A 57,671-nucleotide genomic window follows, 5' to 3' on the forward strand; every position below is an offset into this window, starting at 1 on the left:
TGCGCAAGATCATCAAGACCCGAGGTCACTTCCCAACCGACGATGCGGCGACAAAACTGATCTGGCTTGGGCTGCGCAACATCACAGCAAACTGGGGCTCAGCGGCCCATGACTGGAAAAGTGCGATGAATCAATTCGCGATTCTGTACGGAGATCGATTTATCAGGCCTGCCTGGTAAAAGAATGGCCTGCCTAACGGCAGGCCGTTACCGGCCTGCACACAAAATATCTGACAGTCCCCACGTAAGCCTTTTTCACGAAGACTGCATGCATCGCAATCCCCACACCCGCTTCCCTTCACGCCGTTGTAGCAGGACAGAGTGCTCTCGCGAATCAGGTCGAGTTGTTCGTAATGATCAGCTAACGCCCAGGTTTCAGCCTTGGTTAGCCACATGAGTGGGGTTTCAATACGTAATTTGTAGTCCATTCCCAATTCGACAGAGGTGTTCAGGGACTGAACAAAGTCATGCCGACAATCCGGGTATCCCGAGAAGTCTGTTTCACACACACCCGTAATGACAGCTTCAGCGTGCACCTGATAGGCATAAATAGAAGCCAACGTTAAAAACAGAATATTCCGGCCAGGCACAAAGGTGTTCGGCACTCTGCAATCGACACTGCTCGCACTGGGAACCGGGATGTTGTCGCGTGTCAGGCTGCTGACTGCCAGCTCATTGAGCACAGACACGTTCAACACTTTATGAGCCGTCACGCCAAGTTGCTTTGCAAGCTGCTGCGCCACTTCAATTTCGGCGCGATGGCGTTGGCCATAATCAAACGTGATGCAGTGGACTTCGTCGTATTTCGGTAACGCATGGATCAGGCAGGTCGTTGAGTCTTGCCCGCCACTGAAAACGATAACGGCCTTTCTTGTCATGGTTCGTTCTTCCTTGGGATGCCCTGACGGGTGTCGGGGGAGCATTGACCCTACCGGGAAGCTCGAACGCTGACTGTGGGACGTTTCTGAATTTTTGTACTCCGGCGTCCGGTTGTGTCATTTCTTTGCGGTGAAATTGAAAAGATCGCAGCCTTCGGCAACTCCTACACCAATCTCTGTAGGCGCTGCCGAAGGCTGCGATCTTTTGACTTGAATTACGACCAGCGCTTGAAAATCAGCGACGTATTGACCCCACCAAACGCAAAGTTGTTGTTCATCACAAACTGATTGCTCATCTGCCGAAACTCGCCACGCAAGTAGTCGAGTTTGCCGCAGTGCGGGTCGACGTTGTCGAGGTTGAAGGTGTGGGCGTACAGGTCGCGGTTCATCATTTCGATGCTGAACCACGACTCCAGTGCACCGCAGGCACCGAGGGTGTGGCCGAGGAAGCTCTTTTGCGAGCTGATCGGCATGTGTTCGCCAAAGAGGCTGCTGGTGGCCAGGGTTTCGGCGATGTCGCCCTGTTCGGTGGCGGTGCCGTGGCCGTTGACGTAGCCGATGTCTGAAGGCACAAGCCCGGCATCTTCCAGGGCCAGTTCCATGGCCCGGCGCATGGTGATTTGTTCAGGGCGGGTGGTGTGCTGGCCGTCGGCGTTGCTGCCGAAGCCGACGATCTCGGCGTGGATGTGGGCACCGCGCGCCAGGGCGTGCTCCAGTTCTTCGAGCACCAGCATGCCGCCACCTTCACCAATCACCAGGCCATCACGTTCGCTGTCGTAAGGGCGTGGGCTGCGTTGCGGGGTGTCGTTTTTCAGGCTGGTGGCGTAGAGCGCGTCGAAGACCATGGCTTCGGTCGGGCACAGTTCTTCGGCACCGCCGGCGAGCATCAGCGGCAGGCGCCCGAATTTGATCGCTTCGTAGGCATAGCCGATGCCCTGGCTGCCGCTGGTGCAGGCGCTGGACGTGGGGATCAGCCGACCGGTGAGGCCGAAGAAGATGCTGATATTGGCCGCCGTGGTGTGCGGCATCATCCGCACGTAGGAATTGGCGTTCAGGCCTTCGGCCACCGAGTTGAGCAGCATGTTGCCGAAGGCCTTGATCTCGTCCGTGCTGCCAGTGGAGGAGCCGCAGGCGACGCCCATGCGCCCGTCCTTGATCGATTCGTCGCCCAACAAACCGGCGTCGGCCAATGCCAGTTCCGATGCGCCGACGGCCAGCCGTGATACCCGGCCCATGCTGCGCAGCTGTTTGCGGGTCCAGTGGCTTGGCACCGTGAAGTCATCGATCGGGCCGGCCAGGCGTGTGTTGAGTTCGGTGAAGCGGTCCCACTCGTGCATCCGGCGGATGCCGCTGCGGTTGGCCGCGAAGTTGCCGACGATGGTCGCCCAGTCGCTGCCCAGTGAGGTGATACCGGCCATGCCGGTGACGACGACGCGCTTCATCAGCACAGGCCTCCGTTGACGGCCAGAACTTGCCGGGTGATGTACGAGGCTTCCGCCGACATCAGGAAATTCACCGCGCCGGCCACTTCTTCAGGGGTGCCCATGCGCTGTGCGGGGATCATTTTCATCAGTTCTTCCACCGGCACGTTTTCGTCGAGCATGGCTGTGTCGATCAGGCCGGGGGCGACACAGTTAACGGTGATTTTGCGCTTGCCCAACTCAATCGCCAATGCCTTCGCTGCACCGATCAACCCGGCCTTGGAGGCGCTGTAGTTGACCTGGCCACGGTTGCCGATCAGCCCGGACACCGAGGTGATGCAGACGATCCGCCCCGGTGCGCGGCGGCGAATCATCGGCATCATCACCGGGTGCAGCACGTTGTAGAAACCGTCGAGATTGGTGCGCATCACCACATCCCAATCATCCTCGCTCAGCGCCGGAAAAGCACCGTCGCGGGTCAGGCCGGCATTGAGCACCACGCCGTAATAGGCGCCGTGGGCTTCCACGTCCGCTTCAAGGATGGCTTTGCAGCTGGCGCGGTCGGACACGTCGAATTGCAGGATGCGCACCTGGCGCCCCACGGCTTCGATTTCGGCCTGGACGGCTTGCGCATCGGCCACGCCGCTACGGCAATGCAGCACGATGTCATGCCCGGCCTGGGCCAGGCGCAAGGCGATGGCGCGGCCGATACCACGGCTGGAACCGGTGACCAGTACGGATTCAGTCATCACTGGATTCCTGGGATTCATGAAGATATTGAGCCGCGTGGGGCGGGCGATACACGTTCAGACGAGCTGTCACGTGAATGCCCGTGCCGTTGATATGGCATTCGAACACGCCCATGCCGTTTTCGTCTTCCAGGGAGCGGATGCCATGGATGGTCAGCTCGGTGCCCGCCGGGAAATTTTCGACGTTGCTCTCGAATTTGCGGCTGCCGAGCAAGAACCCCATTTCCACGTCATCACCGCGCTGGCGCGCATGGCAACCGGCGAACGCAGCGACGCTCTGGGCCATCAGTTCAATGCCGACCCATGCCGGCATGCTGCCGTCGGGGCGACTGAACAGGCCGTTGGGTCTGACGGTAAGACGGGTGTGAATCTGCTCTTCATCGAACGCCAGGATCTGCTCGATGAGGATCATGTCGCCGCCGTGGGGCAGCAGTTCGGCGAGCGGCCAGTCAATCATGGGGCGTCTCCGATAATCAGGCTGACGTTGTTGCCCCCGAAAGCGAAGGAATTGCTCATCAGGTAGCGCGGAGCAATGGACGCCAGGCGAGCGGCCGGGGTCACCCAATTCAGCGCGGGTAACTGGGGATCCGGCTGACCGTCCCAGAGATGGGGCGGCAGAACGTGATCGACATTGACCGGGCTCAGGCTCAACCAGCAGAACGCGGCTTCCAGCGCACCGGCGGCGCCGAGGGTGTGGCCAGTCATGGGTTTGGTGGAAGAACAAGGCACGCCTTCGGGGAACAGCGTCGCGACCGCCTGGCTTTCCATGGCGTCGTTGTGCTGGGTGGCCGTGCCGTGAAGGTTGAGGTAGTTGATCTGCTGCGGCTTCAGGTGCGCACGGCTCAAGGCTTTGTTCATCGCCTGCAAGGCGCCACGGCCCGTGGGTTCGGGGGCGGAAATGTGGTGTGCATCGGAGCTGGCGCCGCTGCCAAGCAAGGCAATTGATGGTGCATCGCCAGCCTGTCGGCTCATCACAAACAGCGCCGCTGCTTCGCCGATGTTGATGCCGTTGCGGTTCACCGAGAACGGATTGCAGCGTTGCCCCGAGACCGCCTCCAGTGCCGAAAAACCATTGAGCGTCAGCTCGCACAGGGTATCGACGCCTCCGCACAGCACCGCATCGCACACGCCGAGGTCCAGCAGGCGCTGGGCGCTCATCAACGCACGGGCGCTGGAGGTGCACGCTGTGGAAATGACATAGGCAGGACCGCTCAGTTGCAGCCAGTCGGCGAGAAAATTCGCCGGGGCCGCGAGTTCCTGCTGCTGATAGTCATACTCAGCCGGGAACTGTTTTTCGTGGATGTAATGGGTCAGGCCCTGGCTGGCCTCGTGGATGCCCGAGGTGCTGGTGCCCAGCACCACACCGACGCGGTGGTGGCCGTAGGTCTGAATTGCACTGTCGATGTCCGGGCGGATTTGCAGCGCGGCTTCCAGCAGCAACTGATTGTTGCGGCTGCGATGCAGCGACATGTCGTCTGGAATTGGCACCAATTCGCCTCGGACCGCACCGACCGGCAATGACCGCTCGCGTACCCATCCAGCCTCATCGACCATGCCGGAGCAGTCGCCGGCAAACAGGTTTTGTGCGACTTCCTGTTTGTTGCGGCCCAAGGCGCAGACCACCCCGAGGGCATTGAGGTAGGTGGTCATGGCGCGTCACCGCTCAGTGGAGTGACTTGGTAGGTCGGACCTTTCGGTAGCTGCAATTGAAAATTCTGCGGTTGTGCGTAGCGGATGTCCCAGCGCTCGGGCAAGGACCGTTGTGTGCCGTGCTGCCAGGCGCCAGGATAATTGGCGGCCAGTTCATCGTTCGGCGTCAGTGCAAACAGCAACGCTGCGAACAGCTCCCGGGCTTCCGGATTGGGTGGCAAAAACCCGTCGGATTCCCAGTGTTTATCGATCAGTTTCTGGCGGGCCTGAGGAATGCCCAACAGGTCCATCATCGACCAGCGAATGCCTTGGTCTTCACGCTGGATCACCAATACCCAATCCTGGCGCTGGTCAGCCTGCAAGCGCTGGATATGCAGTTGCATGGGCAGCGCAAGGTTCGGGTTTTGCTCGGGCAGCGGCGCACGGCTGGCGCAGGCGCTCAGCAACAGGGTCGTCGCGACCAGCAGCCATCGCAGACAGCCCGTCATCCCCGTGGGAGCGAGCTTGTTCGCGAGGGTGGTGAGGCATTCAATATTAATCTTAGCTGACCCACCGCAGTCGCTCGGAAAGCTCATGTCTCCTCTCTTGCACAGAGCGCCGAAATAACCTTCAAGCGGCGCTTGGCTTCGCTGACGAACGGATTGCGTTCGTCCCAGGCATACCCGGCGAGAATGGAGCAGATCATCCGGCGGATTTCCGCTGAGCCGCCCTCATGGTAGATGACGTCCTGGAAGGTCCCGGCGTACCAGCCTTCGACGTAGCAGCGGAACGTGTCGACGCCGCGCTTGAGCGGATCGGCGAACTCGGTCTGCCAGTCAACGCTTTCGCCTTGCAGCTGACGGTGCAGCACTGCGGCGGCCATGCTGGCCGAACGCATGGCGATGGTGACACCCGAGGAGAAGACCGGGTCAAGGAACTCCGCCGCGTTACCCAGCAGCGCGAAACCCGGGCCATGTAAGCTTTTGACGTTGGCCGAGTAGCCGCCAATGGTTCGGGCTTCGGTGTCCCACACGGCGTTGTTCAACACGCCGGCCAGGCTTGGCGTCTCGGCAATGAAACCGCGCAGGCAGTCGTCGAGGTTGTCGGTGCGACCTTCGAAATGTTCCTCGGCGGCGACCACGCCAATCGAGCAGCGCCCGTTGCTGAACGGAATGGTCCAGAACCACACATCGCGTTTTGTCGGGTGGGTGGTGATGAGAATCTTGGTGCGGTCGAAGTCCGGGCTGTCGATGCAGTCTTCGACGTGGGTGAACACGGCCTGGCGCACCGGGAAGTTCGAGGGTGCCTCAAGCTCGAGCAAACGCGGCAGGACGCGCCCGTAGCCGCTGGCGTCGAGCATGAACTCGGCTTCGATGGTGTATTCGCTGCCGTCTTCGCGGCGTACGCCAAGTTGCGGCTTGGCGCCCTTGATGTCGACGCTGACGATGGCCTCGCCGTAACGAATTTCCACGCCTTGCAGCGCGGCCTGATCGGCCAGCAACTTGTCGAAATCCGCACGCTGAACCTGGAACGTCGTTGGTTTGCCCTGGGTGAAGGTGTCGCTGAAATCGAAGGCGCTGTAGCGCTCGCCCCAGGCGAACGCAGCACCGGTTTTCACCTGGAAACCGGCGGCGTTGACGGCGTCGAGCATGCCCGCTTCTTCGACGAAGTCCAGGCAGTGGGCCAACAGGCTCTCGCCGATGGAAAAGCGCGGAAAATGCTGGCGCTCAATCACCAGTACATCGTGACCTTTGCGCTTGAGCAGTGCGGCGGCGATGGCGCCGGAAGGGCCGGCACCGATCACTACGACCTGGCGGCGTTGCATTTCAACGGTTGGCATTTGGGCTCCTTGCCGGCGCGGCGGCTTTCAACGGGATTCGGTGCATGCCGGTCAGGGCCGGCAGCAATGTAGCGATCAAGCCCATCAACATCAGCGCGAAGTACAGCGGCGGGCTGATGAGTTGTTGTTGGAGCAGCAGGTTGAGGAAGACAATTTCGCTCAAGCCGCGAATGTTCAGCAATACGCTTTCCCGCCAGCGGCTGGCACCACTGAACGAGGCGCCGGCCCAACCGAGGCCGAGCCAGTTGCCCAGCAGTTTGCTGGTGATCGGCAGCAGCAGCAATGCCATCAGTTGAATCCAGCCAAGGCTGTCCAGGGCGCTGTGCACGTTGATCTGCACGATGCCGAACGTGAGGATCAGCGGAATGGCGAAGTACGTCTGCAAACGGCTCATCCACAGCAGTGGAATCGGCAGGATTAGAGGCGCCTTCAGTGCGGCCATGATCAGCACATAACCGATGCCGAAAATCAGCGCATTGAGCTTGAAGTGCTCGGCCACCATCAGCAGCGCAAAAAAGCATCCGCTGTACAGCCACGCCTGACGCAAGCCCAGCAGGCGCAGCAGCACCGGCAGGCAAGCGCCGGCCAGGGGCAGCAACAAACTGCTCAGCTGCAGGCTGCCCTGGGCGATGCCGAACACGGTCCAGCAGGCGAGGTCGATGAGGATCGCGGTTTGCACCAACCGTCGGGTCGCGGCGGGCGGGTAGTCGATGTGTTGCAGGTACAGATACAACACCGGGATGGCGGTAATGGCGAACAACAATCCGATCGCCAATGAACTGATCCAGGGTTGTGGTGGCAGTAGCCAGATCGCCGTGACCAGGCCGCAGGCAAATGGAATGCAGAAGCTCGGCAAGGCGATTTTCAGGCTCTGGCGGTCCAGTTGCAGGTCGATCACATCGCTGAGGATGTAACCCAGCAACAGGGCGAAGCTCAGGCTGTAGAGGTTTTTCAACCAGTCCGGCGACACCAGTGCCGCACCGCTCAGTTGCCATTGCGGTTCGATCCAGAAGTACATCAACAGCGGCAGGCCAAGGGTCGCCAACAGCAACTGGCTGACAATCGGAATCAGGCCGAAATGACGCCCGACGCGAGTCGCCACGGCGAACAACGCCAGGGCCATCGCCCAGAACAGAATCACCATCACGCTGCCGTCTCCACGACGGACGCGGCATGCAACTGGCGACCGGCCCAAGGGGCGAGCAGGAAACTGAAGACCAGACCCAGGCTCACCGACAGCCCGAAATTGCTCACCGCCGGGGTGCTCGACACCGCCAGCAAACCGAACGACAGCCAGGTGGTGACCGCCGCCAACAAGGTCCCCAACAGGCTCACGGCAGCGCCACCGACCTGTTCGCGCATGAGGATGGCGTAGTCGACGCTGATCGCCGTCACCAGCAGCAGACCGAACAGGCTGAACAGGGTCAGCGGTTGCCCCAGCCAACCGAGGCTGGCGAGGCTGCACAACGCTGCCAGCAGAGGCAGGGAGACGATGCGTAATGCACCGCCGAAACCGAACGGCAGGATCAGCACCAGCACGATCAACACGCAGGAGGCGAGCTTCAGTTCGGCGGCGCTGATCTGGGTGGCGGCGAAGACGCTGTTCAACTCGCCCAGTCGATCCACGAGCACCACGCCCGGTAGATCCTCAGCCTGGACTTTCAGCAAGGTCGGGTTGCTCACGCCTTGCAGGCTGACGATGGCTGCGACGCCGTCATCCGTCGGCCCCAGCCACAGGGTGCGATAAGGCTCGGCCAATGGGCCGGTGAGTGCTGTGTCGATGTCTTCGGCGGGCAGCGATTGCAACGTAGCCAATTCGGCCTGAAGTGCCTCGACCGGCACACCGACATCGATCAACGGCTGCCAGAACTGCGGCAGTTTGTTCAGTGCATCGCGCACTTGCTGCTGTTCGTTCGGCGGGCTGACCAGTTGGTTGAGCGACAGATAACCCTGAAGTTTGTCCAGACCGGTCAATTGATCCAGGCGTTCGCTCAGGGCGCTTGAGCGTTCGAGCAGTTGCTGCTGATTGGCGGCGCGTACCAGGAAGAACTGACTGGTGGGTTGAAAACCGGTTATTTGCGCGATGGTCCGCGCTTCGTCAGTCAATGATTGCGGTGCGCTGATCCATTGGCGGATGTCGTTCCTGCTGTCGAGTTGCAGCACTCCGCCTACGCAGAAGGCGATCAGCAGCGCCAGCAACACCGGCGTCTTGAGGTGCTTGAGCAGCGCTTCACGGCAGCTCAACAGATACTCACAAATGCGTAATGGCCAATCGGCCGGGCGCAGTTCTACACCTTTGAGCAGCGCGGGCAGCAGGCATACCGCGGACAAATAGGCGCCGAGCAGGCCGGCAGCGGAGAACACGGCAATCTGGGTCAATGCCGGGAACGGCGTCCAGGCCAGGGCCAGGTAGCCGATGGCGCTGGTGATCAGGCTCAGGGTCAGCCCGGGCAACGTCAGGCGCAGCGCCGGCCAGCTGTGCCAGGGTTTCAGGCTCCAGCTCTTGGACAGGTAATGCAGCGGGTAATCGACGGCGACGCCGATCAGGCTTGAGCCCAATACCAGCGTCATCACGTGCATGTGGCCGAACAGCGCCACGCAGGCCACCGCACCGAAAAGCATGCCCACCAGCACCGGAATAAACGCCAGCAAGACGCGCCAACGACGGAAAGCCAACAGCAGTAACAGCAGGATCCCGACGGTGGCACCGCCGCCGACCCAGGTCATCTCCCGCGAAGCCTGTCGCTGGCCGCTGGCCGCGTACAGCAGACCGCTGGCGGCCAACAGTTGCACGTCGGCCTGGGCGGCCTCTTCGCGACTGTGCTGCAGCAGGTCAGCCACTTGCAGCGGCAGGTTCATGTCGAAGGCGTTGCCAGCGGTGCGCGCTCGCAGCAGCACCCAGCTTTTACCGTCGGCATCAGCTATCAAGGCGCCGCTGCCGATGTCCAGTTGCACCGAACCGCGTTGCGGCTGGCTGTTCTGGATGCGCCCGGTCAGGCCCAGCCAGTCATCCTGGCTGGACACCAAGGTGAAACCGGTGAAGGGGTCGAAAAGCGCTTGCACCCGTTGCTGGATAAAAACGTCAGGGTGTTCGACCAGTTGCTGACGATCTTCGGTCGAGAGCATCGCCAATCGACCTTGCAGCAGTTGCGTGCGCAGTGCCGGGAGGTCGGCTTGCAGGTTCCACTGGACCTTTTCGAACAAGCCGCTGGCTTGCCACTGATCGCCCAGCTTCTGCGCCATGCTGATGGCTTGTTCACGATTCTTGTGGCCGACCAGCACCAGCATCTCGCGGTTCAACGGCGCTTGCATGCGTTGTTCGGCGCGCTGTTCCAGCGCATCCGGTGCCGTACCGGGCACCAGTTCCATCAGGTTGGCCGACAGCGGCGCACCGTCACGCCATTGCCAACCGGCGAGCGCCAGCACGGCCAGCAGCAGGAGAAGAAACAGCCACGGCAGTCTGCGTTCACTCGGCAAAGTCATGTTGCTCCGCGTCGCTCAACGGTTGGGCGCTGGTGCTGTCCTGCATGCGCAACAAGGTGCTGTCGCCCTGGGTTTCCAGCAGTTCGATGCTGTGCACCAGATCACTGCCCGTGATGTTGATCTGATTGAACACCTGCTTGAGCAGCATCGAGCGCGGTACCAGTGTCAGTTGCCAGTTCTGTGCGTCGCCACTCAAGGACAACTCGAAATCCCGTTGCAGTCCTGTGCTGTCGCCTTGCAACACGGCGAGGAACAAACGGTTCTGCTCGGCACCGGCGCTCTTGCCCGGCAGCATCTGCCAACCATGGACATCACGCCGGGCAATGCCTTGGGCGGTGATGCGGTAATCCTGTTGCAGCGGCGTTTTCAGCAGCCACAACAAACCGTGGTTTTTCGCCAGGACGAAGGTGCCCTTGCTGGTCAGCGGTTGGGGCAGGGCACGCAGGTGCTTTTCCTGAATGAAGCTGCCGTGGATGACATCGGGCTTGGCCAGTTGATCGCTCAGCTGCTGCAGGTCGAATGCGTGGGCCAGTCCGGGTATGCCCAACAATACGCAGAACACTGCAGGAGCGAGCTTGCTCGCGAAAGACCTGAGAGCGCCGCGCAGTGTCAGGTGCCCTGCGTCATCGTTGACGTCCATCGCGAGCAAGCTTGCTCCTACAAGGGAACGGGGAGGGCTGAAAATCATCGCAGAGCTCTCTCTACGGCTTCGACAAACACCTTTGGCGAGGCCAGTTGCATCTCGCGGCTGGCGATCTCGACGGCGACCTGCACCGAGACAGCGCGGGTCAGGCGTTCGCCGGTGACCAGATCCGTGATCAGGTAATTGATCTTCAAACGGTTCTCCCACTCCACGAGGCTGGCGCGCACATTCAGCTTCTGGCCGAACACGGCGCCGCGCACGTAGCGCAATTGCAGGTCGATCACCGGCCAAGCGAAGCCCGAGTCGTTCATCACCGTGTAGTTATGACCGATCCTGTCCAGCAGCGCGCAACGGGCGACTTCCAGATATTTCACATAATGGCCGTGCCAGACCACATGCATGCTGTCGACGTCGAAAAACGGCACGAGGATTTCCGTGTCGGTGTGAAGCACTCCCTTGCTACGCATGCAGCCTCCAGTGTTGTTCGGCGATGCGTTGCAGGCACAGGCGCAATTCGCCTTCCAGCGCACGGTCTTCGATGACCGGTGGGAAATCGTCGGCCAATGCTTCGTGCATGGCGGCGAGGGCGGGTGGCAACGGTCGAGCGTCTTCGGCCTGACCGCGCAGCCAGACACCCTGATTGGCCGCCAGTAATGTTGCCGCGGCGACCTGTTCGGTCAGCTCCAGCACGCGGATGGCATCGCGGGCGGCGATGGTGCCCATGCTCACCTTGTCCTGGTTGTGGCACTCGGTGGAACGCGAGAAAACGCTAGCGGGCATGGTGTTCTTCAAGGCTTCGGCGGTCCAGGCGCTGGTGCCGATCTGTACCGCTTTGAAACCATGGTTGAGCATTGCCCGCTCGGCGCTGGCGCCGGACAGGTTGCTCGGCAAACCGTGGTTGTAGCGCTCGTCCACCAGCAGCGCCAGTTGTCGATCCAGCAGGTCGGCGACGTTGGCCACGAGGTTTTTCAGGCTGTCCATGGCGAACGCGATGTGCCCGCCGTAGAAGTGCCCGCCGTGCAAGACACGCTCGGCTTCGGCATCGATGATCGGGTTGTCGTTGGCACTGTTGAGTTCAATCTCAATGAACGAACGCAGCCAGTTCAGGCTGTCGGCCAACACGCCGAGCACATGCGGTGCGCAACGCAGGGAGTAACGGTCTTGCAGGCGATGCAGCGGCGCGGTCGGTGCGTCGATCGCCAGATCCTTGCGCAGCCACGCGGCGACTTGCATCTGCCCCGGGTGCGGTTTGGCGGCGAACAGGCGCTCGTCGAAGTGCTCGGGATTGCCTTGCAGGGCGACCACGTTCAGCGCCGTGATACGCGTGGCCAGTTGCAGCAGGTAATCGGCGCGGGCATAGGCCAGGCAGGCGAGGCCGGTCATCACGGCGGTGCCGTTCATCAATGCCAGCGCTTCTTTCGGGCGCAGCACCAGCGGTTGCCAGCCGAGTTCGCGGTGCACATCGGCGGCTTGCCGGCGCTCGCCACGGAACATCACTTCGCGTTCGCCGGACAAGGTCGCGGCGACGTACGACAACGGCGTCAGATCGCCGCTGGCGCCCACCGAGCCTTCTTCCGGGATCAGCGGCAGAATGTCGTGTTCAAGGAACGCTTGCAGGCGTTCCAGCAGTTCCACACGCACCCCGGACACGCCGTGGCACAGCGACTGCAAACGCGCCGCCAGCACGGCGCGGGTGGCCTGGGCGTCGAGCAACTTGCCCAGTCCGCAGCCGTGGAAGGTGTACAGATGACGTGGCAGTGCCTCGACGTGATGCAGCGGCACCGCAACCACGCAAGAATCGCCGTAGCCGGTGGTCACGCCGTAGATCACGCCTTCCTTGTCCAACAGGGAATCGAGGAATCGCGCACCCTTGGCAATGCGTTCGCGGTAGGCGGGATCGCGCTGCAACTGTGTCGGCACCTTGCGGTTGGCCAGGGCCAACACATCTTCGATGCGCAAAGGGCGTTCGCCGAAGGTTACCGGCTCAAGCGTTGGCGTCGTCATCGGTCTTCCAGAAAGGGTAAAAGTTGAACCATTGTCGGGGGGCTTCGAGGCAATAGTGACTCAGTCGTTCGGCATAGCGCGAAGCCCACTGATGAATGACCTGCTCGCGATCGCTGCGTTTCCAGATGATCGCCTCGGCGAACGGCTCAATCGTCAGGCGATAGCCGCCGTCGGGCTTCTTCAGGCACATCAACAGATTGACCGGACATTTCAATAAACCGGCCAACAGCCACGGGCCTTGGGGGAATTTTGCCGGGTGGCCGAGGAAGTCCACGGTCACGCTGCGCCCGCCATGCAGCGGTACGCGGTCGCCGGCAATCGCCAGCCATTCGCCGCGCTCCAGGCGTTCGTGCAGTTGCAGCATGATGACCGGGTTCAGTTCGCTGACCTGAATCAGGCGCAAATGGGTCGCCCCGGCTTCGCCCAGCAAACGGTTGAACTGCTCGGCGTGCTTGGTGTGCACCAGCACGTTCATCGTGACCCTTTCGCCGATTTCCGCCAGCGCCCGGCAGACTTCCAGATTGCCCAGGTGCGCGCCCACCAGCATCTGCCCGCGTGTGCCGCGCAACTGATTGCGCAGCAGCGCCGGGTCGATGATTTCGATCTGCTCGATGCTCAGCTTGCCGTTCCACACGTCGAGTTTGTCGAGCATGGAATCGGCGAAGGCCATGAACTGGCTAAATACGCGCCAATGGCTAGGCCGCAATTCTCTGCGACCGCTCCAGTCGGCGAGCCGTTGCTGGTATTGCCAGGCACTGTGGCGGGCGCTGCGGCCGAACAGGAAAAAGTACAAGACGATACCGTACAGCAGCGGGCTCAACAGTCGGCGACCGAGAACCCTGGCGGCAAACGCGGTGAGCTTCATCAGCCAGAAACTGCCGCGCTCTTCGCGGTCGGCCCAATGCTGATTGTCTGGCGTCATGGTCGCCACCGCCGCCAGAGGATCACTGGCGAGCGCAACAACATGCCGAAGAACAGCCGGGTGTGCATGCTCGTGATCAGCACGTTGTCGTGGAACATGCGGAAGTGCGAAACACCGTCCAGCGGGTAGTGAACTTTGGTTTTCAGCCACTGCATCGGCTGATTGCGCCAGGCCAGGCGCACCAGAATGTCCGAATCGAAATCCATGCGCTTGCCGATCTTCGCCGAGTCGATCAGCTTCAGAGCCGGCGGCAGCGGGTAAACCCGAAAGCCGCACATGGAGTCGCGGATCTGCAGCGACAGGGTGTTGATCCAGACCATGACGTGGGTCAGGTAGCGGGCGTACAACCGGCCTTTGGGCACGCTGTCATCGTATTGCGGGTAGCCGCAGATGACCGCTTGCGGATGGGCGCGTGACAGTTCGATAAACCGTCGCACGTCTTGCAGGTCGTGCTGGCCATCGGCGTCCACTTGCAGGGCATGGCTGAAACCCAGGCGCGAGGCTTCACGCAGACCGGTCATCACCGCGGCGCCCTTGCCCTGATTGGTGGCCAGGCGGATCAGGTACACCATCTCGCGCCGGGCCAATCGATCGAGCACCCGGGCACAGGCCGGGCTGCTGGCATCGTCCACCAGAATGCAGGGCAGGTTGCAGGCGATCAGTGCATCGACCACGGTGGTGATGGCGGTTTCGTGGTTGTAGACCGGGATGACGGCGCAGGGGCTATGCATGGACCGAAACCTCTACAACACTTTTGTGGCGAGGGAGCTTGCTCCCGTTCGAGTGCGAAGCACTCGCCATGACGCCGGTGCGAGATGGTTTTGGGTCTGCTTCGCAGCCCAGCGGGAGCAAGCTCCCTCGCCACAGGTTATGCATTCAAAGCCTCCAGCAAGATCCGCCCGCTGGAGCAGGTTGCGGTCTCGTTGCGATAGGCGAAATACAATTTGCCCCGGGTCGGGTCGTAACGCAGGTGCAGCTGGATTTCATCGCCGGGACGTACCAGTTGCTGAAACTTCAGCACTTCCATGCCGGCGAATTTTTCCGGCAGGTTCATCAATTGCTGGCCCAGGTTCAACGCCCACTCCACCTGCACCACACCGGGCAGAACCGGCGCGGTGGGGAAGTGACCGCTGAAGTAGGCCAGGTCCGGTGGCACGGCCAGTTGCAGGCTCCACTCGCCATCGGTTTCGGTTTGCGCCAGCACTTGCGGAGCCTTGGGCCGTGGTGCCAGCAGCAAGGCGTCGACGTCGGCCTGAGGCAGTTTGCCTTGGGCGTTCAGCGGCAGTTGCCGCAGCAAGCGCCAACGCCGTGGCAAGGCGAGCGCCTCACAATGCAGGCTCAGGTGCTGGCGCAATTGTTCGGTGAGGGTGCGTCGGCCCTGATTGCGCAGGGCATGCAGGCCCGTTTCAGTCAGCACCAGCAAGGCACCCAGCGAGGCACGTTTTTCCTGGACCACGCCAAGGCGCGCTTCGGCGACCCAGGCATGAGTCATGAGTGCCTGTTCCAGCATTGGCAGCGAGATACGTTTTTCTTCCAGTTTGACGATCCGGTCCAGTCTTCCGAGCAATTCGAACCGGCCATCCGCGGCGACTCTCGCGGAGTCGGCGGTGTGTTCGACATGGCCATGTGGCAAGTACGGCGAGGCAATCAGCAGCGCGCCGTCGCTGTCCTGGCTCAACACAACGTCGGTGAAGGGCCGCCAGAGCTCCGAGGCTTGGCGCCAGGCGATACCGCCGGTTTCCGAGCTGCCGAAGATTTCCGTCGGCCATTGTCCCAGGCGTTCGTGCAGGCTCTGTGCGGCCTCGGCCGGCAAGGCGCCGCCGGAAGAAAACACCCGACGCACCGCGCTCAGGGCCGGCCAGTCGAGGTTGTCGCCCATGCGTTTGAGCAGCGCCGGGCTGGCGACCCAGGCAAAGGCTGGGTGTTCTCGGCTGGCACGCTGTAAATCTTCCGGAAAGGCCAGTTGCCGACGCACGAACGGGCGCCCGGCACACAGCGGCCACAGCACCCGAAACAGCAGGCCGTAGATGTGCTGAGTGGCAACGCTGCCGATGATGCACGCCGGCCCCAGGTCCGTTCCCCACAACTGTTCCAGGGCATCGACTTCATTGGCCAGTTGGCGCAGGTTCTTTTCGATGCGCTTGGGCTCGCCACTGGAACCGGAGGTGCACAGGTTGAGCCGACAGTGATCGAGATCCAATGCGGCGCCTTCCAATGGCGGATGGCGATACTCGCTCAGGTGCGCATCGCCGGTTTGATCGGTCAGCCACAGGTCGACGTCATTCGACCAGCGTTGGCGGGTCTGCGGTTGCAGGTCGGCAGGCAGCAACACGCTGACCCCGGCGCGCCAGGCGCCGAGCAACGCAACCGCCAGATCGGCGGCATCCTCAAGGTGCACGGCCATCTGCCGCACGCCTTGGGCTTGCAGGCCGCCGGCCAGGCGCAACGCCCGGTCGCACAGTTGGGCATGATCCAGTGCCGGACCGGCCGTTACGGCACGCTCCGGTTGCGCCTTGAGCAACAGGTGCTCAAGTTTTATCCAATTCATGGGTGGCCTCGTACCCGTTTGCGTATCAGCCATTCAATGGCAAACATCAGGCCTATCAATCCGTAGGAAATCAGACCGGTGTACAACATCCACCAGCTCAGCGGTGCCCACAGTGTCAGGGCGGCGGCGCACAAACCGTTGCAGAGAAAAAACACACTCCAGGCGATGGTCACCTGGCGGGTATAACGAATGGCCTTGGCCGGTAACTGCGGTTCACGCAGACGGGCCAGGCGTTCCACCATCGGCGGGCCGAATTTAAGGCTCAGGCCGAACAGCCCCAGCATGAATCCGCTGATCAGCACCGGATACCAACGCAGCAACTCCGGGCTGTCGAACAGCGCCAGCAACAGACAGAACACGATGGCCACCGCGGCCATCCACAGGCTGTCGGGGCGTCGCCGTCCGGTCAGCGCGCGCGCCAGCCACAGGCTGCCCAGCAGCAGCGCGAACTGCCACGGCGCGAAGTGCTCCATGCCGAAATACACCGCAAAGGGGTACAGCAGGCCTGCCAGCAGCAGGCCCAGGCCGATCAGTCGGCTCATGCGGCCGGTTGAACCAGACGGTAGACCGCCTCGACCACGTCGCTGACGGTACGCACCGATTTGAACTCTTCGGCGGCGATTTTCTTGCCGGTCTGGCGTTTGATGTGATCGATCAGGTCGACCGCGTCAATGCTGTCGATTTCCAGATCCTGATACAGGTTGGATTCGAGACTTACGCGCTCGGGGTCCAGTTCGAACAGCTCGACCAAGGCATCGCGCAAGGTGTTGAAAATGTCTTCACGAGTTTGCATGGTCCGGTCTCAAGCTGCCTGTTTTGCGGTGACGAACGCCGCAAGGCTCGCCACGTTGCTGAAGTGATTACGCGTGTCCTTGGCGTCTGCATCGATTTTGATGCCGTATTTTTTCTGGATGGCCAGGCCGAGTTCCAGGGCGTCTACCGAGTCCAGGCCCAGGCCTTCGCCGAACAGCGTTTGCTCATCGCCGATGTCGTCGGCACTGATGTCTTCGAGACCCAGGGCGTCGATGATCAGGTCTTTTATTTCCAGCACCAGGTTCTTAGTGTGCAGATTGCTCATCTTCGGCGAGCTCCTTGATAAAGTAAGAATGTAGATGATCGTTGAGCTTGCGCGAGGCCTGAGGCGCTGGCCCCTGCACGGCGAAGGCCTGTGGATCTATATCGGCCCCGACACGGAAACTGAAGTGCACGCGCCGCTTGGGTATGCGGTACCAGGGTTCGGCCTTGGTCAAAGTCGTCGGGCTGACCTTGATCACCACGGGGGTGAGGATTTTCGCACCGCGCAGGGCAATTGCCGCACCCCCCCGATGAAAGGCGGGGGTCTGTCCAGGTTGCGTCCGGGTACCTTCGGGGAAAATGATCAGGGTCTGGCCGTTTTTCAGCGCATCGGCAGCGGTATCGAGCATGTCCATACTGCCATCATTGCTGATGTAATCGGTGCGGCGCAGCGGGCCACGCGTGAAGGGGTTCTCCCACAGGCTTTGCTTGACCACGCAGTTGGAGTGCCCCACCAGCCCGATCAGGAACACCACGTCGATCAGCGACGGGTGATTGGCAATGATCATCTGGCCCGGGCGCCCGAGTTTTTCCGCACCCTTGATATCGTAGGTCAGTACGCCGGAACGGGCCATGAACTGCACGAAAAGCCAGAAGCAACGGCTGACGGTTTGCCGTGCACGCAACCGGTGGGTCTGGGCGTCGCCCGGCAGGCAGCTCAACAGCGGGAAAACCAACACGCGCAGGCACATCGCGCCCAACCCGAACAGGGTAAAGCTCGCAGCGGTCGCCAGCAGGCGCCAGTAATAGGCGTCGCGGTTCTTTTCGGTCACGGGTTGCGTTGCCAGGTCCATACACGATTTTTCCAGGCATGTTGGCAGGTGGTTTGCTGGTCGAGTAGCGCACGCAACAGATTCAGTGCGTGGGGCCAGCGGGATTTTGACAACGCATCCGAAGGGCTGTTCAGGGTCAACTGCCAGTCAGGGCCGGGTGTGATCAACAGGCCGACGGCATACGGGAACGGCACATCATCGATCCAGGCCGAATAGGCCGCGGGTGGTTGCTCCTCGGTCACCACCAGCAAGACTGCCGGAGCGCCTTCGGCCAGGAGCGCCGCTGCTTCCAGCATGCCGTGTTCAAGGCCGTCGCCAGCGGCAGCGAGGGCGGTCATCTCGCTGGTTTCACCGCGCATGATCGACCACAGACCGATGATTGCATTATGCACCGAGAGGCTGAACTGGGTTGGCGACAGCGGTTGTTCGGTGGCCAGGTCGCTCAGAATATCGAAGGTGCGCGGGGTTTCTCCGTGACGGGAAACAAAGACCAGCGGCAGATCCTGGTGACCGTCAGCCAATGGCCAGCCAACGCTGAACGCCATCCGCGCCAATCGACTGAGGCGTCGGCGCTGCATGGCCGGCAGGAACGAGACGTCCGGTGCCACATCGCTCAATGGCAGTACGACCGGTTGGCGACTCCATGCCTGCCAATCATTCACGCTTTCGAGCCCTGGAGCCCACGCGCGCCATTGGGCGATGTTGAAGTTGATCACAGACATACAATCCCGCCCTTGATGGGCTTCCTGACGTGTGAGGGGTCGAAAACCGCGACTCGCCTTACGTGGCGCCGGACGCCGACTGGTGCGCATTATCCCGGTGCCGGGAACGTGTAGCAAATGCTGGATACGTTTTGCTCAAACAGATGTACCGTTTAGTGAGCAAAAACTGAATAGTTGCCAATTATTCGCATTTTTACTGACCCGTCTGTCGGCGCTCGTCGCTTTTTCAGCAAGAGATGGCCGTTGACTGTGTAGTCCCGATGCCAGCGAGGTAGCGAAGCCATGCCGTCGCCCACTACACTCGGTCATTCTTTGATACACGGAGGTTTTGACATGCGGCGTGTGGTGTTCAATCAGAAAGGTGGTGTGGGCAAGTCCAGCATTGCCTGCAATCTGGCAGCGGTCAGTGCCAGCGAGGGCTTTCGCACCCTGTTGGTGGATCTCGATGCCCAGGCGAACTCCACCCAGTACCTGACGGGGCTTACCGGTAACGATATTCCGATGGGCATTGCCGATTTTTTCAAGCAGACCCTGTCGTCCGGGCCTTTCTCCAAGAAAAATCAGGTTGACATCTACGAAACCCCGTTCAACAACCTCCACGTCATTACAGCGACCGCTGAATTGGCGGATCTACAGCCAAAGCTTGAAGCCAAGCACAAGATCAACAAGCTGCGTAAGTTGCTCGAAGAGCTAAGTGAAGATTACGACCGGATTTACCTGGATACCCCGCCAGCGCTGAACTTCTATGCAGTTTCGGCACTGATCGCCGCCGATCGTGTGTTGATTCCATTCGACTGCGACAGTTTCTCCCGACAGGCGTTGTACGGCCTGATGGCGGAAATCGAAGAATTGAAGGAAGACCACAATGAGGGCCTGGAAGTCGAAGGCATCGTCGTCAATCAGTTCCAGGCCCGCGCCAGCCTGCCCCAGCAGATCCTCGACGAACTGATCGCCGAAGGCCTGCCAGTGTTGCCCGTTTACCTGGGCAGCTCGGTTCGCATGCGTGAATCGCACCAGGCGAACACACCGCTGATCCATCTTGATCCGCGGCACAAGTTGACCCAGCAATTTGTGGAGCTGCATAACCTGCTGGAAAACGCCTGAGGCACAAAAGATCGGTGTCAAACCCCTTGGCTACGCAACCAGCTCATCAACTGCGGTAACGGGAAGGCCCCGCTCTGGCGTGCGACTTCCCGGCCGTTCTTGAACAGGATCAGGCTCGGAATCGAGCGAATCCCCAGCTGCGCCGACAACTGCTGGTTCGCTTCGCTGTCCAGCTTGGCCAGCCGGCACTTGCCCGCCAGTTGCCCCGCCGCCTGTTCGAACACCGGCGCAAACGACTTGCATGGCCCGCACCAGTCCGCCCAAACATCCACCAGCAGCGGCAGATCGCCCTTGATCTGGCTGGCGTAGTCGCCCTGTTTCAACTCAAACGGCGTGTTCAGCAAGACTTCGGCTTTGCAGCGCCCGCATTTCGGGTGGTCGTTGAGGCGCTCGGCCGGGATGCGGTTGAGGCCGTTGCAGTGGGGGCAGGGAATCAGAAGTGGATTAGACATGTAGGTGGTCCTGTTAAAAATCCGATTACTCACTATTTGGAGACGTCTGCTCACATTTTCAATCGAGCGGGGAGCGGCGATAAAACTAGGCTGAGTCGTACTCAGTCAGGCCACTGGTCTTGTAGTGGGTATCGCATCTTGCGATATTTTTGATCTGTGATTAACTCCCCATAGCAGAATGCGATAAGGATGTTGCATGCATGTCATCACCGAAAAACGAATACGTGAAGCCGCAACAAAATGGCCAAGAGCAGCTACTGCACTGGATCATTGGTATCAACTGGTCAAAGGAAGTAAACCCTCGGATTTTGCGGCGATGAGGGCCTTATGGATCACCGCGAATATGACCGCGGAAAATGGAAGGAGGGAAGAGCATGAGTGTCCTGATCAAAAGAGCTGCGGAGCATTGGGAGTTCGTCTCGCCGTTGCTTCGAAAACCGAAAAACGAAGACGACTATGACTTGCTGGCGCAGGCGCTGGACGAGTTGCTCGAGATGACCGGCGATGATGAGTCCCATCCGCTTATGAGCCTGGTAGATATCATCGGTGACTGGATTGAGGAATGGGATCACAAGCATCACCCTATGCCGAAGCCTGGTGGGGTCGATATTCTTGGCTACTTGATGCGCGAACATGGCCTGACCCAGAGCGACCTTCCCGGTGTTGGTACCCAATCGGTTGTTTCGGAAATTCTGAGTGGCAAGCGTCAGCTCAACCTGCGGCAAATCCGCTGGTTGGCCGAACGATTTGGTGTGTCGGTTGAAACCTTCATCTGACCAGATTCAGGAAGAACAACTGATCTCCAGATGCTTGCCCCACTCTGGCGGCCGCTCGGCATAACTTTCCATCCCCGGTTGCTCCTCGAACGGTTTGCTCAGCACCGCGTGCAGACGGCGGACCTCTGAGTAGTCGCCGCGCTCTGCTGCATCGATGGCTTTCTGTGCCAGGTAATTACGCAGGATGTACAGCGGATTGACCGCGTCCATCCGTTGGCGGCGCTGCTCTTGATCAAGCGTGCCTTCACGGTCCACACGGGCGACGTAGAGCTCGCCCCAGGCATCGAACCCCTTGAGGTCGACGAAGTTATCACGCAAGTGGGTAATGGCCTGTTCGGGCGCCTTTTCACCCAAACGACGGAAAAACAGGCTGTAATCCACGCCGCTGTTCTGCATCAGTTGCAGCAAGTGCTCCAACAGTTTCTGGTCTTCGTCTTCGGCGGTGGTCAAGCCGAGGCGGCGACGCATCAGGTCCAGGTAATGGGCCTGGAACAGCGGCAGGTACAGGCCGAGGGTTTCGCGCAGGGCTTCGACGCTGATGAACGGCGTCAGGGCCTGGGCGAGGGCGCTGAGGTTCCACTGGCCAATCGGCACCTGGTTGCTGAAGGAGTAGCGGCCCTGATCATCGGAGTGGTTGCAGATGAAGTTGGCGTCGAAGTCGTCGAGGAAGGCGAACGGACCGAAGTCGAAGGTGATGCCGAGGATCGACATATTGTCGGTGTTCATCACGCCGTGACAAAAACCGTAGGCCTGCCACTTGGCGATGAGTTCGGCATTGCGCTCGACAATCTCGCGGAACATCGCCAGGTACGGTTCCGGTTGCTCCAGGCATTCCGGGAAATGCATGGCCAGCACATGTTCGCCGAGTTCTTTCTGCTTTTCGGGGCGCTTGGTGTAATAGAAATACTCGAAGTGGCCGAAACGCACATGGCTCGGCGCGAGGCGCAGGACCATGGCGGCGCGCTCCTGCTTTTCGCGCCATACCGGCGTATCGGAACCGATGACGCACAGCGCCCGGGTGGTCGGGATGTTCAGCGCGTGCAGGGCTTCGGAGGCAAGAAATTCGCGGATCGAGGAGCGCAGCACGGCGCGACCATCACCCATGCGTGAAAACGGCGTCTGGCCCGCGCCCTTGAGGTGCAGGTCCCAGTGTTCGCCCGCCTCGTTGTACACCTCGCCCAACAACAGGCCGCGACCGTCGCCCAGTTGCGGGTTGTACGAACCGAACTGATGCCCGGAATAGACCATCGCCCGAGGCACCGCGTCGACCCAGAGCTTGTGGCCGCTGAACAGTTCGGCGAATTCCGGGGTTTCGGCCACGGCCGGGTCGAGGTCCAGCAACGCCATGGCGGCAGGGCTCGCGACCACAAGGCGTGGATTATCGATGGGCTCGGGCAGCACGTGGGCAGAAAAGGTATCGCCCAGGCGGTCGAAGCGATTATCGAAGGTCAGTTCGTCGAGGGCTTTCAAGGGCCGGCTCCAGCAGAATGTCCGAGCATTCTGCTGGGGAAAGACCGGTTAGTCGAGTTTGGCGGCCGGCGGTTGCTGCGACGACTTGCCATCGGTGATCGGCACGATGGTTTTCGCTTCCGGCTCGATCGGCACCATCTTGTATTCCTGGCCATGCAGGTTCTTGAGGTAGACCTCCATCTGCCGGAACGAGATGTTGATGTGCTGCTTCTTGAACTCGCGGTTGATGAAGCGGTTGACCTCGTCGAGCACCGGGTTGCGGTCGCCGAGGTCGCGCACGTGCATGCGCAACTCGTGGTCGAGGGTGCTTTCGCCGAAGTTCAGGAAGTACACGTGGGGTTCGGGGTCTTTCAGCACACGCGGGTTATCGCGGGCAGCCTTCAGCAGCAGTTCTTTCACCAGATCGAGATCCGAACCGTAGTCGACGCCGAGCTTGAGCGTCACTCGGGTAATGGTGTCGGTCAGCGACCAGTTGATCAGTTGCCCGGTAATGAACGTCTTGTTCGGGACAATGATGTCCTTGCGGTCGAAGTCGGTGATGGTCGTGGCGCGAATGCGGATTTTGCTCACCGTGCCCGACAGGTTGCCGATGGTGATAGTGTCGCCGATCCGTACCGGACGCTCGAACAGAATCATGATGCCGGAGATGAAGTTGGCGAAGATCTCCTGCATGCCGAAGCCGAGGCCGACCGACAGGGCCGCCACCAGCCATTGCAGCTTGTCCCAGCTCACGCCGAGGGTCGACAGCGTCGAGACGAAACCGACGCCGGCGATCACATAGGACAGCAGCGTGGTCGTGGCGTAGGCACTGCCCTGGGCGAGGTTGAGCTTGGACAGCACGAACACTTCCAGCAGGCCCGGCAAGTTGCGGGCGAGGGCGAAGGTGATGCCGATGATGATCAGCGCGCCGAGCATGTCGCCGATGCTGATCGGCACCATGCTCATGTTGGCGCCGGTGCCGCTGGTGTATTCGTAGAGGGTGATGTTGTCCAGGTACGAGAACACCGTGATCAGGTCGGCCCAGACCCAGTACAGCAACGCCATGAACCCGCCGAGCAACGCCAGACGGATCAGGCGCAGGGACTGTTCATTGACCTTTTCGATGTCCATGGTCGGTTCTTCGATCACCGCTTCGCCATCGCCGGCCTCTTTGGCAGCCTGACGTTTGGCCAGGGCGCGCTGGTAGGCCAGACGGCGTGCCGCGACGCTGAGGCCGCGGACGAAAGTGGCTTCGATCACCAGCCAGAACATCAGCAGATACAGGGTGTTGATCAGACGGTCGCTGAGTTTCAGTGCGGTGTAGTAGTAGCCGAAGCACACGGCGACAAACAGCGCGACGGGCAGGATGGTGAACAGGAAGCCCACGATCTTGCGGAACAACGAGGCGTTTTCGTGGGTCGGGCTGCTGATCAGCAAGCGGCTGAGCAGCAGGGTCATCAAGGCGTAGCACGTGAGCACCACGGGCATGCCGATCACGTCGTCGGCCAGTCCCGCCGGTTGCAGTTCGGCAACCGCCACCACCGCCACCAGAGCCATCACGACCATGCCGAGACGGCGGACCCAGCCGCGCAGGAACTCGACCTGAGGCTTTTCCCAGCGGAAATGCAGCTCGGCCACGCCACCCGGCGCCAGAATCCGGTAGGCGGTGTAGAACACCAGCCACGCCTGGGCCATTTGCAGCAGCGCTGCGCCCATGTTGGCGTTTTGCCCGCGGGCGTCGATTTGCAGGGCCAGGCCGCACAGCGCGAAGGCCAGGGACACCGGCATCGCCAGCAAGATGTTGATCAGAATGGCCTGCGGCGTGTGCCACTGGCTGTCGCGCTTGAAGTGGCCGATGTCCTGGTGAACTTTGTTCAGTCGTGAATACAGTTGTTTGCGGCGCCACAGCAGGGCACCAATCAGCAGTGCCAACGGCAGGAACAGCAGCGGTCGCTGGGTCAGGCCATCGGTCAGTTCGCTCAGGCTTGAGGCCAGGGGCAGCGTATCGATCTGACGCTCCAGGCGATCCGGCACGCTGTAGATCCACTCCAGGTCCAGCGGCTTGTTGCTGGGAATCCAGAACATCTGTTCATCGAGCGTGGCCCGCAGGCTTTGCGCGGTGCTGAGCAATTGCTTCTGGTTCAGTTGCAGGGTGATGGATTCGTTGAGGACCGCACTCAGCTCCCGGTTCAGACGCTCCAGCAGGTCGGCACGGGTGGTGGCCAGTTCCAGCAGGCTCTTGCGCAGCTGCGGGGTCACTTGCTCGGGAGGCTGGGTCGACAGCAGGTTATCGACGTAGGTGGCCGGGTTGCTGAGCAATTCACGTTGCTGGCTGACTTCGAACTGATAGAGGCGAATGTCGGCGATCTGGTCGGCCAGGTCGCGGTCAACCTTGAGGCGCGGCAGGGCTTGCTTCTGCTTGTAAAGAATCTTGGAGAGCAGCAGGCTGCCTTTGAGCACGTTGATCTGCTCATCCAAAGCCGAGTCGCTTTGGGTCACGCTGTCGAGTTGCTGCTTGGTCTGCAGGTTTTTCTGGGTGACTTCGTTGAGGCGGTCAGTGCTTTTGAGCAGGTAGTCCGAGAGCTTCAGGTTGGCCGTGCTTTCGGTCGCCAGCAGGCTACTGCCGCCGGACTTCTGTGCTTCGATCGACTGTTGCGTAACCGTTTCCTGAGACTGCGCCAGACGTTTCTGATTGATCAGGTTTTGCAGTTCTTGAATCTCACGATCCAGACGGTCGGACCTTTCCGACAACAAGTCATGCTGGCTGTTGCCCAGGTCTTGCAGCTGAGTATTGCCGGCCAGTTCCTGGCGACGCAGCGGGATCAGGGCATTGAGCGCCGCGAGTTCGGCGTTGAGTTGATCGCGATGCTCGGCACTCAAGGTCTTGCCGGCGTCTTTGCCGGTCTTGAGGATGTTGTTGATCTGCTGGATGCGTGTCTGGCTCGCGGAAATTTCCGCCTGCGCACGCTCCGGACGGGTCTGGGCAGTGATGATCAGGCTGTTGGCGTCGGCCAGGGCTTTTTGCAGATCGCTTTGCTGGGTCGAACGCTCGGTGAGCAATTGCTCCAGCTGCTGAATGTTCTCTTTGGCGAACCGTTGCGCCACCGGCACCACACTGGTGGCCTTGAGGCGGGTCAGTTCACGCTGGTTCTCGATGGTCTGCTTGGGCGCGCTGCTCAGCTGTTGCTTGAGATCAACCAGCTTCTGCTCGTAATCGCGCTGGTTGTTGAGCTGGGTCAGCGTGCCTTGCAGGACAGACTGCAGAGCCTTTTGATCCGCCTCCGGCAGTTTACGGTCGGCGATCTTGTCCAGACTCGTCTGCACGGCTTCGCGGGTGGGCGGTTCGGCGGCTTGCAAGGGGCCGACGGAGAGGCTCAGGCCCAACAGGGCCATGATGAAAATAGTGCGCAGGCTTGACATAGAGACCGATCAAAAAGCTGACGAGAAGTGGAGTTTAGAGGAAGAGTCCCGGACCCGGGCGACTTCCTTCGGGGAATCTGACGCCCACTTTGCCGATCTTGTTCCCCTCCATGACGGCAACGGTCCAGATGGTGTTGTTCCATTCCACCTGGTCGCCGACCACCGGCGCGCCACCGACTTTCTGGGCGATGAAGTGGCCCAGGGACATGTCCGGGTCGATGCCTTCGACTTTCAGGCCATACAGGGCGGCAACCGCGGCCAGCTGGGCGTCTCCTTCGAGTACGAAGTCGCCGAAGAAACGCAAATCGAGGCCCCGTTGCGGCGCCTGGCTGAAGAGTTTTCCGAGGGCTGGCAGGTTGTGTTCATGGCCGATAACACACAGTAAATCATCGACTTCCAGCACCGTACTACCCGACGGATGGAGCAATTGCTGGCCACGAAACAGGGCGGCAATGCGGGTGCCTTCGGGCATTTTCAGTTCACGCAGGGGCGAACCGATGCACCATTTTTCCGCACCGAGTCGATAAACGAACAGTTCCCATTCGCTGGTGACGTGGACTTCCAGGGCGGAGCGGGAGATCGGTGCAGGCTCCGGCGGCACCGTCACCTTCAGCAGTTTGGCGACCCACGGCAAACTCGTGCCCTGCACCAGCAGCGACACCAGCACGATAAAGAACGCGAGGTTGAAATACAGTTGGGCGTTGGGCAGGCCGGCCATCAGCGGGAACACCGCCAGAATGATCGGCACCGCGCCGCGCAGACCGACCCAGGAAATGAACGCCTTTTCCCGACCATGGAAGGCCTTGAACGGCAGCAGGCCGACGATCACCGACAGCGGCCGGGCAAACAGAATCATCCACAGCGCCAGTGCCAGTGCGGGCAGCGCAATCGGCAGCAGGTCGTGGGGTGTGACCAGCAGGCCGAGCACCAGGAACATGCCGATCTGCGCCAGCCATGCCATGCCGTCGAGCATGTGCAGGATGCCGTGACGGCTGCGCACCGGACGGTTGCCGATCACCAGGCCGCAGATGTACACCGCGAGGAAGCCACTGCCATGCAAGGCGTTGGTCAGGGCAAAGACAACCAGCCCCCCGGCAATGACCAGAATCGGATACAAACCGGTGGCCAGATTGATGCGGTTGACCAGTTGCAACATCAGCCAGCCGCCACCTAGACCGATGACGCCGCCGATGCCGAATTCGCGCAGCAAGTGGGTCAGCAGGCTCCAGTGCAGGCCGGTCTGGCCGCTGGCGAGCATGTCGATCAAGGTGACGGTGAGAAACACCGCCATCGGGTCGTTGCTGCCGGATTCGATTTCGAGGGTGGCGGTGACCCGTTCGTTCAGGCCCTTGCCACCCAACAGCGAGAACACCGCCGCGGCGTCGGTGGAACCGACGATGGCGCCGATCAGCAGGCCTTGAATCAGGTTCAAGTCGAACAGCCACGCGGCCGCCATGCCGGTCAACCCGGTGGTAATCAACACCCCGACCGTCGCCAGCGACAGCGCCGGCCATAACGCTACGCGGAAACTCGATACCCGGGTGCGTAAGCCGCCGTCGAGCAGGATCACCGCCAGCGCGAGGTTGCCGACCAGATAAGCCGTGGGGTAGTTATCGAAAACAATGCCGGCGCCATCGACACCGGCCACCATGCCGACGGCCAGGATGATTACCAGAATCGGGATGCCGAGGCGTGACGAGAGGGAACTCACCAGAATGCTCGCACCCACCAGCAACGCGCCGATCAAGAACAGGCTGTTGATGGTCGTCGCATTCAAAGGCAGTACTCCAGAAAAGCTGAAAGGCGGGCGCAAAGTGACCATGCAGTCTGCGTGCCAGCGATTCTAACCTGTTGAATTGCGGTGCTGTCAAAAAGCTTTTTGCAGGCGATTCCGCACGCAAGCCCCCTCGCCACAGGGGGGCGGTGCTTGTTAGAGACTAAATCGCCCAACCATGGTGTTCAGGTCTACCGCCAGGCGCGACAGTTCATTGCTGGCCGCACTGGTCTGGTTGGCACCCGTGGCCGATTGCACCGACAGATCACGAATGTTCACCAGGTTGCGGTCCACTTCTCGGGCCACTTGCGCCTGCTCTTCCGCGGCGCTGGCGATCACCAGGTTGCGTTCGTTGATTTCGACGATGGCGCTGTTGATGGTGTCCAGCGACATTCCGGCGCCGCGGGCAATGTTCAGGGTCGACTCGGCGCGTTCGGTGCTGTTGCGCATTGAATCCACCGCCTGCCCGGTGCCGCTCTGGATGCTGCCGATCATGCGTTCGATTTCGCTGGTCGATTGCTGGGTGCGATGCGCCAGGGCCCGCACTTCATCGGCCACCACCGCAAAGCCACGACCGGCCTCACCAGCACGAGCCGCTTCGATGGCCGCATTGAGGGCCAGTAGATTGGTCTGGTCGGCGAGGCCGCGAATCACGTCCAGCACCTTGCCGATATCACGGGATTCGTTGGCCAGATCGCCGATCAGCGTTGCGGTGCTCTGAACATCCGCGCTCATGCGTTCGATGGCGCTGACGGTTTCCTGCACCAGATCGCGACCGTCACCGGCGGACGTGGTGGCGTTCTTCGACGCTTCGGAAGTGCTGACCGCGTTGCGCGCGACCTCTTCCACGGCGCTGGTCATTTCGTTGACGGCGGTAGCGGCCTGTTCGATTTCATTGTTCTGCTGGGTCAGGCCACGGGCGCTTTCGTCCGTGACGCTGTTGAGTTCTTCGGCTGCCGAAGCCAGTTGAGTGGCCGAACCGGAGATTCGCTGCAAGGTGTCGCGCAGCTTGTCCTGCATCTTCGACATCGCCAACAGCAAGCGCCCGGCCTCGTCGTTGCCGTCAACGGTGATCGGGTGTGTCAGGTTGCCTTCGGCAATCTGTTCGGCGGCGTTCAGGGCGTTGGCAATCGGCTGGGTGATGCTGTTGGTCAGCAGCCAGGCGAACAGCAGGGTCAGCGCAGTGGCGATCACCAGCAGGACGATGACCAGATTAAACGCCGAATCGTACTGCTCGGCGGCCCGCTGGTTGGTGTCGAGGGTTTGTTGGGTGTTGATCTCCAGCAATCGGCTCAGCACGGTATTGATCGCTTCGGAGTTGCTGAGCAGATCGGTGTTGAGCAGGTTGCGCAGTTCATCGACCTGATCGTTGCGCGACAGGGTTTTCATCCGGTCTTCGATCTGGCGGTACTGCCCCAGCAATTGCACGTATTGATCGTAGGTCGAACGCTCCTGCGGGCTGGTGATCAGTTTTTCGTAAGTGGCCTGGGCAGCGCGAATCTGCTGATTGCGCAGGTCCAGCAGTTCCATGGTTTTCTGCTGTACGTCGGGCTCGCGGTTCACCAGCAAGCGGTAGGACAGAACGCGCAGGCGCAAAGTGAGTTGGGTGAACTCGTCGAGACTCTTGATGCTCGGGACGCTGTTGGACGTGATGTTCTCGGCGGCGCCGCGGATCTTGCTCATCTGATTCAAGGCAAACACGCCCAGGATCATCATCAATCCGCCGATCAGGGCAAAGCTGAGGAACGCCCGCGGGGCAATATTCATATTACGAAGGGACATGGCGGTTTACCGAAAAGAGCGCGCCTGGGCGGTGCCGAGACTGACGTATAAATGCCTTATCGGTCGCGGGGCTGAACTCTTGAGCCCCGTGTGTTTGAGGCGGTTGCACCTTTTAGTGACGAAGTGCAGGAACCAGATCGGTCATTCACAGTCTTTAAAACTCGCGAGGACGGTTGCCCGTCAGGAAAATCAAGGCTTTGCGCCGGTATAACCCTGGCATCCACGGTGACTTTTCTTTATCGTACGCGCCCTTTGAAAATGCCCGGAAAATCAAAATGTTGGAAGCATCCCTGAGTCAACTGGAACAACTGGTCAGCGACCTCGTGCAGCAGAACCAGACCCTGAGCGCCGAACTGGCCCAGGCCAAGGACGAAAACGAAAGCCTGCAACTGAACCTGATGGAGCAGGAAGAGAAGCAAGGCGCCACCGCCGCTCGCATCCAGGCCCTGGTTGAACGCGTCAGTGCAGGCCCTGTCAGCGCATGAATTACAACGCCGCAGGGGTAAAAGTCGTCTCGATACTGGGGGAGGACTATTCGATCAAGGCACCCGCCGGGGAAGAACAGACCCTGCTGGACGCTGCGATGATGTTGAAAGCTGCCCTGGACGACACCAAAAGAAAGTACCCGACACTGATCGGTGACCGACTGCTCGTGCTGGCCGCGATGAATCTGTGCTCCCAGCAGATCGAAATGCGCAAGCAGCACCAACTCGAACTCGACCGTTACCAAGAGCAAGTCAGCGCCACGGTTGAAGTGATCTCCAAGACGATCAATCAAGCCTGATCGGCTTTGCGCACAACCAAAGAATAAATTGTCGACTTGGATGTATACAATCGGCACGGCTGTTGCAGTGATTCAGCCTCTTATTCTTTGGGGGTGCTCCATGCAGTTCTGGCGACGCAGTATCCAATGGCAGTTGATCCTGAGCATGGGCAGCGCCCTGCTGGTCAGTATTTTGATCGTGGTTGGCATTTATACCCTCGTGGTCAACCGCCTCGCCCAGAGCTATCTGGTCGAGCAAGCGTTGCCGTCGAGCATCGAAGCGATGCGCAACGACATCGAACGCATCCTCGTCCAACCCCTCACCGCCGCCAAGGACATCGCCAGCAACAGCATGGTGCGCGACTGGCTGGTCGCGGGTGAAGACAGCGCCCAGGTCGGCACCTTCACCACTTATCTCGAAGGTGTGCGCGCCGAGCACAAAGCCTTTACCGCGATCATTGTCGGTACCGCCTCCAACCATTACTTCACCGAAAAAGGCCTGGATCGCACCCTCAGTCGATCCAACCCGAAAGACGCCTGGTTCTATGAATTCGTGGACAGCAACCAGTCGCGCACCCTCAATATCGACAATGACACCGCCACCGGAGAATTGGCGCTTTTCATCGACTTCAAAGTCGAGCAGGGCGGCAAAACGGTGGGCGTTGCCGGTCTCGGCTTGAGCATGAAAGAGCTGTCGGAGTTGATTCACAACTTCAGCTTCGGTGAGCGCGGCAAGGTCTATCTCGTGCGTTCCGACGGTTTGATCCAGGTTCATCCCGAAGCGCAATTCAGCGGCAAACGTACCCTGACAGAGCAAGTTGGCGATGCAGCGGCCCGTCAAGTCATGGGTCAAAAATCCGCCACCAGTAATAGCTTCCAGCGTGACGGTGAAGATTTCCTCGCGTTAAGCCTGCCATTGCGCGATCTCGGCTGGACCTTGGTGGCCGAAGTGCCGCAGTCGCAGATCTATGCTGAAGCCCGTCGCGCCATGTGGATGAGCAGCGGCATTGGCCTGGCGGTGGCGATTGTGTGCCTGTTGCTGGTGGTGTTGCTGGCCCGTGGATTGGTAAAACCGATTCGTCAGGTAACAGCGGCACTGGTCGCCATCGGTAGCGGTGGTGGAGATTTGACCCACCGGTTAGATTCCAGCCGCGCCGATGAGCTGGGTGATCTGGCGCGCGGGTTCAATCGCTTCCTCGACAGTCAGCGCGACATGATCGGCGAAGTGCTGACCACCAGCGAACGCCTGCGCACGGCGGTGAGCCAAGTGGCCAAGGTTGTGGATAACACTGCTGAGCGCTCCGGACGCCAGCAGGAAATGACTGACATGGTCGCCACGGCGGTTCACGAAATGGGCCTGACGGTTCAGGAAATCGCGCAGAACGCCGGCAATGCGGCGGTCGCGTCGCAAACGGCGCGGGATGAGGCGATGCAAGCGCGGGAAGTGGTCGGTGGCTCGATCCGCCACATCGAAAGCATGTCCGATGAAATCGGCGTCGCCGCCCATGCCGTTGGTGCACTGGCCCATCAGGTGGCGTCAATCGATCAGGTGCTGGCTGTGATTCGCGGCATCTCCGAGCAAACCAACCTGCTGGCGCTCAATGCTGCCATCGAAGCCGCGCGGGCCGGTGACATGGGCCGCGGGTTTGCGGTCGTTGCCGATGAGGTGCGGACCCTGGCACGACGCACCCAGTCGTCCACCGACGAGATTCAGCAAATGATCGGCAGCCTCAAGCAGGGCGCAGAGAATGCGGTGTCATCGATGCATTCGGGGCAAGCGGCGACGGGCACGGGTGTTGAGTCGAGCCAGCGTACCGGGGCGTCGTTGACCGAGATTACCGAGCAGGTGGAGCGCATCAGCGACATGAACCATCAGGTGGCGACGGCGACGGAAGAGCAATCGGCCGTGACCGAAGAGATCAACCGCAACGTGCAGGGGATTTCCGATCTGGCCCGGGCGACGGCAGGGGAGGTGCGGGCTTGCCGCGAGGACTGCCAGACGTTGCAGCGCTTGGCCGATGATCTGGCGCGTCAGATGGGTGGGTTCAAGCTGAAGTGATGTGTTGTTTGTTCTGACGCCATCGCGAGCAAGCTCGCTCCTACAGGTTTTGTGTCGAACACATTATTCGTGAACGACCGGATCCCTGTAGGAGCCGGCTTGCCGGCGATTGGATCTCAAAGGCGGCACAAGGCGCGGATCAGAACCACTCATCCTGCATCGTCAGGCACACATCATCCCGAGATTCGAGCAATGCCAGCTCATGATGGCAACCCGGCACTTCCCACGTCAGGAAGTACCGCGCCGCCTGCAGCTTGCCTTTGTAAAAGCTCACATCCGCCGCATTCCCCTTGGCCAAGCCTTCCTCGGCGCGGATCGCCTGTTCCAGCCAGCGCCAGCCAATCACCGTGTGGCCGAACACCTTCAGGTACAGCGCCGAGTTCGCCAGGCTGCTATTAACCTTGCCCTGGCCCAGATCAACCAGCAGGCCGATGGTCACGGTTTGCAGGCGCGCCACCAATTTTTCCAGTGGTTCGCGCAGCGGCGTCAATGAATCAAACGCCTGCGCTCGCTCGCCCGTGTTGGCGATCAGGCGGATCAGTTGTTTCAGGCCTGCACCACCGTTCTGCGCCAGTTTGCGCCCCAGCAAGTCCAGCGACTGGATGCCGTGGGTGCCTTCGTGGATCGGGTTCAGGCGGTTGTCGCGGTAGTACTGCTCCACCGGGTATTCGCGGGTATAGCCGTGGCCGCCAAGAATCTGGATCGCCAGTTCGTTGGCCTTCAGGCAAAACTCCGATGGCCAGGATTTGACGATTGGCGTCAGCAGGTCCAGCAGCTCATGGGCCTGTTTGCGTTCGGCTTCGGTCGCAAGCGTCGTGGTGTCATCGAACAGCCGCGCCGCATAAAGACCCAAGTCAAACGAACCTTCGACATAGGCCTTTTGTGTCAGCAGCATGCGCTTGACGTCGGCGTGGTTGATGATCGCCACCGGCGCGGTGTTCGGGTCCTTACTGTCCGGCACACGGCCCTGTGGACGCTCGCGGGCGTACTCCAGCGAATACAGGTAACCGGCGTAGCCGAGCATCACCGCACCCATGCCGACGCCGATCCGCGCCTCGTTCATCATCTGGAACATGTAGCTCAAGCCCTGGTGCGGTTTGCCCACCAGATAGCCGACACACTCACCGTTATCGCCGAAGTTCAGCGCGGTGGACGTGGTGCCGCGCCAGCCCATCTTGTGGAACAGACCAGCCAGCAACACGTCATTACGCTTGCCGAGGCTGCCGTCATCGTTGACCAGGAATTTCGGCACGATGAACAGTGAATTACCCTTCACCCCGGCCGGTGCGTCCGGCAGTTTGGCCAGGACCATGTGCACAATGTTTTCCGACAGCGGGTGATCGCCGCCGGAAATGAAGATCTTGTTGCCCTTGAGGCGATAGGTGCCGTCAGACGCAGGCTCGGCGCGGGTACGAATATCCGACAGCGACGAGCCGGCGTGCGGTTCGGTCAAGGCCATGGTGCCGAAAAAGCGGCCATCGATCATGGGTTGCAGGAAGCGCTGCTTCTGTTCGTCAGTGCCGAAGCTTTCGATCAGGTTGGCCGCGCCCATGGTCAGGAACGGATAAGACGTCGAAGCGGCGTTGGCGGACTGGAAGTGCGAAAAGCAGGCTTGGGACAACAAAGTAGGAAGTTGCATGCCGCCAGCGTCGAAACTGCGCGCAGCGTTGAGGAAACCCGCTTCGAGGAAGGCATCCACTGCCGGTTTCACTTCGGGAATCAGAATCGCCTGACCGTTCTCATAGCGCGGCTCGTTCTCGTCGCCCTTGCGGTTGTGCGGGGCAAAGAACTTCTCGGCGATGCTGCGGGCGGTGCCAATGGCGGCATCGAAGGTTTCGCGATTGTGCTCGGCGAAACGCTCACGCTGGGTCAGGCCCTCGGCATCAAGGACTTCATACAGCTCGAAAGCCAGATTGCGGGAACTGAGCAACGTCTCGGACATGGCGGCCTACCTTTTATTGGAATGGGCCGAGTCTAAGATGGGGGATAGAGGCTGAACAGGATGATTGATGTCGGTGATAAAGGGGCAAAACACCGACCTGTAGGAGTCGGCTTGCTGGCGATGGCGGTGCATCAGACGTACCGTAGTGTATTGATCGCCAGCAAGCCGGCTCCTACAAGGCAAAAAAATGGGCGCCGATGAGGGCGCCCATTTTTACAGTGACTGCATCGCTATTTAGCCGATGGTCATCAAGCTGGCATTACCACCCGCCGCAGCGGTATTGACGCTCAACGCACGCTCAATCACCAGGCGCTCCAGCGCAATGTTGGATTCGCCTTGCGACAGGCCCTGAACCCCAACGATAGCGCCGGCACGTTTGGCGACCTGCTGGCAGACCGCACGCAACTGGTCGGAATGGCCGTGATGCAGAACCGCATCAAACACCACTTCGTCCTTGTTCCAGTCGGAAACCAGCTTGATGCGCGCCTGAATGTCCTTCGGCAAGCGTGCGAACAAGGCTTTGGTCATGTCAGCTTCCGGCCAGACTGCCGAACCGCCAACAGCCAATACGGCTGCCAGTTGAGTCAGCAGGTCGCCTTCGACTTCCGCCAGGCACAGCACGTGTTCACGCGGCAGGATTGCATAGCTGTTGCGCTCGCCGGTCGGGCCGGCCAGTACGCGGGTGATACCGCTTTGCGATTGCGCGGCGAACTGTACGCACAGGGTGCTCAGGTCGGCGAACTTGTTGCTGTCGGCCCAGGCTTTCAGGGCAATCAGCGGCTTGCTCATCGCATCGCGCAGACGTACATCCGGTGCAACCTCGGCATCACCGCGAGCGAAGGATTGTTCGATCGCATCGGTAGGACGCGTCGACAGCAGGCGGTACAGGTACAGCGGGCCACCGGCTTTCGGGCCAGTACCCGACAGGCCTTCGCCGCCGAACGGTTGAACGCCGACCACGGCACCCACGATGTTGCGGTTGACGTAGACGTTACCGGCGTTGACGTTGTCGATCACCTTGGCGATGGTTTCGTCGATGCGGGTGTGCACGCCCAGCGTCAGGCCGTAGCCGGAAGCGTTGATCTGAGCGATCAGCTGGTCGATGTCTTTACGCTTGTAGCGAACCACGTGCAGCACCGGGCCGAAGATTTCGCGCTGCAGTTCATCGAAGCTTTCCAGTTCGATCAACGTCGGCATGACGAAGGTGCCGCGTTTGACCTCTTCGGCGTCGGCGATGGCCACCTGGTACACGCTGCGACCTTTGTCGCGCATGGCCTGGATGTGCTTCTCGATGCCGGCCTTGGCTTCGGCGTCGATCACCGGGCCAATGTCCACGGACAGACGCTCAGGGTTGCCGAGGCGGCTTTCAGCCATGGCACCTTTAAGCATTTCGATGACACGGTCAGCGGAATCTTCCTGCAAGCACAGCACGCGCAGGGCCGAGCAACGCTGGCCGGCGCTGTCGAAGGCCGACGAAACCACGTCGATCACCACTTGCTCGGTCAGTGCCGAGGAGTCGACGATCATTGCGTTCTGGCCACCGGTTTCGGCGATCAGCGGGATCGGACGACCCTGGCTGTCCAAACGACCGGCAATGTTGCGTTGCAGCAAGCGAGCGACTTCGGTGGAACCGGTGAACATCACGCCTTTGACGCGATCATCGCCGACCAGACCGGCACCGACGGTTTCGCCACGGCCCGGCAGCAGTTGCAGCACGCCTTCCGGGATGCCGGCTTCGAGCAGCAGGCGCACGGCCTGAGCGGCGACCAGCGGGGTCTGTTCAGCAGGCTTGGCCAAAACCGGGTTACCGGCAGCCAATGCAGCGGCGACTTGGCCACTGAAGATCGCCAGCGGGAAGTTCCATGGGCTGATGCACACGACTGGACCCAGCGGACGGTGAGCGTCGTTGGTGAAATCGTTGCGTGCCTGAACCGCGTAATAACGCAGGAAGTCCACGGCTTCACGCACTTCGGCGATGGCATTGGCGAAGGTCTTGCCAGCTTCACGAGCCAGCAGGCCCATCAGCGGCTGGATCTCGGCTTCCATCAAGTCAGCGGCACGTTCCAGGATCGCGGCGCGCTCGGCGGGCGGGGTGGCCTGCCAGATCGGTGCAGCGTTCAGGGCGCACTGGATCGCATTGTCGACGTCTTCGACGGTCGCTTCCTGCACGTGGCCGACCACGTCACGCATATCCGACGGGTTCAGAACCGGTGCCGGCGCTTCGCTGCTGGAGGCGCAACCGAGCATCGGCGCGGCTTTCCAGTGGTTATGCGCGGTGGCGAGCAGGGCGCAGGACAGCGAAGCCAAACGATGTTCGTTGGCCATGTCGATGCCGCTGGAGTTGGCGCGTTCCGAACCGTACAGGTCACGCGGCAGCGGAATGCGTGGGTGCGGCAGACCGAAGCCACCTTCCACGGTCGCCATCTGCTCGATGCTGGCTACCGGATCGGCCACCAGTTCCTGGATGGAAATCGACTGGTCGGCGATACGGTTGACGAACGAGGTGTTCGCGCCGTTTTCCAGCAGACGACGTACCAGGTAAGCCAGCAGGGTTTCGTGGGTGCCGACCGGAGCGTACACGCGGCACGGACGGTTCAGCTTGCCTTCGGAAACTTTGCCTACAACTTGTTCGTACAGCGGTTCACCCATGCCGTGCAGGCACTGGAACTCGTACTGCCCCGGGTAATAGTTCTGACCGGCGATGTGATAAATGGCCGACAGCGTGTGGGCGTTGTGCGTGGCGAACTGCGGGTAGATGACTTCCGGTACCGACAGCAGTTTGCGTGCGCAAGCGATGTAGGAAACGTCGGTGTACACCTTGCGGGTGTAGACCGGGTAGCCTTCCAGGCCTTCGACCTGGGCGCGCTTGATCTCGCTGTCCCAGTACGCGCCTTTTACCAGGCGGATCATCAGGCGATGACGGCTGCGACGAGCCAGGTCGATCACGTAGTCGATCACGTACGGGCAACGCTTCTGGTAAGCCTGGATCACGAAACCGATGCCGTTCCAGCCAGTCAGTTGCGGCTCGAAGCACAGGCGCTCAAGCAGATCCAGCGACAGCTCGAGGCGGTCGGCTTCTTCGGCGTCGATGTTCAGGCCGATGTCGTATTGCTTGGCCAACAGGGTCAGCGACAACAGGCGCGGGTACAGCTCATCCATCACGCGCTCGTACTGGGCGCGGCTGTAACGCGGGTGCAGGGCGGACAGTTTGATGGAGATGCCCGGGCCTTCATAAATCCCACGGCCATGGGACGCTTTGCCGATCGAGTGGATGGCTTGTTCGTACGAGGCCAGGTACTTCTGGGCGTCGTGCTCGGTGAGTGCGGCTTCACCCAGCATGTCGTAGGAATAGCGGAAACCCTTGGCTTCGAACTTGCTGGCGTTAGCCAGGGCCTCGGCGATGGTTTCGCCGGTCACGAACTGCTCGCCCATCAGGCGCATGGCCATGTCGACGCCCTTGCGGATCATCGGCTCGCCGCTCTTGCCGATGATGCGGCTCAGGGACGAGGTCAAGCCCGCTTCGTTGTGCGTGGACACCAGCTTGCCGGTCAGCAGCAGGCCCCAGGTCGCGGCGTTGACGAACAGCGACGGGCTGTTGCCCAGGTGCGGATGCCAGTTGCCGGTGCTGATCTTGTCGCGGATCAGTGCATCGCGAGTGCCTTTGTCCGGGATGCGCAGCAGCGCTTCGGCCAGGCACATCAGCGCCACGCCTTCCTGGGACGACAGGGAGAATTCCTGCAGCAGGCCCTGAACAATGCCGGCACGGCCGCCGGCGCTCTTCTGGTTGCGCAGTTTTTCTGCGATGGACGCGGCGAGTTTGTTGGTGGCTTCGGCCATCGGAGCTGGCAGACGCGCCTGCTCGATCAGCATCGGTACCACTTCCGGCTCAGGGCGACGGTAGGCGGCGGTGATCGATGCGCGCAGGACCGATTGCGGCAGGATGCTTTCGGCGAATTCGAGGAAGCACTGGTGGGCATGATCCAGAGGCGCGTCGACGGAGTCGTCGGAATCCTTGGTCAAACCGTTCAGCTCGGACAGGGTTGCACCACCCTCGAGTTTTTCCAGGTAATTAAAGATTGCCTGCTTGATCAGCCAGTGAGGCGTGCGATCAATCGAGGTCGCGGCGGCCTTGAGGCGTTCGCGGGTCGGGTCGTCAAGTTTGACCCCAAGGGTGGTGGTAGCCATGTTTTTATCCTCATGTTTGCCACGACTGCGTGGCATCAGCTGGCGGCAAGATTAGCCGTGCAACTGGTGAGGTGCAACCGGGTGCAACCCTTTTTTTGTCGGAATAATAAGCAGCTCGTCAGGAAATAAATTCTGGTACGTCAGTGCCGCCTCTGCTTGGTGCTTTTTAGGTTAGTCAGCGGCGGTTCTTGCTCCGAAAAGGAGCAAAAACAAGGGTTTGGAATTTATTTCCGACTGGGTGCAACTTATTCAAGAGAAACTGGTTGCACCTTATTTGCTTTGTTGAATAGCATTCGCGCCCAAGGTGCAACCCGAGCGAAATCGGGTGCGCCGGCCGATGGCTTTCCTGGGGAAACATCGGTCATAAATGCGCGGCATCCCGAATCGTCTGTCAAACGTCACCGTTTGCGATCGGTTCACCCGCCGCCGCTACATAAAAACAAAGCCAGGGCGTAACTCAATGAGCGTAAGCAACCCCACCCTGATCACGTTTGTGATCTACATCGCAGCAATGGTGCTGATCGGCTTCATGGCCTATCGCTCCACCAACAACCTTTCCGATTACATTCTGGGCGGCCGTAGCCTGGGCAGCGTCGTGACTGCACTGTCCGCCGGCGCTTCCGACATGAGCGGCTGGTTGTTGATGGGCCTGCCGGGCGCCATCTACATGTCCGGTCTGTCTGAAAGCTGGATCGCCATCGGCCTGATCATCGGTGCGTACCTGAACTGGCTGTTCGTCGCTGGCCGTCTGCGTGTGCAGACCGAGCACAATGGCGATGCGCTGACCCTGCCGGACTACTTCTCCAGCCGTTTCGAAGACAAAAGCGGCCTGCTGCGGATCATCTCCGCCGTCGTGATCCTGGTGTTCTTCACCATCTACTGCGCTTCGGGCATCGTGGCTGGCGCCCGTCTGTTTGAAAGCACCTTCGGCATGTCCTACGAGACCGCGCTGTGGGCCGGTGCTGCGGCGACAATTGCCTACACCTTCGTAGGCGGTTTCCTGGCAGTGAGCTGGACTGACACCGTACAAGCCACACTGATGATCTTCGCCCTGTTGCTCACGCCGATCATCGTGCTGCTGGCGACCGGCGGCGTCGACACCACGTTTCTGGCCATCGAAGCGCAAGATCCAAGCAACTTCGATATGCTGAAAAACACCACCTTCATCGGCATCATCTCGCTGATGGGCTGGGGTCTGGGCTACTTCGGTCAGCCGCACATCCTGGCGCGCTTCATGGCTGCCGATTCGGTCAAGTCGATCGCCAAGGCTCGTCGCATTTCCATGGCCTGGATGATCCTGTGCCTGGGCGGCACCGTGGCGGTAGGCTTCTTCGGTATCGCTTACTTCTCGGCGCACCCTGAGCTGGCCGGTCCTGTGACCGAAAACCACGAGCGTGTGTTCATCGAGCTGGCGAAAATCCTGTTCAACCCATGGATTGCCGGTGTTCTGTTGTCGGCCATTCTGGCTGCCGTAATGAGTACCCTGAGCTGCCAGTTGCTGGTGTGCTCGAGCGCCCTGACCGAAGACTTCTACAAAACCTTCCTGCGTAAAACCGCTTCCCAGGTTGAACTGGTCTGGGTCGGCCGCGCCATGGTGCTGTTGGTTGCTCTGGTTGCGATCGCTCTGGCGGCCAACCCGGAAAACCGTGTACTGGGTCTGGTGAGCTACGCCTGGGCTGGTTTCGGTGCTGCGTTCGGTCCGGTCGTGCTGATCTCCGTGATCTGGAAAGACATGACCCGCAACGGCGCACTGGCCGGTATCCTGGTCGGCGCGATCACCGTGATCGTGTGGAAACACTTCGAACTGCTGGGCCTGTACGAAATCATCCCTGGTTTCATCTTCGCCAGCCTGGCGATCTACATCGTCAGCAAACTGGGCGCGCCGACTGCCGGCATGCTTCAGCGTTTCGATGCTGCCGAAAAAGATTACCGCCTGAACAAGTGATGGGGATGAGCTGAAGCTCTGATCTTTTGCGCAAAACGGCCCGCTTCCTACAGGAAGCGGGTCGTTTTTTTTGGCCTTCGCAAAATATTCGAACCTCTGTAGGCGCGAGCAAGCTCGCTCCTACAAGGGGTTCGGTGTTTTCTTTGCTTGTCTGTAGTTGGATAAACCGTTTTCTGAAGGGAAATGCTTCGAGGGAAGTAGGCCAATTCTGATTTTTCCGCACCCCGTTCGGACGCCGTAGTCGCTCATGCAGAATCGCTCGCCTTCGTTCTGCAGAGACCACATCGGATGTTCGCCCCTGCTAACCAACCGCGATTCACACTGACCCTCCAAGGCGATCAGAACCCCGAGTTCAAGGTGCTTGAATTCACGGGTACGGAAACCATCAGCGAACCCTATCGATTCAACCTGGAACTGGTCAGTGATCGTGCGGACATTGCGCTCGAAAGCCTGCTGCATCGTCAGGCATTTCTGAGTTTCGATGCACAAGGTTCCGGTGTTCACGGTCAGATTTTTCGCGTGGGGCAAGGGGATTCCGGTAAGCGTCTGACGCGCTATCAGATCAGCCTGGTGCCGCGTTTGACCTACCTGGGCATGCGCATCAATCAGCGAGTTTTCCAGCACAAACCGGTGCCGCAGATCATCGCCCTGGTGCTGAAAGACCACGGAGTCTTTGAGCACGCTGATTTCAAATTCCTGCTCAGCGGCCAATACCCCGAACGCGAGTATTGCGTGCAATACGCTGAAAGCGACCTGGCCTTCATCCAGCGCCTGTGCGCCGAAACCGGCATTCACTATCACTTTCAGCACAGCCCCGACGGGCATCTGCTGATGTTTGGCGATGACCAGACGGTTTTTCCTCGGCTGCCCAAGCCAGTGCTGTATCTGCCGGGCAGCGGTATGGCAGCCGAAACCGCGGCGATCAAAACCTTCAATGTCCGCCTGGAAACCCGCACCACAGCAGTGGCTCGCCGGGACTACGACTTCCACAAGCCGAACCTGCAACTCGACAGTCATCTCGACAGCCAACAATTACCGCTGCTGGAGGACTACCGGTTTCCCGGTCAATTCACGGATCGCGAACGCGGCAAACATCTGGTTCAGCGAGCGTTGGAACGTCATAACGCAGACTTTCGTCTGGCCACAGGCCGAGGCGATGTTTCCTCCTTGGTCAGCGGACATTTCCTGCAGCTCGCCGAGCATCCGAATCAGGCATGGAATGATCTATGGCTGATCACGCAGATCGAGCACCGTGGCTGCCAACCACAGGTGTTGGAAGAGTCAGCCCCCGGCGATGACGGAGACGCCTTCCAGGGTTATCGCAATACCTTTCTGGCCACGCCGTGGGACGTATTGTTTCGCCCGCCGTTGAGCGAAAAACCTCACGCTTCAGGTTATCAGTCGGGCGTGGTCACTGGCGCAAAGGGCAGCGAAATCCATTGCGACGAGTACGGTCGGGTCAAGGTTCAGCTGCGCTGGGACCGGGATGGCCAGTTCAACGAACATTCCAGTTGCTGGTTGCGGGTCGCCTCGGGCTGGGCGCATGACCGTTATGGCAGCGTGCTGATCCCGCGTGTCGGCATGGAAGTGTTGGTGGGTTTCATCGATGGCGATGTCGATAAACCGATGGTCATGGCGTGTGTGCCCAACGCAGCAACTCAAGTGCCCCTGGACCTTCCAGCGGACAAGACCCGCAGCATTTTCCGCACTCAAAGCAGTCCTGGAGGCGGGGGCTACAACGAACTGCGCATCGAGGATCGCAAAGGCGCCGAGGAAATCTACCTGCGCGCCCAGCGAAACTGGAGTCAGGATGTACTCGCGGACATGCGCGTCCAGGTGGGCAGCCAGCGCAATGTAGTGATCGGCCGTGCCGAAGGGCTGGCCTCAGTGGACAGCCTTCATGTCCACGGCGCCCGGCACGTTCGCAGCACTAATGAAAGCCACAATGTCAGCGAACAATTCCATGTCAGCGCAATTGAGCAGGTTGTCATCGACGGTGGCGTCAACACAGTGATTCAGTCCGGTGGGCACTGGATCAACATTGGTCCTGCGGGGATTTTCAGCAGCGTGCCGATCATGGTGGGTGGCGTGCCGATGCCGACCATGGGCGGCAAGTCCGGCAAAGAGGCGCCCGCACCCGCGCCGCTGAGCCAAGCGCAAAGCCAGAGCCTGAAAAGCGATGCACCTTTCTGCGAAGAATGCCTGCGTTGTGCTGAGGGCTTTTGCCCCACGCCTCAAACGTTAAACGGCCGCACCAATGCCGCGCCATAAACTCAGCGTGCATACGCGGACTTTCAACCAACACGGAAAACTTTCGGGCGCCGAGTTCCACGCCGCGCGTAAAAAGCTGATGGCACAACTCGACAACAGCCTCGGACCATTGGTGCGTAAAGGTGTGGGTATTCCCGATCACCCGAAACTCAAAAATGCGTTGGGCATTTCCATCCGTAACTTGGTCCACCACTGGAGCAAGGCCGGTACAGCGGGCGGGGTTCCGGGGTATGCCACGCATATAGAGGGGGTGAGCAAGGCCAGTAAGGTCATTAAGGCTGGTGGTTGGATTGGTGTTGGATTGGGGGCTGGGGCTTCGGGGTTGAGGGTGAAGGAGACTTGCAGGACTGGGACGGAAGAGGATTGTAGGAAAGTGAAGTTTACGGAGGCGGGGAAGTTTGGAGGAGCTCTCGCAGGGGGAGCCGCCGGAGGAATGGCAGGCGTCGCAATCGGTGGGGGGGTATGTGCTGCTATAGGTGTCGGAACGGTAGGTGTTGGAGGTGTTATTTGCGGTCTCGTCTTTGTAGGTCTCGGCTCTGGGGTGGGAGGAAATTACTTGGGTACTTCAGGTGAGTCTTTGGGTGAGGTGTTGTATGAGGGGTTAAGTAGTGCGAAGTGATATTGAATTAATGTTTTTTTTAGTTTTGGGGCTGGCAATGGTTGCAGTCTTAATTGCTTTGCTGGTGTTGTTGTATTTTGCATACTTCAGAATTGTTGATATAGATAATGGCCTGGGTAATAGTAGATTTTTTTTGTTGCGCAGATCATTGATGGGGGCTGATCCGGTTTCAAGATTTTTTATGATTATAAGTGTTGGAATGGTGTTTGCATTTCCCTCTCGCTACCTCAAGAACGGCGAACTGGACGCAGATGATTTCAGAAGTTTTCCTGCTGGTCTGATGGTAGGCATTAAAGGTTTCTATCTTTTTGGGTTGATAGTGGGTTTGGCAATGTTTGCAATGGCGGGTGTGGGAAAGCTAATGGGGTGGGTCAAGTAAAGGTCGCGCTCTATGGTTTTGTGGGGCTGTGAGTAGAAATTTACATATGAGGTGGCAGGTTGAAGAGCGTCTATGAAGTGACGTTTTTAATGACGGGTTTTGTTTTGATTGTGCTGGCGTAGTCGTCCAGCACCAGCTCTATAGGGGCGTTAATTATTTTTTCAGGGAGGTCTTTGAAAAGTAGTGAGTTGAACTTAGAGGATTATCAGTTTTTTCCGAAAAAATTGAGAGTGATTGTGATCACTTATAGTTGGCTGACATTGACTCTCGGTATAGCTGCTATTGCTTTGATATTGGTCGGTAGGAGTATGAGTTGGATAGATTAGGTTTTTTCGTGGATGTCCTTGGGAGCGGCACGCTGGTTTTGATTTGGAGGTCCTTCCATGATTTGCCCAGATATTTGGCTACAAAATTCTCCGCTTTCTGACACCGAACAACTCTTCGCCATCTTCAGCAGTGCCAGCGCCGCAGAGCCGTTCAAGGTGTGGCTGCAATCAGGGGGCGGTAAGGCGCCGCGCCCGGTTTGGGCGGACACGGCGTATGCCGAGTGGAAAGAGGTGATGCCTTATGTGGGGATCGTCGAGCCTGGCAATGAGTTTTTGCAGTGGGTGGCAACGACCGAGTCTCAGGACTGGGGTTGGCTGGCAGTGTCGTCGGCGAGCCTGGAGGGGCTGGTCGAGCATTTGCGCAGCCTGACGCAAGTGAAGCTGCTGGATTGCAAGGCAGTGTTTTTTCGTTTTTGGGATGGGCGTTTTTTGTTGCCGATTTTGCGTTCTGCCGAAGTGGACGCTGCGCAACTGCTGCCGGTGATTGAACGTTGTTTGATCAATGGGCAGTCGCTGGAAATTGGCGGTGGCGCGCATAAATCGGAGAGGGTTTTTCCGTGGTGGGAGGTGCCTGAGTCGGTGCTGCAACATCTGGGTGCCGTAGATGATTCGACCCGCATCGGTAACCTGCTGCAGTGGTTGAGTGAGGAGCAACCTAATGTGTTTGAGGCGTTTTCTGAAAATGTACTGCGCAGCAAGGTTGCGAATTTTCTCAAACAGCCTGATTTGCCATCCGCGCCTAAGGATGAGGTGCTGGCGTACTTTATGGAGGAAATGCAGTAGGTCCTAGGACATTTCCGGGCAAGGTCCTCGGAGATTTCCTTCAAGTTGTGGCGGTTTGCGTGAACTGGTGGGCGATAGGTTGGAGGGATAGTCTTTTGCCTGTCACCGCGGATGCGGTGGCAGGGTGTAGGAACCCTTTCCCCCAACGCGCATCAGCGCTGTCGTTTGATTGCGGTAGTTATTTTGTGTTCGTAACATCGTTCGCGGCGGCTGTGTGCGGGACACGTTTCGACGTGGCTGAGTTTGGGGTTTTGCTCAGTTTCCTACTCCCGCGCACGGCTGCCACCCAAGCCCGTAGGAAAGGTCGTTGGCAGCTTCAAATAAATACCCCGGAGATATTTGAAAAATGACCAAACTTAATCCCGATCCACCGTACGTAAAACCAGTCCCCCATCCCGAAAACCGCTTCATGGCCCTCACCCAAGTGCTGGAAAACCTGTCCATGCGCGGTACGGTTGAGTGCGAGTCGTTCATCCTCAGTGACTTTGCCTTGCTCTGCGCGATTCCGTTGCGCGATGGCTGTGATGTGCTGGATGTGCTTGGTCGGCGATTGCGGGCGCAGCCTTCTCAGTAGCGACGCGTTCGCCTGATTCTGTAGGAGCCGGCTTGCTGGCGATAGCGGTAGGTCAGGCAATATCCATGTTGATTGATACGCCGCCATCGCCAGCAAGCCGGCTCCTACAGGTCGGGGCGACCACTGCGTCGAGCCACTCAGCTGCGAACCCCTGACTTGCCAGCCGGTAAAAGGTAAACTTCCCGGCCTTCGCAGGAGCAACCATGAATTATCGTCACGCCTTCCATGCCGGCAATCACGCCGATGTGTTCAAACACCTGACCTTGACCCGCCTCATCGCCCTGATGTCGCGCAAGGAGCAGCCGTTTGCCTATCTCGACACCCACGCCGGTATTGGTCTGTATGACCTGCAGGGCGATCAGGCCAGCCGTACCGGTGAGTACCTGGAAGGTATCGCGCGTTTGTGGGATCAGCCGGATCTGCCGATCCTGACTGCCGATTACATGCAGGTGCTGCACGAGATGAACCCGGATGGCCAGTTGCGCTATTACCCGGGCTCGCCGGAATTGGCGCGGCGCCTGACCCGTGCGCAGGATCGCGTGATGCTCAACGAAAAGCACCCGGAAGATGGCGTGCTGCTCAAGGACAACATGGCCGGTGATCGTCGGGTCAAAGTGCACCTGGGCGAAGGCTGGCATGTGCCGCGTGCCATGCTACCGGTGCAGGAGAAGCGCGCGGTGATGTTGATCGATCCGCCGTTCGAGCAGCTCGACGAGATGCAGCGTTGTGCGGCGTCGCTGAAAGAGGCGATTGGCCGGATGCGTCAAACCGTGGCCGCGATCTGGTACCCGGTGAAGGATCAGCGCGCCTTGCGTCGGTTCTATCAGGACCTGGCGGGTACCGGGGCGCCGAAGTTGTTGCGCGTGGAGTTGCTGGTGCATCCGCTGGATACGCCGAACAGCCTGAACGGTTCCGGGTTGGCGATTGCCAATCCGCCGTGGGGGCTGGAGGAAGAATTGCGCGAGCTACTGCCGTGGCTGGCCCAGAAACTGGGGCAGACCGAGGGTAGTTGGAAGATGGATTGGTTGATTGCCGAGTAATGCTCGGCCTGTAGGAGCCGGCTTGCCGGCGATGGCAATCCAGAGTTCACCGCTGGACAGTCTGCCGCCATCGCCAGCAAGCCGGCTCCTACAAGTGATCTGCGTCAGATCGGGCAGGTCACGCCGGTGCCGCCAATCCCGCAGTAGCCTTCCGGATTTTTCGCCAGGTACTGCTGGTGATACGCCTCGGCGAAGTAAACCGTTGGGGCTTCTTCGATTTCGGTGGTGATGTCGCCTTTGCCGGCCTTGGTCAGTTCGACCTGGAACACTTCTTTGCTGTGTTCGGCGGCGGCCAGTTGCGTCGGGTTGGTCGCATAGATCACAGAGCGATATTGGGTGCCGATGTCGTTGCCCTGACGCATACCCTGGGTCGGGTTGTGCAGTTCCCAGAACATCTTCAGCAATTCTTCGTAACTGACTTTTGCCGGCTCATAGACCACGAGCACCACTTCGGTGTGGCCGGTCAGGCCCGAGCAGACTTCTTCGTAGGTAGGGTTTGGCGTGAAGCCGCCGGCGTAACCCACCACGGTGCTGACTACGCCTTCACGCTGCCAGAAGCGACGTTCCGCGCCCCAGAAGCAGCCGAGGCCGAAGATCGCAAAATCGACATCGGTGGCGAACGGACCCAGCAGCGGGGCGTCGTGGACGAAATGTCTTTCCGGCAGGTTCATCGGGGATTCACGGCCAGGCAAAGCTTGTTCTTTGGTAGGGAGCACGTTTTTGTTCACCAGAATTTCCGAGCGCAGAACCATGATCAGTCCTCTCAGTCAGGTTGAGATGTAAATAAACAGACCATCAGTGTGCCCAATACCAGCGGGATGCGCACTACCCTTGTAGGAGCGGGATGTGTGTTTGTCAGGCGATTGGGCCGCGCGGGTAGCGTTTGAGCCTTTCGATCAGCTCGGTGCCCGGGATAGGGCGGTCGAACAGGTAGCCCTGGCCGACGTCGCAGCGGTGACGGCGCAGGAACGCCAGTTGCTCGGCGGTTTCGATGCCTTCAGCCACGACCTTGAGCTTCAGGTTATGAGCCATGGCGATCACCGCGGAGGTGATTTCCATGTCGTCCTGGTTGTCCGGGATTTCGTGGATGAAGCTTCGATCGATCTTGATGATGTCGATGGGGAATTTTTTCAGGTAGCTGAGCGACGAATAACCGGTACCGAAGTCATCCATGGCCAGGGTCAGGCCCAGGCGCTTGAGCTGGTCGAGCTGCAAGTGGGTGTCTTCGGTGGCCTCCAGCAACAAGCCTTCGGTCAGCTCCAGCTCCAGCAGGTGAGCGGGCAGGGCTTCTTCCTTGAGGATGTTGGCAATCGATGTCACCAGATCCGGATCGGAAAACTGCTTGGGGGACAGGTTGATCGCCACCTGCAAATTGCCCAGGCCCGCGGCGGTCAGGGCTTTGCTCATGCGGCAGGCCTGACGGGCGATCCATTTACCGATCGGAATGATCAACCCCGTCTCTTCGGCCACGCTGATGAACTGGTCCGGGCGGATCATGCCTTTTTCCGGATGATCCCAGCGCAGTAGCGCTTCCATCCCCAGCAGGCGACCGCTGCGCAGGCACAGCTTTGGCTGGTAGAACACGTCGAGTTCGTTCTGGGTCAGGGCGCGGCGCAGGTTGTTTTCGACGAACAGCTTGTAGCTGGCCTCGGCGTTCAGTGCTTCGGTGAACACTTGCACCTGATGTTTGCCGTTGGCCTTGGCCTTGTGCAGCGCCAGACCGGCGTTGCGCATCAGGGTTTGCGGGTCGCGCCCGTGCAACGGCGCGCAGGCCAGGCCCACGGAGCCGGTGACGCTGATCAATTGGTTGTCGACGAACATCGGTTTGTCGAGGGTCGCCAGCAATTGGTTGGCCACTTGCTGGCCTACCGTGAGGTCGCTGTTGTCCAGCAACACGGCGAATTCGTTACTGGCGAATCGCGCCAGGCTGCCGCTCGGTATCAGACTATTGCGCAGACGTCGGGCCAGGCTGATCAGCAGTTTGTCGCCGGTCTGGTGGCCGAGGCTGTCGTTGATCCGCTTGAAGTTGTCGATGTCCACCAGCAACAGGCTGATCGGCGCATCGCTGTCTCGGGCAAAGCGCTCATCGAGGTTACGGATGAACGCCGGGCGGTTGCCGAGGTTGGTCAGGTTGTCGGTGTAGGCCAGGCGCTCGATGCGTTGCTGAGCGAGCTTGGTCTGGGTGATGTCTTCATAGATGCCGATGTAATGGGTCAGTTCGCGGTTGTCGCCGTAAACCTTGGAGATCGACAACTGGCCCCAGTAGGGTTCGAGGTTCTTTCGACGGCTCTTGAACTCGCCCTGCCAGCTGTTGCTCTTGGCCAGTGCCGAAGGTGCGTCGAACAGCAGTTCGCTGAGGTTTTCCAGTGCCGGCAGTTCCGACAGCCGCTGGCCGTGGACTTCTTCGGTGCTGTACTGGGTGATCGCGGTGAAGCTCGGGTTGACGTATTCGACAACGCCGTCGCAATTGACCAGCAGAAAGGCGTTCGCACTTTGCTCGACTGCGCGCTGGAACAGGTGCAGGGCGCTGGTCGCGGTGCGGCGATTGTGATTGCTGATGACCTGGGCGAACTGATCCGCCAGTTCACCGGCGAAGGCGATTTCATCGGACTGCCAGGCACGCGTCGCACCGGTCTGTTCCAGGCACAGCACGCCCACGACTTGGCCGTCGACACGGATACTGGCGTCGAGCATCGCGTTTACATCGCGCGGGCGCAGGCTTTCGGCCATTTCCCGGGTGCGCGGGTCGCGCATGGCGTTGTGCGCGTCGATGGCGCGACCGGTGTGCAAGGCGTCGAGGTAATCGGGGAACACGCTGACGTCGATCGACTCCTGCAGCAAATATTCCTGGGTCGTGCGGTGATAGGCCGAGATCGGCACCAGTTTTGAGCCGTCGAGGTGCCACAGGCTGGCGCAGTCGATTTCGTAGATGTCGCAGGCGCTGCGGGTGATCAGTTCGGCAGCTTCTTGCAGGGAATTGTTGCTGCTGTAGCGCTGGCGGGTCAGCAACAGGATCAGGTCCTGCTGGGCACGCGCTCGATCCAGATGCAGCAGTTGCTCCTGCTGGGTACGCTGGTTGAGCTCAAGGGCAATCTGCAGGCGCGAGTTCTGGGTTTCGAGGTCCAGGGCCGGTTGCAGCGCAGAGCCCTCGAGCACGCCGTCGACGACCATCAGGTAGCCGCGCAACAAGTGCCGGTTGTGTTGTTTGTAGGCTTCGCCCAGTTCCAGCAGATTCAGGGAGCCGGCGGCGGTGTGCAAGGTATAGCGGATCTGGTAATGCGGGCTTTCGGTCAGTTGCTGCTGGACGGCGTCATGCAGCTGATAGCGCGCTTCGGGCTCCATCAGGCTGGCGTAGGGCGAGTCGACCAGCGCACAAAGCTCCATGGCCTGCATGCCGAATTGGTGTTCGCAGTTGGGATCGAGAAACAGCAGCGCCCAGCTGGGTTCATTAAGCCGTTCGAAACGCAGCATGCCGAGCCGCGAGGGCACAGGCAACTGCGTCACTACCTCGGCCACCATACGGCTGGCGGCATCGGGTTGGCTTTTCATGGAGGGAAACTCGCTTCGAATTTGCTGAACGCGCCGGGCTCTCGCCCTCTGTACTGTTGCCTGCGGCAAGGTTGCATCATTGCGGCACCGACTGACAAGAGAGATGAAGGCCAAGTGCTATAAGAATATGTCGGCAGGCGATAAGTTTTCTCCAGTCTGCGGCGAAAAGTAATGGTATTAGCGAAAAGATCGCAGCCCGTAGGCGCTGCCGAAGGCTGCGATCTTTTGGTTTCAACGCAATTTGATACTGGACGATTGCAGCAGCTTTCCATCCCGATCGTGGTAATTCACCTCAATCCGATCCCCCTCGACGACCAGATGCGTGAAGTTATCCTGGCTGATGACTGTGCCGGTCAGCTCATGTCGGTAATCCCCGGCGGCCGTGCGGGCCAAGGGTTGGTCGAGGATAAAGGTGGAAGCCTTGGCGTAGGGCAGCAGCTTGCTGTTGCACAACGGGGACGAGACGATGGTGTGAACCTCGAAATCCGGATCCTCGCTATGGGTCAGCCGACTGCACAGCGAGCCATGGACATCGCCGGAAATGAACACGACGTTCTTGATGCGGTGTGTACGAATGGTTTCCAGCAGCCGTAGCCGTTGTTCGGGAAAGGCCTGCCAGGCGTCATCGCCCAGTCGTTTGCGGTCGGGGTAGAACATGACGCTGGTGACCACGAATTTGACCCGCGCCGGGCTGTGAATCAGCCAGTCACACAGCGCTTGCTCTTGGTCTGTGTCGAGAATGCGTCGGTCGGTCGCCGACAGATTGCGACGGGTTCGACTGTCGGTGACAAACCATTCGATATCGCCGTCGGTGAATGGATACCAGTACTTATCGAGTTGCTTGTTTAATTGTCCGTTGGCGGAAAGTGTGTGCGCCGGGCTGTGGCTGGCTTGATATAACTCATAGGCCTTTGTTGCGTTGCGATATAAGTGTTCATCGGTTTTATGTTTATTGGCAGGCCAGTTGTCTTCTATCTCGTGATCATCAAGGATCATGTAAGTGGGCAGGCTGGCCATCAACTTGGCGATATGAGGCTGTGAAAACGCAGCGCGATACTTCTGCAGTATTTCCTTGAATTCCCGATCAGGGGCAATGATGTTCAAATCATCGACATAGATCTGGTCGCCGGTCATCAGTAATGCACTGATGGGCAGTTTTGCTTGCTCCGCCAGGCGCGAGATTGACGCGAAGATCCTGTCGCCAAGGTGAGGCATCGAAGGAACTCCCGCCGTCATGCGCAGGTAACGGCAGGAGCCGACAATGTACGCGCGGGGCCGGTTGGCCTCGCTGGAGCGGGTGCGCAGGCGATGAATCGGGCGGGGCCATTGCAGCGGCAGCTCCTGCACAGAGTCCACGGTATGCGCCGGGTTCATCGGGCTGAACCAGCCGGCCTGGTATTCGTAGTCGGTGTCGGCGGCAAGGTCATTGAGTGCGATCACATCGGACATATCGCGCATCGGCTCGAGTTTGGCGAATGCACCCTTTGACCAACTCTCTTCGCCCCGTCGTCGATAACGAATGCCGGCAAATGCCAACGCATTATTTTGTAAGTCGCCCCGCAGAAAGATTCGCGCATGGTGAGTTGTTGTGTGGCCAAGAATTGGCCCGACGGTGGGTTTTAACATGTTCGAGTCCATTCGATTTTTAACCAGATAAATAAATGATGTTTTCAAGGGTGTTCAATAACACTCGAACTAAGCCTAGTTATTGAGCCTGAAAAAATATCTGGCCGAAATGGATTCGACTTGTAGCCGATATCAGCCACAAATGTAGGAATACACTTTTGTAAGTTAAAAGCTTCAGGCAAAAAAAGCCCCGCCAATTGGCGGGGTTGAGGTACGAGCGTGGCGCTCGGAAACGTGGAACGCGAACGGCCCTCCAGCGATGGAGGGCCATTCGGGATTACAGGAGCATGGTACGGATGTCGCCCAGCAGATCGCTCAGACGCTTGGTGAAGCGTGCAGCAGCGGCGCCGTTGATCACACGGTGATCGTAGGACAGAGACAGCGGCAGCATCAGTTTCGGCTGGAAGGCTTTGCCGTCCCAGACTGGCTGGATGGTTGCCTTGGAAACACCGAGGATCGCCACTTCCGGCGCGTTGACGATCGGCGTGAAGCCGGTGCCACCAATGTGGCCGAGGCTGGAAATGGTGAAGCAGGCGCCTTGCATGTCGTCAGCGGTGAGCTTTTTGTCGCGGGCTTTGGCGGCCAGCGCAGCGGCTTCGGCTGCCAGTTGCAACAGGCTCTTCTGGTCGACGTTCTTGATGACCGGTACCAGCAGGCCTTCAGGGGTGTCGACGGCGAAGCCGATGTTCACGTACTTCTTGCGGATGATCGCTTTGCCGCTTGGTGCCAGCGAACTGTTGAAGTCCGGCATTTCCTTGAGCAGGTGCGCGCAGGTCTTGAGCAGCAGCGGCAGGATGGTCAGCTTGACGCCAGCCTTCTCTGCAACGGCTTTCTGAGCGATGCGGAACGCTTCCAGCTCGGTGATATCAGCCGAATCGAACTGAGTCACGTGCGGAATGTTCAGCCAGCTGCGGTGCAGGCTCGACGCGCCGATTTGCATCAGGCGAGTCATCGGCACTTCTTCGGTTTCACCGAAGCGGCTGAAGTCCACGACCGGAATCGGCGGGATGCCCGCGCCACCGGTTGCGCCGGCAGCAGCGGCCGGTGCTTCCTTGGCCTTTTGCATCATGGCTTTGACGTAAACCTGCACGTCTTCTTTCAGGATGCGACCGTGCGGACCGCTGGCGCCAACGGCGTTCAGTTCGACGCCGAATTCACGGGCCAGTTGACGCACGGCAGGGCCGGCGTGAACTTTCGCGCCAGGCTTGGCTGGAGCAGCGGCCGGGGCAGCAGGTGCAGCGGCGGCCGGAGCAGCCGCGGCTGGAGCCGGTGTGCTTGGAGCGGCAGCGGCAGGTGCCGGAGCAGCAGCCGGCGCAGCGCCTTTGACTTTCAGCTTGAGGATCAGGTCGCCGGTACCGACTTCGTCATCGAGCTTGATGGAAACACTTTCCACCACGCCAGCGGCTGGCGATGGGATTTCCATGCTCGCCTTGTCGGATTCCAGGGTAATCAGCGACTGGTCGGCGGCAACGGTGTCGCCAGCCTTGACCAGTACTTCGATGATCTTGGCCTTGCCCGCCGAACCGATGTCCGGAACGTGGATGTCCTGAACGCTGTCAGCCACTGGAGCAGCCGGAGCCGCCGCAGGAGCAGGTGCAGCGGCGGCAGTTGCAGCCGCCTGGGCCGGAGCGGCAGCCGGTGCCGCAGCACCTGCCACTTCCAGGTCCAGAATCAGGTCGCCGGTGCCGACTTCGTCGTTGAGCTTGACGCTGATGGTCTTGACCACGCCAGCGGCGGGCGACGGGATTTCCATGCTCGCCTTGTCGGATTCCAGTGTGATCAGCGACTGATCAGCCGCGACGGTATCGCCGACCTTGACCTGGATCTCGATGATCTGGGCCTTGCCCGACGAGCCGATGTCCGGCACGTGCACTTGCTGAACGCTGGCGGCAGCCGGCGCAGCAGCAGGAGCGGCGGCAGGAGCAGCAACCGGTTGGGCTTCAGCCTTGGCGGCTGGCGCAGCGGCAGCCGCTGGGGCCGCAGCAGCGGCACCTTCGACTTCCAGCTCCAGCAGTTCGTCGCCTTCTTTCAGACGATCGCCCAGCTTCACTTTCAGGCTCTTGATGATACCGGCCTTCGGCGCAGGCACTTCCATGCTCGCCTTGTCCGATTCCAGCGTCAGGATGCTCTGGTCGGCTTCGATACGGTCGCCGACCTTCACAAACAGTTCAATTACTTCACCTTCACCGCTGCCGATGTCAGGTACGCGAATGAGTTCGCTCACAGAATCTCTCCTCAGCAGTCCAGTGGGTTGCGTTTTTCCGGGTTGATACCGAACTTGGTGATGGCTTCAGCCACAATCTTAGGTTCGATGTCACCACGGTCAGCCAGTGCTTCCAGGGCTGCCAACACCACGAAATGACGGTCGACTTCGAAGAAATGACGCAGTTTCTTGCGGCTGTCGCTGCGACCGAAACCGTCGGTGCCCAGGACTTTGAATTCCTTGACCGGTACCCACTGACGGATCTGTTCGGCGAACAGTTTCATGTAGTCGGTAGACGCGATGACCGGACCTTTACGGCCGTTCAGGCACTCTTCCACATAGCTCAGCTTAGGCTTCTGGCCCGGGTGCAGACGGTTGGTGCGCTCAACGGCCAGGCCGTCGCGACGCAGTTCGTTGAAGCTGGTAACGCTCCAGACGTCAGCACCAACGTTGAACTCTTCACGCAGGATCTTCGCTGCTTCACGGACTTCACGCAGGATGGTGCCGGAGCCCATCAGCTGAACGTGGTGCGCCGCTTCGCGGTTGTCTTCCTCGAGCAGGTACATGCCTTTCTTGATGCCTTCTTCGGCACCGGCCGGCATGGCTGGCTGCTGGTAGGACTCGTTCATCACGGTGATGTAGTAGAAGACGTCCTGTTGCTCTTCGGTCATCTTCTTCATGCCGTCCTGAATGATCACCGCCAGCTCGTAGCCGTAGGTTGGATCGTAGGTGCGGCAGTTCGGGATGGTCGAGGCCAGCAGGTGGCTGTGACCGTCTTCGTGTTGCAGGCCTTCACCGTTCAGGGTGGTACGGCCGGCGGTGCCGCCGATCAGGAAGCCACGGGTACGGCTGTCGCCAGCGGCCCAGGCCAGGTCACCGATACGCTGGAAACCGAACATCGAGTAGAAGATGTAGAACGGCAGCATCGGCTGGTTGTGGCTGGAGTACGAAGTACCGGCCGCGATGAAGGAGCTCATGGCGCCCGCTTCGTTGATGCCTTCTTCAAGGATCTGACCCTTCTGGTCTTCCTTGTAGAACATCACCTGGTCTTTATCGACTGGCTCGTAGAGCTGGCCGACGGAGGAGTAGATACCCAGCTGACGGAACATGCCTTCCATACCGAAGGTACGGGCTTCGTCCGGGATGATCGGAACGATGCGCGGGCCGATTTCCTTGTCCTTGACCAGTTGCGCGAGGATCCGCACGAACGCCATGGTGGTGGAAATTTCACGGTCGCCCGAGCCGTCCAGGATCGCCTTGAGGGTGTCCAGTGGCGGAGTCGGGATGTTGAAGCTTTGTGCGCGACGCTGTGGCACGAAACCACCCAGCGCAGTACGACGTTCGCTCAGGTAACGGGCTTCGGCGCTGCCTTCTTCCGGCTTGAAGAACGGCAGGTTTTCCAGCTCTTCGTCTTTGACCGGAATGTCGAAGCGGTCGCGGAACAGCTTCAGGCTCTCGACGTCGACTTTCTTGGTGTTGTGCGCGGTGTTTTTCGCTTCGCCGGCACCGGTGCCATAACCCTTGATGGTCTTGGCCAGGATGACGGTCGGTTGTTCTTTGTGATTGACCGCTTCGTGGTACGCCGCGTAGACCTTGTACGGGTCGTGGCCGCCACGGTTGAGTTTCCAGATCTCGTCGTCGGACAGGTCTGCAACCATCGCCTTGAGTTCTGGCGTGTTGAAGAAGTGTTCACGCACGAACGCGCCGTCTTTGGCTTTGTAGTTCTGGTACTCGCCGTCGATGACTTCGTCCATGCGACGCTGCAGGATGCCGTCGACGTCCTTGGCCAGCAGTGGGTCCCAGAAACGGCCCCAGATGACTTTGGTCACGTTCCACTGAGCACCGCGGAACACGCCTTCGAGTTCCTGGATGATCTTGCCGTTGCCGCGAACCGGGCCGTCGAGGCGCTGCAGGTTGCAGTTGATGACGAAGATCAGGTTGTCCAGCTTCTCGCGGCCGGCCAGGGAGATAGCGCCCAGGGATTCCGGCTCGTCGCACTCGCCGTCGCCCAGGAAGCACCAGACTTTCTGTTTGCCTGGCTGGATGAAACCGCGGTGTTCCAGGTACTTCATGAAGCGTGCCTGGTAGATCGCCTGGATCGGGCCCAGACCCATCGATACGGTCGGGAACTGCCAGAAGTCAGGCATCAGCCAAGGGTGCGGGTAGGACGACAGGCCCTGACCGTCGACTTCCTGGCGGAAGTTGTTCATCTGGTCTTCGGTGATGCGGCCTTCCATGAATGCACGGGCGTAAACGCCTGGCGAGGTGTGGCCCTGGAAGTAGATCAGGTCGCCGCCGTGTTCGTCGGTCGGGGCCTGGAAGAAGTAGTTGAAGCCAATGTCATACAGGGTCGCACTGGAAGCGAAGCTGGAGATGTGACCGCCGAGGTCAGAATCTTTCAGGTTCGTACGCATTACCATGGCCATCGCGTTCCAGCGTACCAGCGAGCGAATGCGGCGTTCCATGAACAGGTCGCCAGGCATGCGTGCTTCGTGGGTTACCGGGATGGTGTTGCGGTAAGGCGTGGTGATGGCGTAAGGCAACTGCGAACCGCTGCGGGTCGCCAGTTCACCCATACGGGTCATCAAATAGTGAGCACGGTCTTCGCCTTCTTTGTCGAGAACCGATTCCAGGGCGTCCAGCCATTCCTGGGTTTCGACGGGATCGAGGTCTTGCATGGCTTGCTCCAGGGCGGAAAGGCTACCAGAATCGGTTGCCTGAGTTAGCGACTGGCCTTGTGGGCAGACGTTTTGAATTCTTGGATTTGCCGACAGGTTGTTCCGGCGGCGTGTAGTTTTACTACAAATCTTCCGGCATTTCAGCCTTGGTAATGTATATACGAGTAGTAAAACTACAGATGAGCGGCTTGGGGCCCCCGGCTGCGTTGTGAGAATAATCGTTAAGGTTGGTCTTTTTCCAACTCGAATAGGTGAAAGCTTGATGCTGGCTGCCAAAAACAAAGAAATTTCAGCTATTTCTAACTTTTGTTCGACACTCCATCAGGTAGTGGGTTTTCGAAATCCACTACATGCAGCCCGTTGCACGCCGATCAAGGATAGACCATGAGCCTCCCTTCGCTTGCTGAACTGCCTGGCATTCTCCTGCCGTTTGTCACCCGTGCCGAACAGTCGTTCCGCACCGCCGTCGCCGCGCTCGATGATGACCACGGCCTGTCAGCCTGGACGCCAGAGCGCTGGGCGCAATTTGCCCGCGTGACCGCCGCCAGCGACTTCGTCATTGAACAGAGCGTGCGTGACCCTTTGATGTTGCTGGCGCTGGTGCAGTCCGGCGAACTGGACCGCAGTTTTGCCCCCGGCGAATTGTGTGCACAGATTGCAGCCGCAGTGAGCGCCGCCGAAACCGACGACCAGCTCGGCCGCGCACTGCGCCGCCAGCGTGCGCGCCATCAGGTGCGGATCATCTGGCGCGACCTGACCCGTCAGGCCGACCTGGTCCAGACCTGTCGCGATCTGTCGGACATGGCCGATGCCAGTATCGACCAGGCATACCAATGGTTGTACGCGCGTCATTGCGAGCAATTCGGCGTCCCGACCGGTCGGCGCAGCGGCGAGCCGCAGCAGATGGTCGTCCTCGGCATGGGCAAGTTAGGCGCCGTGGAGCTGAACCTGTCGTCGGACATCGACTTGATTTTCGCCTACCCCGAGGGCGGCGAAACGGTTGGCGTCAAACGCTCGCTGGATAACCAGGAGTTTTTCATCCGGCTCGGCCAGCGTCTGATCAAGGCGCTGGACCCGATGACCGTCGACGGTTTTGTGTTTCGCGTCGACATGCGTTTGCGCCCCTACGGTTCGGCGGGCGCGTTGGTGCTGAGCTTCAACGCGCTGGAGCAGTATTACCAGGACCAGGGCCGCGACTGGGAACGCTACGCGATGATCAAATCGCGGGTGGTGGCGGGCGACCAGGTGGCCGGCGCGCAACTGCAAGACATGCTGCGACCTTTCGTT

General features: G+C 59.9%; 44 protein-coding genes and 3 pseudogenes (1 of these 47 running past the window's edge). 14 read left to right on the forward strand and 33 right to left on the reverse strand.

Annotated elements, in window-relative coordinates; all coding sequences use genetic code 11:
* Window positions 1-179 (forward strand): annotated as a pseudogene (locus CKW15_RS17110) (IS256 family transposase); the annotation flags it as partial.
* Here CKW15_RS17110 and queC read toward each other — a convergent pair.
* The 20 genes from queC to CKW15_RS17210 form a co-directional block, all read right to left on the reverse strand.
* Window positions 131-877: a 7-cyano-7-deazaguanine synthase QueC gene (gene queC / locus CKW15_RS17115; RefSeq protein WP_095152459.1), complete on the reverse strand. Its 747-nt coding sequence runs from the start codon at window positions 875-877 to the stop codon at window positions 131-133. The pseudogene CKW15_RS17110 and the gene queC overlap by 49 nt on opposite strands.
* Window positions 878-1,092: 215 nt before the next feature.
* The gene (locus CKW15_RS17120; protein ID WP_095056460.1) at window positions 1,093-2,319 is read right to left on the reverse strand and encodes a beta-ketoacyl-ACP synthase; all 1,227 of its coding nucleotides are present in this window, start codon (window positions 2,317-2,319) and stop codon (window positions 1,093-1,095) included.
* A complete protein-coding gene (gene fabG / locus CKW15_RS17125; RefSeq protein WP_095056459.1) occupies window positions 2,319-3,047 on the reverse strand; it encodes a 3-oxoacyl-ACP reductase FabG in 729 nt (242 codons plus the stop codon). The genes CKW15_RS17120 and fabG overlap by 1 nt, the downstream gene beginning before the upstream one ends.
* Window positions 3,040-3,504, reverse strand: coding sequence for a hotdog family protein (locus CKW15_RS17130; protein ID WP_095056458.1), 465 nt, complete (start codon window positions 3,502-3,504; stop codon window positions 3,040-3,042). Before CKW15_RS17130 ends, fabG begins: the two co-directional genes overlap by 8 nt.
* Complete coding sequence (locus tag CKW15_RS17135; protein WP_095152460.1) at window positions 3,501-4,697, reverse strand: beta-ketoacyl-[acyl-carrier-protein] synthase family protein; 1,197 nt, start codon at window positions 4,695-4,697, stop codon at window positions 3,501-3,503. The genes CKW15_RS17130 and CKW15_RS17135 overlap by 4 nt, the downstream gene beginning before the upstream one ends.
* Complete coding sequence (locus CKW15_RS17140; RefSeq protein WP_371856301.1) at window positions 4,694-5,272, reverse strand: hypothetical protein; 579 nt, start codon at window positions 5,270-5,272, stop codon at window positions 4,694-4,696. The genes CKW15_RS17135 and CKW15_RS17140 overlap by 4 nt, the downstream gene beginning before the upstream one ends.
* Window positions 5,269-6,516 carry an NAD(P)/FAD-dependent oxidoreductase gene (locus tag CKW15_RS17145; RefSeq protein ID WP_095056456.1) on the reverse strand — a complete coding sequence of 416 codons (1,248 nt, stop codon included), beginning with the start codon at window positions 6,514-6,516 and terminating at the stop codon, window positions 5,269-5,271. The genes CKW15_RS17140 and CKW15_RS17145 overlap by 4 nt, the downstream gene beginning before the upstream one ends.
* The gene (locus tag CKW15_RS17150; RefSeq protein ID WP_095152461.1) at window positions 6,503-7,660 is read right to left on the reverse strand and encodes a sodium:proton antiporter; all 1,158 of its coding nucleotides are present in this window, start codon (window positions 7,658-7,660) and stop codon (window positions 6,503-6,505) included. The genes CKW15_RS17145 and CKW15_RS17150 overlap by 14 nt, the downstream gene beginning before the upstream one ends.
* Window positions 7,660-9,999 (reverse strand): MMPL family transporter, encoded by a 2,340-nt coding sequence (locus CKW15_RS17155; RefSeq protein ID WP_095152462.1) that lies wholly within the window; start codon window positions 9,997-9,999, stop codon window positions 7,660-7,662. Before CKW15_RS17155 ends, CKW15_RS17150 begins: the two co-directional genes overlap by 1 nt.
* Entirely contained in the window at window positions 9,983-10,687 is a 705-nt protein-coding gene (locus CKW15_RS17160; RefSeq protein WP_095152463.1) for an outer membrane lipoprotein carrier protein LolA, read from the reverse strand. Before CKW15_RS17160 ends, CKW15_RS17155 begins: the two co-directional genes overlap by 17 nt.
* Window positions 10,684-11,109, reverse strand: coding sequence for a thioesterase family protein (locus tag CKW15_RS17165; RefSeq protein ID WP_095056452.1), 426 nt, complete (start codon window positions 11,107-11,109; stop codon window positions 10,684-10,686). The genes CKW15_RS17160 and CKW15_RS17165 overlap by 4 nt, the downstream gene beginning before the upstream one ends.
* Complete coding sequence (gene hutH / locus CKW15_RS17170) at window positions 11,102-12,646, reverse strand: histidine ammonia-lyase (RefSeq protein WP_095152464.1); 1,545 nt, start codon at window positions 12,644-12,646, stop codon at window positions 11,102-11,104. The genes CKW15_RS17165 and hutH overlap by 8 nt, the downstream gene beginning before the upstream one ends.
* Window positions 12,627-13,568 carry a glycosyl transferase gene (locus CKW15_RS17175; protein WP_095056450.1) on the reverse strand — a complete coding sequence of 314 codons (942 nt, stop codon included), beginning with the start codon at window positions 13,566-13,568 and terminating at the stop codon, window positions 12,627-12,629. The genes hutH and CKW15_RS17175 overlap by 20 nt, the downstream gene beginning before the upstream one ends.
* Complete coding sequence (locus CKW15_RS17180) at window positions 13,565-14,299, reverse strand: glycosyltransferase family 2 protein (protein WP_095056449.1); 735 nt, start codon at window positions 14,297-14,299, stop codon at window positions 13,565-13,567. Before CKW15_RS17180 ends, CKW15_RS17175 begins: the two co-directional genes overlap by 4 nt.
* Window positions 14,300-14,436: 137 nt before the next feature.
* Window positions 14,437-16,116: an acyl-CoA synthetase family protein gene (locus CKW15_RS17185; RefSeq protein ID WP_095152465.1), complete on the reverse strand. Its 1,680-nt coding sequence runs from the start codon at window positions 16,114-16,116 to the stop codon at window positions 14,437-14,439.
* Window positions 16,113-16,658, reverse strand: coding sequence for a hypothetical protein (locus CKW15_RS17190; protein ID WP_095152466.1), 546 nt, complete (start codon window positions 16,656-16,658; stop codon window positions 16,113-16,115). Before CKW15_RS17190 ends, CKW15_RS17185 begins: the two co-directional genes overlap by 4 nt.
* Complete coding sequence (locus CKW15_RS17195; protein ID WP_095152467.1) at window positions 16,655-16,909, reverse strand: acyl carrier protein; 255 nt, start codon at window positions 16,907-16,909, stop codon at window positions 16,655-16,657. The genes CKW15_RS17190 and CKW15_RS17195 overlap by 4 nt, the downstream gene beginning before the upstream one ends.
* Before the next feature lie 9 nt (window positions 16,910-16,918).
* Window positions 16,919-17,194, reverse strand: a complete 276-nt coding sequence (locus tag CKW15_RS17200; protein ID WP_095056445.1) for a phosphopantetheine-binding protein — start codon at window positions 17,192-17,194, stop codon at window positions 16,919-16,921.
* Window positions 17,175-17,984: a 1-acyl-sn-glycerol-3-phosphate acyltransferase gene (locus CKW15_RS17205; RefSeq protein ID WP_095056444.1), complete on the reverse strand. Its 810-nt coding sequence runs from the start codon at window positions 17,982-17,984 to the stop codon at window positions 17,175-17,177. Before CKW15_RS17205 ends, CKW15_RS17200 begins: the two co-directional genes overlap by 20 nt.
* The gene (locus tag CKW15_RS17210; RefSeq protein WP_095152468.1) at window positions 17,960-18,685 is read right to left on the reverse strand and encodes a beta-ketoacyl synthase chain length factor; all 726 of its coding nucleotides are present in this window, start codon (window positions 18,683-18,685) and stop codon (window positions 17,960-17,962) included. Before CKW15_RS17210 ends, CKW15_RS17205 begins: the two co-directional genes overlap by 25 nt.
* Window positions 18,686-19,018: 333 nt before the next feature.
* On the opposite strand from CKW15_RS17210, the gene CKW15_RS17215 reads away from it, so the two are divergent.
* Complete coding sequence (locus tag CKW15_RS17215) at window positions 19,019-19,789, forward strand: ParA family protein (RefSeq protein WP_095056442.1); 771 nt, start codon at window positions 19,019-19,021, stop codon at window positions 19,787-19,789.
* Window positions 19,790-19,806: 17 nt separating this feature from the next.
* Here CKW15_RS17215 and trxC read toward each other — a convergent pair whose 3' ends face one another.
* A complete protein-coding gene (gene trxC, locus CKW15_RS17220) occupies window positions 19,807-20,241 on the reverse strand; it encodes a thioredoxin TrxC (RefSeq protein WP_095152469.1) in 435 nt (144 codons plus the stop codon).
* Between the two features lie 374 nt (window positions 20,242-20,615).
* Here trxC and CKW15_RS17230 point away from each other — a divergent pair, with 374 nt between their 5' ends.
* Window positions 20,616-21,017 carry a type II toxin-antitoxin system HigA family antitoxin gene (locus CKW15_RS17230; protein WP_095056439.1) on the forward strand — a complete coding sequence of 134 codons (402 nt, stop codon included), beginning with the start codon at window positions 20,616-20,618 and terminating at the stop codon, window positions 21,015-21,017.
* 6 nt (window positions 21,018-21,023) lie between these two features.
* Here the strand turns inward: CKW15_RS17230 and selO are convergent, their stop codons facing one another.
* The 5 genes and pseudogenes from selO to CKW15_RS29095 form a co-directional block, all read right to left on the reverse strand.
* Entirely contained in the window at window positions 21,024-22,487 is a 1,464-nt protein-coding gene (gene selO, locus CKW15_RS17235; RefSeq protein ID WP_095152470.1) for a protein adenylyltransferase SelO, read from the reverse strand.
* A 48-nt stretch (window positions 22,488-22,535) separates the two neighbouring features.
* The gene (mscK, locus tag CKW15_RS17240) at window positions 22,536-25,886 is read right to left on the reverse strand and encodes a mechanosensitive channel MscK (RefSeq protein ID WP_095056437.1); all 3,351 of its coding nucleotides are present in this window, start codon (window positions 25,884-25,886) and stop codon (window positions 22,536-22,538) included.
* A gap of 34 nt (window positions 25,887-25,920) precedes the next feature.
* Window positions 25,921-27,663 carry a potassium/proton antiporter gene (locus CKW15_RS17245; RefSeq protein WP_095056436.1) on the reverse strand — a complete coding sequence of 581 codons (1,743 nt, stop codon included), beginning with the start codon at window positions 27,661-27,663 and terminating at the stop codon, window positions 25,921-25,923.
* A 153-nt stretch (window positions 27,664-27,816) separates the two neighbouring features.
* On the reverse strand, window positions 27,817-28,689 hold the full coding sequence (locus CKW15_RS29090; protein WP_371856303.1) for a methyl-accepting chemotaxis protein: 873 nt from the start codon (window positions 28,687-28,689) through the stop codon (window positions 27,817-27,819).
* Window positions 28,690-28,719: 30 nt separating this feature from the next.
* Window positions 28,720-29,442: pseudogene (locus CKW15_RS29095) on the reverse strand (MCP four helix bundle domain-containing protein); the annotation flags it as partial.
* A 275-nt stretch (window positions 29,443-29,717) separates the two neighbouring features.
* On the opposite strand from CKW15_RS29095, the gene CKW15_RS17255 reads away from it, so the two are divergent.
* From CKW15_RS17255 to CKW15_RS29105, 4 genes and pseudogenes are all read left to right on the forward strand, one after another.
* Window positions 29,718-29,927 carry a hypothetical protein gene (locus CKW15_RS17255; protein ID WP_095056434.1) on the forward strand — a complete coding sequence of 70 codons (210 nt, stop codon included), beginning with the start codon at window positions 29,718-29,720 and terminating at the stop codon, window positions 29,925-29,927.
* Window positions 29,924-30,226 (forward strand): cell division protein ZapA, encoded by a 303-nt coding sequence (locus CKW15_RS17260; RefSeq protein WP_095056433.1) that lies wholly within the window; start codon window positions 29,924-29,926, stop codon window positions 30,224-30,226. Before CKW15_RS17255 ends, CKW15_RS17260 begins: the two co-directional genes overlap by 4 nt.
* Before the next feature lie 145 nt (window positions 30,227-30,371).
* A pseudogene (locus tag CKW15_RS29100) lies at window positions 30,372-31,400 on the forward strand (cache domain-containing protein); the annotation flags it as partial.
* Window positions 31,401-31,532: 132 nt separating this feature from the next.
* Window positions 31,533-32,264, forward strand: coding sequence for a methyl-accepting chemotaxis protein (locus CKW15_RS29105; protein ID WP_371856304.1), 732 nt, complete (start codon window positions 31,533-31,535; stop codon window positions 32,262-32,264).
* 139 nt (window positions 32,265-32,403) lie between these two features.
* Here CKW15_RS29105 and CKW15_RS17270 read toward each other — a convergent pair whose 3' ends face one another.
* Entirely contained in the window at window positions 32,404-34,206 is a 1,803-nt protein-coding gene (locus tag CKW15_RS17270; protein ID WP_095152472.1) for an acyl-CoA dehydrogenase, read from the reverse strand.
* Window positions 34,207-34,440: 234 nt separating this feature from the next.
* Window positions 34,441-38,391 carry a trifunctional transcriptional regulator/proline dehydrogenase/L-glutamate gamma-semialdehyde dehydrogenase gene (gene putA / locus CKW15_RS17275; RefSeq protein ID WP_095152473.1) on the reverse strand — a complete coding sequence of 1,317 codons (3,951 nt, stop codon included), beginning with the start codon at window positions 38,389-38,391 and terminating at the stop codon, window positions 34,441-34,443.
* A 460-nt stretch (window positions 38,392-38,851) separates the two neighbouring features.
* Between putA and putP the strand changes: the two genes are divergently transcribed.
* From putP to CKW15_RS17310, 6 genes are all read left to right on the forward strand, one after another.
* A complete protein-coding gene (putP, locus tag CKW15_RS17280; protein WP_095152474.1) occupies window positions 38,852-40,336 on the forward strand; it encodes a sodium/proline symporter PutP in 1,485 nt (494 codons plus the stop codon).
* Window positions 40,337-40,624: 288 nt separating this feature from the next.
* Window positions 40,625-42,607, forward strand: a complete 1,983-nt coding sequence (locus CKW15_RS17285; protein ID WP_095152475.1) for a type VI secretion system tip protein VgrG — start codon at window positions 40,625-40,627, stop codon at window positions 42,605-42,607.
* Window positions 42,608-43,215: 608 nt separating this feature from the next.
* Entirely contained in the window at window positions 43,216-43,605 is a 390-nt protein-coding gene (locus CKW15_RS17295; protein ID WP_143498463.1) for a hypothetical protein, read from the forward strand.
* Between the two features lie 383 nt (window positions 43,606-43,988).
* Complete coding sequence (locus tag CKW15_RS17300; RefSeq protein ID WP_095152478.1) at window positions 43,989-44,714, forward strand: DUF4123 domain-containing protein; 726 nt, start codon at window positions 43,989-43,991, stop codon at window positions 44,712-44,714.
* A 346-nt stretch (window positions 44,715-45,060) separates the two neighbouring features.
* Window positions 45,061-45,288 carry a hypothetical protein gene (locus CKW15_RS17305; RefSeq protein ID WP_095152479.1) on the forward strand — a complete coding sequence of 76 codons (228 nt, stop codon included), beginning with the start codon at window positions 45,061-45,063 and terminating at the stop codon, window positions 45,286-45,288.
* A 203-nt stretch (window positions 45,289-45,491) separates the two neighbouring features.
* The gene (locus CKW15_RS17310; protein ID WP_095056425.1) at window positions 45,492-46,328 is read left to right on the forward strand and encodes a 23S rRNA (adenine(2030)-N(6))-methyltransferase RlmJ; all 837 of its coding nucleotides are present in this window, start codon (window positions 45,492-45,494) and stop codon (window positions 46,326-46,328) included.
* A 104-nt stretch (window positions 46,329-46,432) separates the two neighbouring features.
* Here the strand turns inward: CKW15_RS17310 and msrA are convergent, their stop codons facing one another.
* The 5 genes from msrA to aceE all read right to left on the reverse strand — a co-directional run bounded on the left by msrA (window position 46,433) and on the right by aceE (window position 56,384).
* Window positions 46,433-47,080, reverse strand: a complete 648-nt coding sequence (gene msrA, locus CKW15_RS17315; RefSeq protein ID WP_095056424.1) for a peptide-methionine (S)-S-oxide reductase MsrA — start codon at window positions 47,078-47,080, stop codon at window positions 46,433-46,435.
* 103 nt (window positions 47,081-47,183) lie between these two features.
* The gene (locus CKW15_RS17320; protein WP_095056423.1) at window positions 47,184-49,877 is read right to left on the reverse strand and encodes a bifunctional diguanylate cyclase/phosphodiesterase; all 2,694 of its coding nucleotides are present in this window, start codon (window positions 49,875-49,877) and stop codon (window positions 47,184-47,186) included.
* Between the two features lie 231 nt (window positions 49,878-50,108).
* Entirely contained in the window at window positions 50,109-51,503 is a 1,395-nt protein-coding gene (locus CKW15_RS17325; RefSeq protein ID WP_095152480.1) for an alkaline phosphatase D family protein, read from the reverse strand.
* A gap of 277 nt (window positions 51,504-51,780) precedes the next feature.
* Window positions 51,781-53,727, reverse strand: coding sequence for a dihydrolipoyllysine-residue acetyltransferase (aceF, locus tag CKW15_RS17330; RefSeq protein ID WP_095152481.1), 1,947 nt, complete (start codon window positions 53,725-53,727; stop codon window positions 51,781-51,783).
* Between the two features lie 11 nt (window positions 53,728-53,738).
* Window positions 53,739-56,384, reverse strand: a complete 2,646-nt coding sequence (aceE, locus tag CKW15_RS17335; protein ID WP_095152482.1) for a pyruvate dehydrogenase (acetyl-transferring), homodimeric type — start codon at window positions 56,382-56,384, stop codon at window positions 53,739-53,741.
* A gap of 384 nt (window positions 56,385-56,768) precedes the next feature.
* Here aceE and glnE point away from each other — a divergent pair, with 384 nt between their 5' ends.
* Window positions 56,769-57,671, forward strand: the start of a protein-coding gene (gene glnE, locus CKW15_RS17340; protein WP_095152483.1) for a bifunctional [glutamate--ammonia ligase]-adenylyl-L-tyrosine phosphorylase/[glutamate--ammonia-ligase] adenylyltransferase. 2,037 nt of this gene lie beyond the right edge of the window; only the first 903 of its 2,940 coding nucleotides appear in the window; the start codon lies at window positions 56,769-56,771; its stop codon lies beyond the right edge, outside the window.

Source organism: Pseudomonas sp. Irchel s3b5 (genome assembly GCF_900187435.1).
Taxonomy (GTDB): domain Bacteria; phylum Pseudomonadota; class Gammaproteobacteria; order Pseudomonadales; family Pseudomonadaceae; genus Aquipseudomonas.

Bases quoted from the DNA above. Each gene is read 5' to 3' on its own strand.
- queC (WP_095152459.1), bottom strand. From the start codon at position 877: ATGACAAGAAAGGCCGTTATCGTTTTCAGTGGCGGGCAAGACTCAACG.
- CKW15_RS17190 (WP_095152466.1), bottom strand. From the start codon at position 16,658: ATGAGCCGACTGATCGGCCTGGGCCTGCTGCTGGCAGGCCTGCTGTAC.
- CKW15_RS17120 (WP_095056460.1), bottom strand. From the start codon at position 2,319: ATGAAGCGCGTCGTCGTCACCGGCATGGCCGGTATCACCTCACTGGGC.
- CKW15_RS29090 (WP_371856303.1), bottom strand. From the start codon at position 28,689: ATGTCGAAGATGCAGGACAAGCTGCGCGACACCTTGCAGCGAATCTCC.
- CKW15_RS17270 (WP_095152472.1), bottom strand. From the start codon at position 34,206: ATGTCCGAGACGTTGCTCAGTTCCCGCAATCTGGCTTTCGAGCTGTAT.
- CKW15_RS17195 (WP_095152467.1), bottom strand. From the start codon at position 16,909: ATGCAAACTCGTGAAGACATTTTCAACACCTTGCGCGATGCCTTGGTC.
- fabG (WP_095056459.1), bottom strand. From the start codon at position 3,047: ATGACTGAATCCGTACTGGTCACCGGTTCCAGCCGTGGTATCGGCCGC.
- putA (WP_095152473.1), bottom strand. From the start codon at position 38,391: ATGGCTACCACCACCCTTGGGGTCAAACTTGACGACCCGACCCGCGAA.
- CKW15_RS17200 (WP_095056445.1), bottom strand. From the start codon at position 17,194: ATGAGCAATCTGCACACTAAGAACCTGGTGCTGGAAATAAAAGACCTG.
- CKW15_RS17215 (WP_095056442.1), top strand. From the start codon at position 19,019: ATGCGGCGTGTGGTGTTCAATCAGAAAGGTGGTGTGGGCAAGTCCAGC.
- CKW15_RS17310 (WP_095056425.1), top strand. From the start codon at position 45,492: ATGAATTATCGTCACGCCTTCCATGCCGGCAATCACGCCGATGTGTTC.
- CKW15_RS17205 (WP_095056444.1), bottom strand. From the start codon at position 17,984: ATGGACCTGGCAACGCAACCCGTGACCGAAAAGAACCGCGACGCCTAT.
- CKW15_RS17155 (WP_095152462.1), bottom strand. From the start codon at position 9,999: ATGACTTTGCCGAGTGAACGCAGACTGCCGTGGCTGTTTCTTCTCCTG.
- putP (WP_095152474.1), top strand. From the start codon at position 38,852: ATGAGCGTAAGCAACCCCACCCTGATCACGTTTGTGATCTACATCGCA.
- CKW15_RS17185 (WP_095152465.1), bottom strand. From the start codon at position 16,116: ATGAATTGGATAAAACTTGAGCACCTGTTGCTCAAGGCGCAACCGGAG.
- msrA (WP_095056424.1), bottom strand. From the start codon at position 47,080: ATGGTTCTGCGCTCGGAAATTCTGGTGAACAAAAACGTGCTCCCTACC.
- CKW15_RS17210 (WP_095152468.1), bottom strand. From the start codon at position 18,685: ATGTCTGTGATCAACTTCAACATCGCCCAATGGCGCGCGTGGGCTCCA.
- CKW15_RS17255 (WP_095056434.1), top strand. From the start codon at position 29,718: ATGTTGGAAGCATCCCTGAGTCAACTGGAACAACTGGTCAGCGACCTC.
- CKW15_RS17135 (WP_095152460.1), bottom strand. From the start codon at position 4,697: ATGACCACCTACCTCAATGCCCTCGGGGTGGTCTGCGCCTTGGGCCGC.
- mscK (WP_095056437.1), bottom strand. From the start codon at position 25,886: ATGTCAAGCCTGCGCACTATTTTCATCATGGCCCTGTTGGGCCTGAGC.
- CKW15_RS17150 (WP_095152461.1), bottom strand. From the start codon at position 7,660: ATGGTGATTCTGTTCTGGGCGATGGCCCTGGCGTTGTTCGCCGTGGCG.
- CKW15_RS17260 (WP_095056433.1), top strand. From the start codon at position 29,924: ATGAATTACAACGCCGCAGGGGTAAAAGTCGTCTCGATACTGGGGGAG.
- CKW15_RS17325 (WP_095152480.1), bottom strand. From the start codon at position 51,503: ATGTTAAAACCCACCGTCGGGCCAATTCTTGGCCACACAACAACTCAC.
- CKW15_RS17285 (WP_095152475.1), top strand. From the start codon at position 40,625: ATGTTCGCCCCTGCTAACCAACCGCGATTCACACTGACCCTCCAAGGC.
- CKW15_RS17175 (WP_095056450.1), bottom strand. From the start codon at position 13,568: ATGACGCCAGACAATCAGCATTGGGCCGACCGCGAAGAGCGCGGCAGT.
- aceE (WP_095152482.1), bottom strand. From the start codon at position 56,384: ATGCAAGACCTCGATCCCGTCGAAACCCAGGAATGGCTGGACGCCCTG.
- CKW15_RS17130 (WP_095056458.1), bottom strand. From the start codon at position 3,504: ATGATTGACTGGCCGCTCGCCGAACTGCTGCCCCACGGCGGCGACATG.
- CKW15_RS29105 (WP_371856304.1), top strand. From the start codon at position 31,533: ATGGTCGCCACGGCGGTTCACGAAATGGGCCTGACGGTTCAGGAAATC.
- CKW15_RS17165 (WP_095056452.1), bottom strand. From the start codon at position 11,109: ATGCGTAGCAAGGGAGTGCTTCACACCGACACGGAAATCCTCGTGCCG.
- CKW15_RS17140 (WP_371856301.1), bottom strand. From the start codon at position 5,272: ATGAGCTTTCCGAGCGACTGCGGTGGGTCAGCTAAGATTAATATTGAA.
- CKW15_RS17320 (WP_095056423.1), bottom strand. From the start codon at position 49,877: ATGAAAAGCCAACCCGATGCCGCCAGCCGTATGGTGGCCGAGGTAGTG.
- hutH (WP_095152464.1), bottom strand. From the start codon at position 12,646: ATGACGACGCCAACGCTTGAGCCGGTAACCTTCGGCGAACGCCCTTTG.
- CKW15_RS17180 (WP_095056449.1), bottom strand. From the start codon at position 14,299: ATGCATAGCCCCTGCGCCGTCATCCCGGTCTACAACCACGAAACCGCC.
- CKW15_RS17145 (WP_095056456.1), bottom strand. From the start codon at position 6,516: ATGCCAACCGTTGAAATGCAACGCCGCCAGGTCGTAGTGATCGGTGCC.
- trxC (WP_095152469.1), bottom strand. From the start codon at position 20,241: ATGTCTAATCCACTTCTGATTCCCTGCCCCCACTGCAACGGCCTCAAC.
- CKW15_RS17300 (WP_095152478.1), top strand. From the start codon at position 43,989: ATGATTTGCCCAGATATTTGGCTACAAAATTCTCCGCTTTCTGACACC.
- CKW15_RS17305 (WP_095152479.1), top strand. From the start codon at position 45,061: ATGACCAAACTTAATCCCGATCCACCGTACGTAAAACCAGTCCCCCAT.
- CKW15_RS17160 (WP_095152463.1), bottom strand. From the start codon at position 10,687: ATGATTTTCAGCCCTCCCCGTTCCCTTGTAGGAGCAAGCTTGCTCGCG.
- CKW15_RS17230 (WP_095056439.1), top strand. From the start codon at position 20,616: ATGAGTGTCCTGATCAAAAGAGCTGCGGAGCATTGGGAGTTCGTCTCG.